45 protein-coding genes and 1 other RNA gene are annotated in these 48,224 nt (G+C 40.2%); 32 read left to right on the plus strand and 14 right to left on the minus strand.

Features of this window, described 5'->3' with window-relative positions:
* Positions 1-23 precede the first annotated feature (23 nt).
* From hpt to HMPREF9010_RS03490, 6 genes are all read left to right on the plus strand, one after another.
* Entirely contained in the window at positions 24-560 is a 537-nt protein-coding gene (gene hpt, locus HMPREF9010_RS03515) for a hypoxanthine phosphoribosyltransferase (RefSeq protein WP_008651092.1), read from the plus strand.
* Positions 561-627: 67 nt separating this feature from the next.
* A complete protein-coding gene (locus HMPREF9010_RS03510; RefSeq protein ID WP_004301902.1) occupies positions 628-1,197 on the plus strand; it encodes an adenylate kinase in 570 nt (189 codons plus the stop codon).
* A 115-nt stretch (positions 1,198-1,312) separates the two neighbouring features.
* Positions 1,313-2,479 (plus strand): GTPase ObgE, encoded by a 1,167-nt coding sequence (obgE, locus tag HMPREF9010_RS03505; RefSeq protein ID WP_004304678.1) that lies wholly within the window; start codon positions 1,313-1,315, stop codon positions 2,477-2,479.
* Positions 2,476-3,288 (plus strand): peptidoglycan editing factor PgeF, encoded by an 813-nt coding sequence (gene pgeF / locus HMPREF9010_RS03500; RefSeq protein ID WP_004301904.1) that lies wholly within the window; start codon positions 2,476-2,478, stop codon positions 3,286-3,288. Before obgE ends, pgeF begins: the two co-directional genes overlap by 4 nt.
* A gap of 50 nt (positions 3,289-3,338) precedes the next feature.
* Positions 3,339-4,004 carry a B3/4 domain-containing protein gene (locus HMPREF9010_RS03495; protein WP_008651094.1) on the plus strand — a complete coding sequence of 222 codons (666 nt, stop codon included), beginning with the start codon at positions 3,339-3,341 and terminating at the stop codon, positions 4,002-4,004.
* 28 nt (positions 4,005-4,032) lie between these two features.
* Positions 4,033-4,671 carry a M23 family metallopeptidase gene (locus HMPREF9010_RS03490; RefSeq protein ID WP_008651095.1) on the plus strand — a complete coding sequence of 213 codons (639 nt, stop codon included), beginning with the start codon at positions 4,033-4,035 and terminating at the stop codon, positions 4,669-4,671.
* Position 4,672: 1 nt separating this feature from the next.
* Here HMPREF9010_RS03490 and HMPREF9010_RS03485 read toward each other — a convergent pair whose 3' ends face one another.
* Positions 4,673-5,854: a lactonase family protein gene (locus HMPREF9010_RS03485; RefSeq protein ID WP_032852896.1), complete on the minus strand. Its 1,182-nt coding sequence runs from the start codon at positions 5,852-5,854 to the stop codon at positions 4,673-4,675.
* A gap of 183 nt (positions 5,855-6,037) precedes the next feature.
* Between HMPREF9010_RS03485 and ssrA the strand changes: the two genes are divergently transcribed.
* From ssrA to HMPREF9010_RS25035, 9 genes are all read left to right on the plus strand, one after another.
* Positions 6,038-6,434: a transfer-messenger RNA gene (gene ssrA / locus HMPREF9010_RS25740) on the plus strand.
* 249 nt (positions 6,435-6,683) lie between these two features.
* Positions 6,684-7,877 (plus strand): site-specific integrase, encoded by a 1,194-nt coding sequence (locus tag HMPREF9010_RS03480; protein ID WP_008651097.1) that lies wholly within the window; start codon positions 6,684-6,686, stop codon positions 7,875-7,877.
* A 342-nt stretch (positions 7,878-8,219) separates the two neighbouring features.
* Entirely contained in the window at positions 8,220-8,489 is a 270-nt protein-coding gene (locus HMPREF9010_RS03475; protein WP_008651100.1) for a hypothetical protein, read from the plus strand.
* A 94-nt stretch (positions 8,490-8,583) separates the two neighbouring features.
* Entirely contained in the window at positions 8,584-9,471 is an 888-nt protein-coding gene (locus HMPREF9010_RS03470) for an AAA family ATPase (RefSeq protein ID WP_008651101.1), read from the plus strand.
* Complete coding sequence (locus HMPREF9010_RS03465) at positions 9,437-10,522, plus strand: DUF3871 family protein (RefSeq protein WP_032852897.1); 1,086 nt, start codon at positions 9,437-9,439, stop codon at positions 10,520-10,522. Before HMPREF9010_RS03470 ends, HMPREF9010_RS03465 begins: the two co-directional genes overlap by 35 nt.
* Positions 10,523-10,530: 8 nt before the next feature.
* Positions 10,531-10,986, plus strand: a complete 456-nt coding sequence (locus HMPREF9010_RS03460; protein WP_032852898.1) for a JAB domain-containing protein — start codon at positions 10,531-10,533, stop codon at positions 10,984-10,986.
* Between the two features lie 923 nt (positions 10,987-11,909).
* Positions 11,910-12,890, plus strand: a complete 981-nt coding sequence (locus HMPREF9010_RS03455; RefSeq protein ID WP_008651111.1) for a WG repeat-containing protein — start codon at positions 11,910-11,912, stop codon at positions 12,888-12,890.
* Positions 12,891-12,913: 23 nt separating this feature from the next.
* Entirely contained in the window at positions 12,914-13,339 is a 426-nt protein-coding gene (locus tag HMPREF9010_RS03450) for a hypothetical protein (protein ID WP_008651114.1), read from the plus strand.
* A complete protein-coding gene (locus tag HMPREF9010_RS25035) occupies positions 13,332-13,877 on the plus strand; it encodes a hypothetical protein (RefSeq protein ID WP_050428301.1) in 546 nt (181 codons plus the stop codon). The genes HMPREF9010_RS03450 and HMPREF9010_RS25035 overlap by 8 nt, the downstream gene beginning before the upstream one ends.
* 321 nt (positions 13,878-14,198) lie before the next feature.
* Here HMPREF9010_RS25035 and HMPREF9010_RS03445 read toward each other — a convergent pair whose 3' ends face one another.
* The 4 genes from HMPREF9010_RS03445 to HMPREF9010_RS03435 form a co-directional block, all read right to left on the minus strand.
* Positions 14,199-15,368, minus strand: coding sequence for a VapE domain-containing protein (locus HMPREF9010_RS03445; RefSeq protein ID WP_008651116.1), 1,170 nt, complete (start codon positions 15,366-15,368; stop codon positions 14,199-14,201).
* The gene (locus HMPREF9010_RS03440) at positions 15,365-15,634 is read right to left on the minus strand and encodes a hypothetical protein (RefSeq protein WP_032852899.1); all 270 of its coding nucleotides are present in this window, start codon (positions 15,632-15,634) and stop codon (positions 15,365-15,367) included. The genes HMPREF9010_RS03445 and HMPREF9010_RS03440 overlap by 4 nt, the downstream gene beginning before the upstream one ends.
* Positions 15,635-15,793: 159 nt before the next feature.
* Complete coding sequence (locus HMPREF9010_RS26225; RefSeq protein ID WP_157453734.1) at positions 15,794-15,970, minus strand: hypothetical protein; 177 nt, start codon at positions 15,968-15,970, stop codon at positions 15,794-15,796.
* Between the two features lie 310 nt (positions 15,971-16,280).
* A complete protein-coding gene (locus HMPREF9010_RS03435) occupies positions 16,281-17,258 on the minus strand; it encodes a helix-turn-helix domain-containing protein (protein WP_008651118.1) in 978 nt (325 codons plus the stop codon).
* 316 nt (positions 17,259-17,574) lie between these two features.
* On the opposite strand from HMPREF9010_RS03435, the gene HMPREF9010_RS03430 reads away from it, so the two are divergent.
* The 6 genes from HMPREF9010_RS03430 (at position 17,575) to HMPREF9010_RS03405 (ending at position 24,828) form a co-directional block, all read left to right on the plus strand.
* The gene (locus HMPREF9010_RS03430) at positions 17,575-18,222 is read left to right on the plus strand and encodes a DUF3575 domain-containing protein (protein ID WP_232284375.1); all 648 of its coding nucleotides are present in this window, start codon (positions 17,575-17,577) and stop codon (positions 18,220-18,222) included.
* A 14-nt stretch (positions 18,223-18,236) separates the two neighbouring features.
* Entirely contained in the window at positions 18,237-19,244 is a 1,008-nt protein-coding gene (locus HMPREF9010_RS03425) for a DUF5119 domain-containing protein (protein WP_008651120.1), read from the plus strand.
* A gap of 50 nt (positions 19,245-19,294) precedes the next feature.
* Entirely contained in the window at positions 19,295-20,296 is a 1,002-nt protein-coding gene (locus tag HMPREF9010_RS03420; protein WP_004304693.1) for a fimbrillin family protein, read from the plus strand.
* 169 nt (positions 20,297-20,465) lie between these two features.
* A complete protein-coding gene (locus HMPREF9010_RS03415; RefSeq protein ID WP_232284376.1) occupies positions 20,466-21,437 on the plus strand; it encodes a fimbrillin family protein in 972 nt (323 codons plus the stop codon).
* A 10-nt stretch (positions 21,438-21,447) separates the two neighbouring features.
* On the plus strand, positions 21,448-22,458 hold the full coding sequence (locus HMPREF9010_RS03410) for a fimbrillin family protein (protein ID WP_008651129.1): 1,011 nt from the start codon (positions 21,448-21,450) through the stop codon (positions 22,456-22,458).
* Between the two features lie 15 nt (positions 22,459-22,473).
* Positions 22,474-24,828 (plus strand): DUF4906 domain-containing protein, encoded by a 2,355-nt coding sequence (locus HMPREF9010_RS03405; protein WP_008651131.1) that lies wholly within the window; start codon positions 22,474-22,476, stop codon positions 24,826-24,828.
* A 181-nt stretch (positions 24,829-25,009) separates the two neighbouring features.
* Here the strand turns inward: HMPREF9010_RS03405 and HMPREF9010_RS03400 are convergent, their stop codons facing one another.
* Positions 25,010-26,428 carry a DUF4419 domain-containing protein gene (locus HMPREF9010_RS03400; RefSeq protein ID WP_008651133.1) on the minus strand — a complete coding sequence of 473 codons (1,419 nt, stop codon included), beginning with the start codon at positions 26,426-26,428 and terminating at the stop codon, positions 25,010-25,012.
* Positions 26,429-26,643: 215 nt separating this feature from the next.
* Between HMPREF9010_RS03400 and dinB the strand changes: the two genes are divergently transcribed.
* From dinB to HMPREF9010_RS03385, 3 genes are all read left to right on the plus strand, one after another.
* Positions 26,644-27,735, plus strand: coding sequence for a DNA polymerase IV (gene dinB / locus HMPREF9010_RS03395; RefSeq protein ID WP_032852900.1), 1,092 nt, complete (start codon positions 26,644-26,646; stop codon positions 27,733-27,735).
* Between the two features lie 347 nt (positions 27,736-28,082).
* Positions 28,083-30,017 carry a heparinase II/III family protein gene (locus HMPREF9010_RS03390; protein WP_032852901.1) on the plus strand — a complete coding sequence of 645 codons (1,935 nt, stop codon included), beginning with the start codon at positions 28,083-28,085 and terminating at the stop codon, positions 30,015-30,017.
* A gap of 59 nt (positions 30,018-30,076) precedes the next feature.
* On the plus strand, positions 30,077-30,778 hold the full coding sequence (locus HMPREF9010_RS03385; RefSeq protein WP_004304719.1) for a DUF4627 domain-containing protein: 702 nt from the start codon (positions 30,077-30,079) through the stop codon (positions 30,776-30,778).
* 161 nt (positions 30,779-30,939) lie between these two features.
* Here HMPREF9010_RS03385 and HMPREF9010_RS03380 read toward each other — a convergent pair whose 3' ends face one another.
* Together HMPREF9010_RS03380 and HMPREF9010_RS26410 are read right to left on the minus strand one after the other, a co-directional pair.
* A complete protein-coding gene (locus HMPREF9010_RS03380) occupies positions 30,940-32,118 on the minus strand; it encodes a C1 family peptidase (protein WP_008651139.1) in 1,179 nt (392 codons plus the stop codon).
* Positions 32,119-32,211: 93 nt separating this feature from the next.
* Positions 32,212-32,349: a hypothetical protein gene (locus HMPREF9010_RS26410; protein WP_004301914.1), complete on the minus strand. Its 138-nt coding sequence runs from the start codon at positions 32,347-32,349 to the stop codon at positions 32,212-32,214.
* A gap of 325 nt (positions 32,350-32,674) precedes the next feature.
* Here HMPREF9010_RS26410 and HMPREF9010_RS03375 point away from each other — a divergent pair, with 325 nt between their 5' ends.
* From HMPREF9010_RS03375 to HMPREF9010_RS03360, 4 genes are all read left to right on the plus strand, one after another.
* Positions 32,675-35,401, plus strand: a complete 2,727-nt coding sequence (locus HMPREF9010_RS03375) for a transglutaminase domain-containing protein (protein WP_008651140.1) — start codon at positions 32,675-32,677, stop codon at positions 35,399-35,401.
* Positions 35,402-35,483: 82 nt separating this feature from the next.
* Positions 35,484-35,921 carry a hypothetical protein gene (locus HMPREF9010_RS03370; RefSeq protein ID WP_008645296.1) on the plus strand — a complete coding sequence of 146 codons (438 nt, stop codon included), beginning with the start codon at positions 35,484-35,486 and terminating at the stop codon, positions 35,919-35,921.
* A 394-nt stretch (positions 35,922-36,315) separates the two neighbouring features.
* A complete protein-coding gene (locus tag HMPREF9010_RS03365; protein ID WP_008651141.1) occupies positions 36,316-36,747 on the plus strand; it encodes a hypothetical protein in 432 nt (143 codons plus the stop codon).
* 14 nt (positions 36,748-36,761) lie between these two features.
* Complete coding sequence (locus HMPREF9010_RS03360) at positions 36,762-37,976, plus strand: sodium ion-translocating decarboxylase subunit beta (protein WP_004308326.1); 1,215 nt, start codon at positions 36,762-36,764, stop codon at positions 37,974-37,976.
* Between the two features lie 146 nt (positions 37,977-38,122).
* Here the strand turns inward: HMPREF9010_RS03360 and HMPREF9010_RS03355 are convergent, their stop codons facing one another.
* The 4 genes from HMPREF9010_RS03355 to HMPREF9010_RS03340 all read right to left on the minus strand — a co-directional run bounded on the left by HMPREF9010_RS03355 (position 38,123) and on the right by HMPREF9010_RS03340 (position 41,195).
* On the minus strand, positions 38,123-38,875 hold the full coding sequence (locus HMPREF9010_RS03355) for a copper homeostasis protein CutC (RefSeq protein WP_008651142.1): 753 nt from the start codon (positions 38,873-38,875) through the stop codon (positions 38,123-38,125).
* A gap of 65 nt (positions 38,876-38,940) precedes the next feature.
* Complete coding sequence (rny, locus tag HMPREF9010_RS03350; protein WP_004313412.1) at positions 38,941-40,476, minus strand: ribonuclease Y; 1,536 nt, start codon at positions 40,474-40,476, stop codon at positions 38,941-38,943.
* A 123-nt stretch (positions 40,477-40,599) separates the two neighbouring features.
* Positions 40,600-40,890 (minus strand): cell division protein ZapA, encoded by a 291-nt coding sequence (locus HMPREF9010_RS03345; RefSeq protein ID WP_004304741.1) that lies wholly within the window; start codon positions 40,888-40,890, stop codon positions 40,600-40,602.
* A gap of 11 nt (positions 40,891-40,901) precedes the next feature.
* Complete coding sequence (locus HMPREF9010_RS03340) at positions 40,902-41,195, minus strand: hypothetical protein (protein ID WP_004313411.1); 294 nt, start codon at positions 41,193-41,195, stop codon at positions 40,902-40,904.
* Positions 41,196-41,652: 457 nt separating this feature from the next.
* On the opposite strand from HMPREF9010_RS03340, the gene HMPREF9010_RS0124795 reads away from it, so the two are divergent.
* A complete protein-coding gene (locus HMPREF9010_RS0124795; protein WP_032811806.1) occupies positions 41,653-41,856 on the plus strand; it encodes a hypothetical protein in 204 nt (67 codons plus the stop codon).
* A gap of 147 nt (positions 41,857-42,003) precedes the next feature.
* Here the strand turns inward: HMPREF9010_RS0124795 and HMPREF9010_RS03335 are convergent, their stop codons facing one another.
* On the minus strand, positions 42,004-43,026 hold the full coding sequence (locus HMPREF9010_RS03335; protein ID WP_004313409.1) for a LacI family DNA-binding transcriptional regulator: 1,023 nt from the start codon (positions 43,024-43,026) through the stop codon (positions 42,004-42,006).
* A gap of 330 nt (positions 43,027-43,356) precedes the next feature.
* Here HMPREF9010_RS03335 and HMPREF9010_RS03330 point away from each other — a divergent pair, with 330 nt between their 5' ends.
* Genes HMPREF9010_RS03330 through HMPREF9010_RS03320 form a run of 3 tightly spaced genes read left to right on the plus strand, consistent with a single transcriptional unit; the run spans position 43,357 to position 47,877 of the window.
* The gene (locus HMPREF9010_RS03330; protein ID WP_004313408.1) at positions 43,357-44,676 is read left to right on the plus strand and encodes an FAD-dependent oxidoreductase; all 1,320 of its coding nucleotides are present in this window, start codon (positions 43,357-43,359) and stop codon (positions 44,674-44,676) included.
* A gap of 14 nt (positions 44,677-44,690) precedes the next feature.
* Positions 44,691-46,481, plus strand: a complete 1,791-nt coding sequence (locus tag HMPREF9010_RS03325; RefSeq protein WP_004313407.1) for a sodium:solute symporter family protein — start codon at positions 44,691-44,693, stop codon at positions 46,479-46,481.
* Between the two features lie 31 nt (positions 46,482-46,512).
* Positions 46,513-47,877, plus strand: a complete 1,365-nt coding sequence (locus HMPREF9010_RS03320) for a BACON domain-containing protein (protein WP_008651144.1) — start codon at positions 46,513-46,515, stop codon at positions 47,875-47,877.
* A gap of 46 nt (positions 47,878-47,923) precedes the next feature.
* Here HMPREF9010_RS03320 and HMPREF9010_RS03315 read toward each other — a convergent pair.
* Positions 47,924-48,224, minus strand: a 301-nt coding sequence (locus HMPREF9010_RS03315; RefSeq protein WP_232284377.1) for a transposase, incomplete at its 5' end; no start/stop codon positions are given.

Genomic DNA, 48,224 nt, shown 5'->3' on the forward strand with positions numbered 1-48,224 from the left:
GGTTATTTTTAAAATTACCGGTTATGGATACCATTCAGATAAAAGACAAACAGTTCACTGTTTCTATTAAGGAACAGGATATTCAGAAAGAAGTGATTCGCGTAGCGAACGAAATCAACCACGACTTGGCAGGTAAGAATCCGCTCTTCCTTAGTGTGTTGAACGGTTCATTTATGTTTACTGCCGACTTGTTGAAGCACATCACCATCCCTTGCGAGATTTCGTTTGTGAAACTGGCTTCTTATCAGGGAGTGACTTCCACCGGAGTGATTAAGGAAGTGATCGGACTGAATGAAGACATTGCCGGACGTACAGTAGTTATTGTAGAAGATATTGTGGATACCGGGCTAACCATGCAACGCCTGTTGGATACATTGGGTACACGCAACCCTGAAGCAATCCATATTGCTTCTCTGCTAGTGAAGCCTGAAAAACTCAAGGTCAATCTGAACATCGAATACGTAGCAATGGAAATCCCGAACGACTTTATCGTAGGTTACGGACTGGATTATGATGGTTTCGGACGCAACTATCCCGATATTTATACAGTAGTAGATTAAACAGTTAATATTAAATAGGTACCAGTTTAAATGGTAAATAGTAAATCGTTAAATTGTAAATAACAAAATGTTGAACATCGTAATTTTCGGTGCTCCGGGTTCAGGAAAAGGAACACAGAGCGAACGTATTGTAGAAAAGTATGGAATCAATCACATCTCAACAGGAGATGTATTGCGTGCTGAAATCAAGAATGGCACAGAATTGGGTAAAACTGCTAAAGGTTACATCGACCAAGGTCAATTGATTCCTGATGAATTAATGATTGATATTCTGGCAAGCGTATTCGACAGCTTCAAAGATAGCAAAGGTGTAATTTTCGACGGTTTCCCAAGAACGATTGCACAAGCTGAAGCATTAAAGAAAATGTTGGCAGAAAGAGGACAGGATGTTTCTGTAATGGTTGACCTGGATGTTCCGGAAGAAGAACTGATGGTACGTCTGATTAAACGTGGTAAGGATTCCGGTCGTGCTGATGATAACGAAGAGACAATCAAAAAACGTCTGCACGTATATCATTCACAGACTGCCCCACTGATCGACTGGTACAAGAACGAAAAGAAATACCAACACATCAACGGCTTGGGTACTATGGAAGGTATCTTTGCTGAAATCTGCGAAGCAGTAGATAAATTGTAATTTAGTAATCTTACTAATTATCAATACACTATTATAAATGAATAAGTCAGTCAGTAGCCGGAGTATTTTACTTAACTACTCTAACTACTGACTACTTTAACTACTTAAAAAGAATATGGCTGAATCGAATTTTGTTGATTACGTAAAGATATACTGTCGCTCGGGTAAGGGCGGAAGAGGCTCTACGCACATGAGGCGCGAGAAATATTGTCCTAACGGAGGTCCCGATGGGGGCGATGGTGGAAGAGGAGGTCATATCATCTTGCGCGGTAACCGTAATTACTGGACATTGTTGCACTTGAAGTATGACCGTCACGCAATGGCCGGTCATGGTGAATCGGGGAGTAAAGGACGTAGTTTCGGAAAAGACGGTGCGGATAAAGTAATAGAAGTGCCCTGCGGAACGGTCGTTTATAATGCCGAGACAGGGGAATATCTTTGTGACGTAACAGAAGACGGACAGGAAGTGATCTTGCTCAAAGGCGGTCGCGGTGGTCAGGGTAACTGGCATTTCAAGACGGCAACCCGTCAGGCTCCGCGTTTTGCACAGCCGGGAGAACCGATGCAGGAAATGACCGTTATCATGGAGCTGAAACTGCTTGCCGATGTTGGTCTGGTAGGTTTCCCGAATGCGGGTAAGTCAACTTTGCTTTCTTCTATTTCGGCTGCCAAACCGAAAATTGCTGATTATCCGTTTACCACGCTCGAACCCAATTTGGGTATCGTTTCCTATCACGGTGGAAAGTCTTTCGTGATGGCGGACATACCGGGTATTATCGAGGGAGCCAGTCAGGGTAAAGGCTTGGGACTGCGTTTCCTGCGTCATATCGAGCGCAATTCATTACTGCTGTTTATGGTTCCGGCAGACAGTGACGACATTCGTAAGGAATACGAAGTCTTGCTGAACGAACTGCGTACTTTCAATCCTGAAATGTTGGACAAGCAACGTGTGTTGGCTGTCACCAAGAGCGATATGCTCGATCAGGAATTGATGGACGAAATAGAACCTACATTGCCGGAAGGCATTCCCCACGTATTCATATCTTCTGTTTCCGGTTTGGGTATCTCGGTGTTGAAAGACATTCTTTGGGAAGAACTGAATAAGGAAAGCAATAAGATAGAGGACATCGTTCACCGTCCGAAGGACGTAACCCGTCTGCAACAGGAGCTCAAAGACATGGGCGAAGATGAAGACATCGTTTATGAATATGATGACAATGTTGATGATGATGACGATGATATCGACTATGAATACGAGGAAGAAGATTGGGAAGAAAAATGATTTCACTTACAAAAAATAATGAGTTGAAGGGATATAAGTCACTGGATGTATATCCCGAGGTAGCTCATTTCGTAACAACGCGTCACGAAGGTATAAGCACCGGAGCTTACGGCTCTTTCAACTGTTCGCCTTATACCAACGACTCATGCATGAACGTCAATCGCAATCAGAGCTGGTTGTTTCAGTGCATGAATCATCAGATAAAGGAGTTGTTTATTCCTGAACAGAGCCATGGTTGTGCCAGTCTGATTATCAATGAATCATTTTTTAAAGAGTCATTAGAAATGAGACGGCTACTTTTGCGAGGAATGGATGCCTTGATAACTAATGTGCCGGGGTATTGCGTTTGCGTCACGACGGCGGATTGTGTTCCTGTATTGCTGTACGACAAAAAACAACACGTTGTGGCTGCCGTTCATGCCGGATGGAAAGGAACTGTGAAGCATATTGTCAGTCATGTGATGGATCACTTGAATCAGAAATTCGGGACGCAAGGCGAAGATGTGGTAGCTTGCATCGGGCCGAGCATTTCGCTCGAATCATTTGAAGTAGGTGATGAGGTGTATGATGCTTTTAAAGAAAGCGGTTTCGATATGTCTCTTATTTCTATGAAGAAGAAGGAGACGGGCAAATATCATATTGATTTGTGGGAAGCCAACCGGATTGAATTACTGAATGCCGGAGTGCCTGCAGAACAGATAGAAGTAGCTGGCATCTGTACCTATATTCATCATGATGAATTCTTCTCCGCACGTAGACTGGGAATAGATTCCGGTCGTATCTTGTCGGGAATAATGATTAGAAAGTAATAATTGGTGTCCGTAATTGCAGGACGCTGATGATTGGTTTATGATAAGTTATGTTTGAAATAAAAGTATCTAAAGAAATAAAAGACGCATGCCCGGTTTTCGCCGGAGCCGCCGTGTATGCTGCAGTGAAGAATACTGCTTACAGCGAAGGTCTTTGGCGTGAAATCAATGCTTTCACCGAACAACTGACTTCCACTACACAGATGGAAGACATCAAACATCAACCTGTTATCTTTGCTACCCGTGAGGCTTATAAACGTTGTGGCAAAGACCCCGGACGTTATCGTCCGTCAGCCGAAGCTTTGCGTCGCCGCCTGATGCGCGGAATCCCTTTATATCAGATTGATACACTGGTAGACCTGATTAACCTCGTGTCTCTTCGTACGGGACATTCTATTGGTGGTTTCGATGCGGATAAAATACAAGGTACACGCCTTGAACTCGGTATCGGCAAAGCTGGAGAACCGTTTGAAGGTATCGGTCGCGGTGTGTTGAATATTGAAGGATTACCCGTATATCGCGATTCATTCGGAGGAATCGGAACACCGACAAGCGATCACGAACGTACGAAGATGGATCTCGGAACTACTCATATCCTGGCGATAGTCAACGGTTATAATGGGAAAGATGGTTTGCAAGAAGCTGTTGAAATGATACAAACCTTATTAAGAAACTATACAGAATCGGATGGAGGCGAAATCATATTCTTCGAATAATTAGAATGAGTGCTCTAAGAAAAAAGACATGAAAAACATACTTATCTTACTGACAGTTTTATTATTGCCACTGACTGCCGACGGGCAGGATAAACCTTCCTTCTCTGCCCGCGAAATGGCTGATGTACGGGTAGCTACTCCCGGGTTATTTGCTAAAAGCAATCATATCTATCTGCATTTGGATTCTCTGAAAGACCACGAATATGCATTCCCATTACCCGGAGGAAAAGTAATCTCTGCCTATGGAACTCGCGGAGGACATTCGGGAACAGACATTAAGACCTGTGCAAAAGATACGATTCGTGCTGCTTTTGATGGAGTGGTGCGTATGTCGAAACCCTATTATGCCTACGGAAATATCGTTGTAATTCGCCACGCTAACGGATTGGAAACACTTTATAGCCACAATTTCAAGAATCTGGTTAAAACTGGTGATGTTGTAAAAGCCGGACAAGCCATCGGACTGACAGGACGTACCGGTCGTGCCACTACCGAACATGTACACTTCGAAACCCGTATTAACGGGCAACATTTTAATCCGAATCTCATTTTTGACTTAAAAGAGAGGACATTGCGGAAAGAACGTATCAAGTGTACCAAGAACGGGAGTAAAATCGTTGTGAAGACGCATACTCCTGATAGCCGGATTGCCCAGAGTAAGAAATAACTTATCGCACAAACCGTATACAGACCGGCTTGTCTACTTTAATATCCTGCTGTACGTCTGTTAATAGTCCTGTATCTGCATCTCTTTCATAGACTTGTATCACATTGCTGTCTCTGCAAGCAACCAATAAGTATTTGCCATTAGGTGTAATGATGAAATTGCGTGGATGAATTCCTGTCAGTTGGTAGCCTGCTTTTGACAACATTCCGCTATCCGGGTGGATATTGAATATAGCAATACCGTCTGCTTTCAAACGATTGCTGGCATACAGGAATTTTCCATCCGGGCTGATATGAATGTCAGCACTTCCTTGTGCGTTTACCGTGTCGGCAGCGATTGTTTGCATCTCTTTTAAATCTCCGTCTTTGTATTCAAAGGCGATTACTGTGCCCGATAACTCATTAATCAGATAAGCATAATGGCCGTTTGGCGAGAAAGTCAGATGACGGGGACCCGAACCGGCTTTCACTTTAAAGGCAGCAGGCGATCCTTCTTTCAGAAATGCTTCTTTATTCTCTGTATTTGCAGTGGGGTTAATGATAAACTTATGTATTTGGTCTGTACCCAAGTCATCGGCAAACAAGTATTTACCATCTGGAGTGATACGGACACAATGCAGATGCGGTTTCTCTTGTCTTTCCTTGTCTACTCCCGCGCCTTTGAATTGTATAATATCGGAAGTGGGTAGGAGTGAACCATCTTTTGCGATAGGGAATACAGAAATGCTGCCACCACTGTAGTTGGCAGTTATCACATTATTTTCATTGGCAATGATATAGCAAGGATCTTCACCTCCTGTTTGCTGTGAATTTAATAATTCCAAAGTACCTTTTTCTTTATTGAAAGCAAATGCATTGGCAGCAGCTTGTTCATTATTGAATTCACTGACTGCATAGACGAATTTTCCGTCGGCAGACGGAACAAGATAAGAAGGATTTTCAATTTCCGTTTCACTTAACGGAGTAGCAGTCCCGTCTTTTTCGTTGAAGCGGTAGCTATATATCCCTTTACTGGTTCCTGATGTGTAAGTACCCACCAACATGGTTAGTTCGTTTTTCGTTGTATCGGTTGTTTCCATAGGAGTCTTTTTTTTAGAAGTACAGCCACTGATACTGATTCCGAATATGCAAACAGCGGCAAATGCTTTGAATATAGATGTTTTAGATAGATATGTCTTAATCATAAGTAGCTTATTATTGGTTGATTTTTCATGATGCTTTTTCACCTTAAATATAAAATAGCTCCGTAAAGATAGTGCTTTGATATAATATTTGCTAACGTCTTCTCGTAAATTAGAAAACATTTCCTATCTTTGTACCCTTGGAAAGCGTTCTAAACAATCGCTATTCTGTACGAATAAAAATTTGGGGTTGACTGGATTTGACAGCGGGCAGAAATGGTAGGTAAGCATGCAGTGGGTCGGTAATTTCCACTTAAATATCAGTTATCAAAATTTTATCTGGCGAAACTAATTACGCTCTTGCTGCTTAATCGAATCACAGTAGATTAGCTTAATCCAGGCACTAGGTGCCAGGACGAGACATCACTCGGAAGCTGTTGCTCCGAAGCATTCCGGTTCAGTGGTGCAGTTACATCGGGGATAGTCAAAGGCGGCCTCGCACTTTTGATGAAACTTTAGAGGATAAGGCAGGAATTGATGGCTTTGGTTCTGTTCCTGCACGAAAATTTAGGCAAAGATAAGCATGTAGAAAGCTTATGATTTCCTCGTTTGGACGAGGGTTCGATTCCCTCCAGCTCCACAAAGTTATAATGAAAAGAAGAGAAGAATCCTGTAATCAGTTGAATTACAGGATTTTTTGTTTGTAAATGGTTGAATAAAAAAGAAAATGAAAGAAAGGTTCTTGTTGGACTTAGTGTTGGACTGAAACCTAATAAAAGGAAAGTCCAACGGTTTCTTCATATTTCATTGATATTCAAAATATTGCACTTTCATATTTGATTGATTATTAGGAACTTTGCAGGCAAAGATTACTAACTAAAAAATCAATAATATGGTATCTATTTTATTTTTTATTAAACGTAAGAAGTTACTCAAGGATGGGACAGCTCCTATATATATAAGGGTAACAGTATATAAACTCTCGTCAGAGTTTGCTACAGGTAAAAGTGTTAATCCTTCGCATTGGTTAGCATTGAAGGGGAGAGTTAAAGGAAATACTTTATATAATAAACAGTTAAATACTTTTTTAGACCAACAAGAATACTTATTGCATGATATTGCTTTAAAGATTCAGCAAGAGGGTAAGCAGGTAAGTGCAAAAGAGATTTCTTTTAGATATAAAGGAAAGGATAAACCCAATATCTTTTTATTATCATTGTATGCAGAACATAATGAACAACTAAAAGAATTAGTTGGAATTTCTGTTGCTTTGAATACTTATAAAAGGCATGAAACATCATTAAAACTATTCAAGGAGTTTCTTATGTCTACATATCAACAAAGTGACGTGAATATGAATGAAGTTGATTTGGTTATGATGGAAAAGTATAAGCATTATTTGATGGTGGTAAGGCATAATAACAATAATACAACTGTGAAATATATCAGGAATTTAGGTAAGGTGTTTAATATGGCAGTGGAAAGAAAAATAATTGTGTCATCTCCTATTGAACAACTTCACCTGAAAACGATGGAAGTTGAAAAGGAGTTCTTAACAGGTGGTGAGTTAGAGTTGTTGTCAAAGAAGGAGTTTTCTATAGAGAGGTTGGAGCAGGTGAGGGATATTTTTCTTTTTTGTTGCTATACAGGGTTGGCTTATGTTGATGTTCATTCATTGACTATGAAGGATATAGTAAAAGATGGTGAGAAATATTGGATAAAAAAAGCTAGACATAAAACTAATAATATGTGTCATATCCCTTTGATTACTCCTGCCTTAAATATTATTAATAAATATTCAGTACATAATCAGGCTACAGGCAGATTACTACCTGTTCTTTCTAATCAGAAAATGAATGCATATTTGAAAGAGATTGCTGCCATTGTTGGAATTAACAAAAATCTGACGACTCATTGTGCCCGTCATACATTCGCAACTACGGTGACTTTGGCAAATAATGTTTCAATAGAGAATGTTTCAAAAATGCTTGGTCATAAAAGTATAAAGATGACTCAACATTATGCTAGAATCCTAGATTCAAGCATAGCTAATGATATGCTCCAAGTGGAAAAAAAGTTTGTATGAGAGAGAATCAATGCTCAATCCCTTGTTTTCACACCAGAAGGCAGGGGATTGCTTTATATGTATATAACTAATATATAGCAATTCCTACTGTCATCTGATATACAGTCTCTCTGATATTTTTAATTTTTATTTTAAATTTCTGCAAACTTGATATCTACAAGTGCACTCTAAGTCACCTTTTCACCCACCCCAGACCTTAAGAGTGGGATATCCCCCCTATGCATATTGGGGATTACTGGATTCATATAGTTAGCTCATTACAGTTAGCTCATTACCCCACCATAGTAACTGAATCAACAGCAGCAGAATGGTCTGTCTGCACAACAATAAAATTACAAGATTATGGAAAAGTTGAAGTTCTTAGAGACAGTGACAGTGAATGAGTTCAAGGCTCAAAAGGGTGTAAACAAGATTGAAGTTAAGCAGAATCCTCATACAGGTAAGTGCTTCTTTGTTTATGGCTGTGAAACTGGTGCAGTTAGTGACAAGTTCCTTAATGGAAAGGTTACCAATCCTGTTATCTCCCAAGTATGTTCACCTGATACAAGTGACATGTTTTATATGCTGCATCAGAGAGGTGAAGGTGGAGCTATGACACTGGCAACTCTATGATGGGTATCAATGTTGACCTCAAGGAGGCAAGTTTATTAGGACTTGCTTCCTTTTTTCTTTATAGACTGTGTATAACAATTAATCCTATTCAGATATGTTGAACTTAAGAGTTTCATCCAAGAAGCAGGCTAAAATTAAGCTTGCTTTACAAGGCTGTGCAGGTAGTGGAAAGACCTATTCTGCATTGCTTTTAGCTTATGGTTTATGCAATGACTGGACTAAGATAGCCATCATTGACAGTGAACATGGAAGTGCTGACCTTTATGCTCACTTAGGTGCTTATAATGTATTAAGTCTAAGTGATAATTTTACACCTGAAACATACATGGAAGCCATTGGTATATGTGAAGGTGCAGGTATGGAAGTTATCATCATTGACAGCATCTCACAGTGCTGGGATAACTTGCTTGAATACCATGCAGGTCTACAAGGTAACAGCTTCACTAATTGGCAGAAGGTGACACCTAGAATCAATGCTTTTATGCAGAAAGTATTGCAGTCTGGAAGCCATATTATATGCACTATGAGATGCAAACAGGACTATGTTCTAAGTGAGAAGAATGGCAAGATGATACCAGAGAAAGTAGGGCTTAAAGCAGTCATGAGAGATGGTATTGATTATGAGTTTACCATAGTCTTTGACATCAACATGAAGCACCAGACTATTGCATCTAAAGACAGGACAAACCTGTTTATAGGTAAGCCTGATTTTACCATTACACCTACTACAGGACAGATCATAGCAGATTGGTGTAATGATGGTGTCAATCTGGAGATGATAAGGAGCAAGATTAACTGCAGTAAGACCATTGAAGAACTGACTGCCATCTATCATGCTTATCCAGAATGGTATCAGCAGTTAACATCTGACTTTATGCAGAAGAAAGCAGCACTTCAGGTACAAAAGAATCAACCAACTATTAACTATACCCCTAATTACATTAGATATGGAAATAATGCAGTTGCAGCCAGTCAGAGCTAATCTGATATACCCTAATAGAATCAACAAAGAAGGCTCTCATGTTCAAACAGTTGAGCCAATAGAAATCATCAACACAGGTATTATATCAACAAATCCTGTAGAAGCTGATTCCATAAGCACCAGAGAAGGCAATAAGTTACCTTTTGTTGAGGCTAATACAAAGGAAGTTACTATGCAGTACCTCAAGGAGGAATGTATTACACCTGTGTTTTCTAAGGACAATGAGGTTACTATATCACACTCCAGTTTCATTGAAACTGTATGGGAAGCAGCTAACAAAGTGTTCTCCAATGAGAGAATAGAAGAACCTGCCATCAGGGTAAGCCATGTTATCAAAGGTAGAATACCGGAAGCTATTCATAAGCCAGTGAATCAACTACTGGAATCTGATAAAACCATCTACTTTGAGAGAATGATGTTCTGTTTTGAGATACCTACCATATATGAGGATATTGCAGGTAACAGACTGAATTTAACCATAGGTGGAGTAAGAGCTTATAATCACATGAATCTGTACAGCAAGAAGGGTGCAGAGAAGTTCAAGGTATTCATTGGCTTTCAAAACATGGTATGTTGTAACATGTGTGTATCAACAGATGGTTACAGGTCAGAATTAAAGGTTATGAGTACAACTGAACTATTCAATGCAGTGATGAGGCTGTTCCAAGAGTACAATATAGCCCAACACTTGTATTATATGTCAGCTTATAAGGATACCTATATGAGAGAGTCCCAATTTGCACAATTCTTAGGCAGATGCAGATTATATCAGTTCTTGCCTGCAGACCAGAAGAAGAAGTTACCACAGATGTTAATGACTGATACCCAGATAGGATTAGTTACCAAAGCATATTATAATGATGATAACTTTAGCACCCTTTTGGACAGCAGGGAAATCAGCATGTGGAATGTGTACAACTTACTAACTGGAGCTAATAAAAGTAGCTACATTGATAACTTCTTGGACAGGTCACTTAATGCCACCCAATTGGCAGAAGGACTTAATAAGGCTTTATATGGTGAAAGTGAATATAGTTGGTTCATTAATTAGTGTATCTTATGGACAGTATAATGAATGTGGCAGAGGTTCAATTGAGCTATAAAAGTAATGTCAAATCATCAACTAGATACAAGATAAATAGCTCACAGGATGCCTATGAACTGTTGATAAAGTACTTCCCTGATGACACAATAGAATACAAGGAAAGCTTTAAAGTAGTGCTACTTAATCAGTCTAACAAAGTACTGGGTATAGTACCTATTTCAGAAGGTGGAATATCTGCAACTTATGTAGATGTAAGATTGATATTACAAGCTGCATTGTTGGCTAATGCAACACAGGTAATATTGGCACATAATCACCCTTCTGGAAGCATGAAACCTAGTACTCTGGATGATGCTTTGACTGAAAAAGTAAGGAAGGTGGCTGAACTCATGGAGATTCATATAGCAGATCATGTAATCTTAAGCCCAGAGAAGGAATACTACTCCTATTATGATGAAGGTAAGCTATAAATACTTAGCTTTCTAAGGTCTACATTACCCTGCCTTCTATAAATCCATTTCCCCTCTGCTGTTATTATACCATTATGATGGGAAATTTCTCCTGTCTCACTTTCTTGCATATTATATGCAAAGTAAGTGATGCAGAATAGCAAATCAGGGGATGGTTTAATAGAGGTTGACTGCCTCTTCTAATACAGGTTGAGGGTATTTGATTACAGGGTAAAGAGATGTACTGCTATAATAACTTAACCACTTGAGGTTCGGTGAAGTATGTAAACATGAACTACATTAGTAGTTAGTAGGTTAGACTAAATTAAATATTGATTGAATTATGTGTGAGATTATCTTGATTCTAGTGGGGTTTGTCCTCACTAGTATGATACTTAAGGATTAAGAGGTTATATGCCTCTTACTATGTGTTTTATTGTTGTTGATAGCCCTAGTTCATCATGGACTGGGGCTTTAACTTGTGTATATATGACAGCACTAAATATGATATTACAGTGGCTTCTATTGATAGTTACTGGTACTCTATTTATCAATTGGGCATACAGAAAGTGAACATTTAGCCCTACCTTTGTATTATAAGGATATAGCCTGCATCTATGGTACTGATATGCCTTGAAACCTATTAATTTATGACTGTCAGATGATGAAGTATGACTGGAAAGTTCTATCTTTGCAGCAGTATTAATTAAATGACAATTAATGAAATAGATGTTTAACTAAGACATATTAGAAGAAGAAGTGTTTGCTTCTTGCTTGATGTTATCAGAGAAATCGCCAATTTCAATCAGATATAACCATCAAAAGCAGGTTAGTGAATGCTCATACCATATAGGTGTGGGCTTTCCTTATTTGCATGGTTATAGGTGTTTGGCGATACCTTCTGATAAGCAACTAAGGTTAGGCTCACACCTTCTTTTTGTAGTATGGCTACAAAAGGAAATATCATGAAAAGGTTTAATAAAACACCGGATTTCTCTTTCACCTACATTTCAGGGGACGAGCATATAGGGCGTTACACAGAAACAGGATATCTCACAAGAAATATCAACCATCTTAAAGAAATTGGTGCAGGTATACTTATTACAGAAGAAATCCTGAACAGCAATACAGACTATTTATGTCCTATCAATCAGAATGGTAAGATTGGCTTTATCAATAGTTTTGCAGATATTGTTATAACGCCAGAGTTTGACAGTGTAACTGACCATTTCACTACAGCAGAATCACTAGTCAGAGTATGTAAAAATAATAGGTATGGTATCATTGATGCAGAAGGTAATTATGTTATAAATTGCCAATATAGAAGTCTGTCTTCTATTTGGGAAGAACATTATGTAATAATTCAAAATGAAGTCTATCAATATGCTGTAATTGATATAAATACAAAGAATGAAGTCATTCCTTATGGTAAATACAATCATATTTATGTTGCAGGAATGTATTTACAGGCTAAACAAGATTTACTCAGAGGAATTATAGACATTCATGAGAACATTATAATCCCTTTCAAATACAAATGGATTAGTCCAGTTGAAGACAGCTACTATATTAGAGTCGTTCAAAGTTTCAAAGAGAACAATAAAATAGTTGACAAATGGGGTATCATTGATTTGGCAGACTTCTTTGGTAATAGAATAATAGAACCCTATTATGATTATATTGCTCCTATTAAAGATATGACAGCTATTGCAACTAAGTTTAAAAAGAAATGTTGTATTGACCTTTGTGAAATGAGAGAAATCAAAGAATATGTAGGTGGCTCCTCATTCCATCCAATCTTTGAAAGAGAAAGCACTTATAATGACTACAATGGCAGCTATGCTCAAGATGTTATGGGATATGATGATGCTACTATAAGTGATGCTTTTGAAGGAGACCCAGATGCTTATTGGAATATAGATTGATTACTAACTTTAATATATATAATATGGAATTTCCTTTATACTGGGGACTGCAAAAGATTGGTTTACCCCTTATCGTTGTTACTTGTACTGATGATACAGGAACAACCAGAGATTTGTGCTTATTAATTGATACTGGTTCTACTAATAATATAATATTCAGCTTTGTATATGAGCACTTTCAGAAGGGTTTCAAATCATTAGACAAGCAAGGCTCTGTTATGGGATTTGAGGGTCAGCAACATGAGACACCACAGATAGAAGCCACATTTGACTTTGAGGGGCAGAATTATACTTCAATCTTCTCTGTATTAGATGTATCTGATGGCATGAAGCATATACAAGAAGAATCTGGAGTGCAGATACATGGAGTTTTAGGAATCCACTTTTTGGTGGATTATGAGTGGATAATTGATTTCAAAGAACTTAAAATATCTAATAATAATGAATAAGCATTTGACTTACATCGTTCCTGTATTAGTTCTAATCCTGATATTGGTAATAGCTTTACATTTTACAACTATAGAAAAGTTAGACAGAGAAGCACCAACAATTATTGAAACAGTGCATAAACCTGATACTGTAATAGTCCAGATAATTCCATCTTTCTTAAAAAATACTACATATATTTATAGTAATCATCAAAAATATGGAAATAAAGCTACTATTACAGATAGTAATTATACCCCACCACAAAAGTATGAATTAAAAAGAGTTACTGTAGAGTTGAAAGGAAATATTGCTATTGTAGGCACGGACTGTTATATCACTCACAAAATTCTATCTGCTGAATATTATAAATTCAGCAACTATGGTGATAAAGAACTAGCTATACTACACACTAGTAAAGGTGAAATTAGAATTGCAAAGGTTAATGATGGTCTTAGTGAGCAATACCCTATATCTATTAAATATGGCAATTTCCTTGTAGAGACTCCTAGTGCCTTTATCCATACTAAACTACCTAAGGTATATAAAATAATGAATTAAGCACAATCTTTATACTAGTCTTGGATGCTGTGCCTTCTCGCTCTATCTGTTAGTCAGATGTTTCTTGTAAGTAAATGCTATCAATGAAGCAGCTTATATTCACATATTAATCACATAAACAACACTACTATGCCAAATCCAAAACCTAACAAATGGTCTGGTATCCTGATGATAGCAGGTACGGTCTTACTAATCATCATCATGGTGATACTGACAATCATAGTCAGCTCTCATCTCTGAAAGAAACATTGATAAATACATAAAAATAAGTTACCCTGCTTACCCTATAGCAAGGTAAGTGGGTAACTTGTATTTGAATGGTTATTCAGATTGCTTTTCTTTCAAAAAGTAACCATAGACTCCATTTCTTTTTGTTCTCTCAAATTTCATATCCCTCAAAACATGCCCTAATGTTTGGATTGATAGCGACCTAAATCCTGTTTTCTGTACTAATACTTGCTGGATTTGAGTTGTTTGCATAAATGCACTTGCTTCTTCTTCATTACATGTTTCGAAAAAGGTTGTTAAAGCTTCTTCTTCAACAGAAACAGCTCTAAACTGTGCATTCTTCTCATTTACTAAAGCTATTTCTTCCTCATTAAACCAATACTGGAATCCCCTTTCATAGAGGCTTAATAATTGTGCAAATAGTTGGTCGAGGGGAATTCCATGTTGAGTATTTATATGTTCAACTTCAAAACATAGGAATCTTCTATTGCCAGTCAGGTCATTCAAGAATTGCTTTTTATTGACGGTTCCTGCAAATGAAGCTCTTCTGACATATGATTGGCTGATTGTTGTATATGCCCTTCTCATGTATATGCTACTCTGTGTCATGAGCTGTTTTATTGCATCAATGTTTTTGTCAGACAGATTTTCAAGTTCGTCCATTAGTATTAGAATACATTCTGATAATTTTACTTGCGTTTCCTTATCCTTGGTTTGAATGTACCCTTCATAAATGAATTCTTGTAATTCAGAAGGAATAATGGAATGAAACCATCTTGTTTTGCCAATACCTTGCGCACCAGAGAAAATAATTGCAGTATGATTAACAACACCTTCTTCTTTTAGCGAAGCAACCATAGCTACTAACCATTTTCTTAGACAAAATAGCCAGTACTCTTTGTCGGTGGTTGTAATGCTATCGGCTAATAATGATACATAATCTGTACCATCCCAATCAGGTAGGTTATTCAGATAATTTGCAAAAGGATTGAATTTTTGCACGTAATCTGAAAAGAGTACTGTTCTAAGCAAATCTCTAGAACATGAAATATTAGCCATTTTGATATCCTTCAATATTGAATTGAATTCATAATCTGACAGGTAATGAAACTCTTCATCATTTGAAATTCTTTTGTAGACTATCCTATGGGTATTTTCATTGTATCTAAATACATATGTACTACTCAAGAAATCTTGAACTTGCTGAATAGCTATCATGTTTATGGCATGATTTGACAGTGTTGATAAATCGGTAGTGTTCATAAAACACCTCCTTTCTGGATAATAAGTTCCCTCAACTGTCCTTTGGACAAATACAACTTACCGCCAAATTCTATTAGCGGAAGATCGCCTTTGGCTCTCCAATTAAACAATGTTCTTTTGGTGACTTTGAATATTTTTTCAAGGTCAAATAAATCATAAAGGATATTAGAATCCTTTTCCAATTTTTCTATTACCTGTACATCTCTTAGATGTGCAATAGCTGCATTGGAAGCAGTTCTGCAATGAAATACATTTTTCTCTTCCATATTATTAAAATGTTGTTGTGTGGTACACCACAACATTATTATTAATTAATTTCTCCAACTGTACCATTGGAGAAGTTGTTGCAGGAACGAACAAGGCATAAAAAACACCCAACAGAATTGGTATCTATTGTGTGTGTTATCTGAACCTGTCCACCTTTACTATCTACACTTTTGTAAAGGCTTCACTCTAATGTCCGGAGTGGCTGCTGCGTCATTAGAGAGTGCAAGCTGATAAGGCATTGCCGAGTTCATGTCCTGCATAAACTCACTGCAAAGGAATGTATTTCTTTTGAATGAAACAAATATCTTGAAAGTTTTCTTTGAAAGTTTCTTCATTTTTCATACTTTTGCATTATAAGGTTACTGGTATTGATTAAATATGAAGTATCATTGGACTTTGCATTGGACTGTCTTTTGGTGATAAAGATAACTTGTTGATTTCTAATTGATAAGTAAAGAGGGTTCGATTCCCTCCAGCTCCACAACATTATAATGAAAAGAAAAATCCTGTAATCAATTGAATTACAGGATTTTTTGTTTGTAAATGATTGAATGAAAGAAAAATGCTTTATATGATAAGTCGTGGAATACTTTCTTAGGTCAACAAGTATATTTATTGCATGACATTGCGCTCTGAAAGGAACTGTCAGAGCAGGATATTTACTGCTATATTGTCTATATACTTTCGTTGCTTATTCAGGAATTCAGCCTGAAGGAGTTCATTGGACTGCGATATGACGGTGCAATACTTCTTCAGAGAATCTATCCACAATTTGTGTCTGGCTGTGATTTCCTTATTCTTTGTATATATCGGGTAACCATAGTGATGCCAGAAAGCAGATTCACTACTGTCATCCCATGTCGCATAAGTAGTGGTGCTGTTGATGTATAACACTGATAGATAAATTTCAATTTGAGTTCCGGTGGTATTAATACCTTTATTTATAGTTGTTTCTATATCATCCAAATATTTGTGCAGCTCTACCTTGAGCGTATCCAATTCTATCTCGTTCAACAGTCCTCTCACATAGAAATATTGCATTTCCTTTATCAGATTAAGAAACAGATTATTATCGACTATGAGAGACAACTTTCTTATTTTAGTATTCAAGAAGCTCATTCTTTCACAGCTTTCTTTAATCTCTTTGGGAATGACTACCTCCGAATATAGATAGTTCAGTGGTACATCTGTCATTTGATGCATCCATCGGTAATAGATAAATTTGAATAAATGTTCATAGTTTATAAACATAGTGTGCAGAAAATGATTTAGTGTGCAGGTGATTTCGGAATTCTCCGAGTCAATCAAGCGTTGCAGGTAGCTTTCATAGTAGCGAAAAAACTCTAGAAGATTCTTGCTTGGGTTTTGTCTGATTGTACCTATATGATTGAATGCGGCGGCATCGCTTTTATCATTACTGATAATCTCATCCAGTGAAAAGTTTAACACCAGAGATAGTTTATAAATCTCTTCCATAGAGAATGGCTTTTCACCTCTCAGTCTCCTGTAAGCGGATTCTTTGCCAATGTCTAAGACTTCCATAAGCAAAGTGACCGGTTTTAAATTTTCCGGCATGATATCCAGAATCTTTGTCAAAACAATTTTATTTAAATTCATAGTCATGAGTCAATGTATTATTAAATATTGTAAATATGAAAATTAAGCATCTAAATATAAAACGACAGCAATAATGTTTAGTTCGATAATTTGAACAATAATTTCCCGTTTTTTCAAAAAGTGAAATAGATTCTTTTCGCTTGTTTATTATAATCCCAGTTATTGTGTCATTTATCAGTGTATGTTTTATGTTTCCGTAAACAAAGTCCATTAAACGTCTCAAATACTATCATACAGTTCGAATGTAACAGTTTTCTTTGTAATACGAACATTTTAGACTAATTATATGAAGCTCCAGAAATCAAATATTAGAGGGAGAATTATGAATATAGCCAAATGGCGATATAAATTAGAGATTTTTAAAGTAAAGAAGTTTCTATGTGTAATGATGCTTTTTGTTTTTGCTGTTAGGGTAGCTTATTCGGAAAATGTCGGACAAGAAACGAAAACAATAAACAATATGCCTGCATATCTTACTATTGGTACTAATCTACTATATTGGGCGGCACTTGCACCAAATGTAACTGCCGAGTATTATTTCCCGGACAGTCATTGGTCTATATCGGGCACCTTTACTATGCCTTGGTGGAAAAGGAAATCCAAACACCAGTATTATCAGATCAGGCAATACCTTGTGGAAGGCCGATATTGGCTGAACAGCAAGGCTGCCGGAAGGAAACATTTTCTGGGAGCCAATATCCATGGTGGTATCTATGATCTCGAAAATAAGAAAACGGGATATTATGGTGAGTTCATAGGAACGAGTCTCACCTATGGATACAGTCTTAACTTGAATGGGAAGATGTCATTGGAATTCACTATTGGTGGAGGATATATATTCACGAATTATGATAAATATTTGCCTGTAGATAACCGCTACGTATACCAATCGAGGCATAAGACGCATTATTGGGGAGTGACAAAAGCGGGTATCACTCTGATATGGAATATTCTGTATCAGAAAAGGTGAACTAATCTTTTATAATGAATAAGACTAGACGATATGAATATTGGTTTTATATACTTGTTTTGACTGTTTTTATAAGTTGTAGAAAGGATTTATATTACGAGCATTTCAAGGAGGTAGACTTGCATCTGGAGATCACTTATTCCTTGGATTGGCACTTGCCATGTGATGAAAACTGGAATGAGAAATGGCCTGCCGAGTGGACGGTAGATTGGGATAGGATGCTGCCTCGGGTACCGGAAGGAGTCAGGCTCCATGTTTTCGACTACGGCGATAAGACTCCCATTTCAAGTCACAATTTCGAGCATCATGGCGGTCGTGTGGCAATCAATAGCGGACGTTATGATATGCTATTATACAATAATGATACGGAAGGGATCATCTTTGAGAATATGCATGCGGTAAACGAAGCGGTTGCAACTACCCGTACCCGAACGCGTTCGACATCCTATTCGAACAAGTATCCCGATGAGTTGACCGCTAATGTCCCGGATATGCTGTTTGCCGCATTTCTGTCCGAACAGGAATTAGTGAAAAATGCAGATGAAGAGACAACCTATGCGAGGATGAAGGTTGAACTGGCTCCTAGAACATGGACTTACCTAATCAGATATGAATTCATTTCAGGCCGGGAGTATGTTTCCGAAGCCCGTGCCTACTTATCGGGGATGGCAGGGAAAGTTTCTTTGAAAGATGGACATACCGACAACGACAAAGTAGTCACCCTGTTGCTTGATTGCTATACCTGTGATTACGGCATCGAAACCATTGCTCGTTCTTTCGGGCGATCGGAGACGGCCGCCACGCATAAACTTGTGTTGGAATTGAAACTGATGAGTGGTAAAGTTAAAATGGTGGAGTTTGATGTCACTGATCAAGTTAGCAGGCAACCCCAGGGAGGAGTCATTGTTGTCAATGGCATTGTGGTCACTCCTGAAGAAGGAGAAAGACCCGGCGGCTCCGGATTCGACGGGGATGTGAACGATTGGGAAGAAAATGTAGATGTGGATATCCCCATCTCATAAATATAAATAAGTAATTAATTTAATTATTGAATCCATTTAAAAAAGAAAGAATGATGAGAAAAACCAATTTGTTTGCTGTTTTAACAGCAGTTGTTGCATTGACGTTTACCGCATGCACCAATATCGAAGATGTGGCAATGCCAGAGCAGAAAGTGCTGGACTTTTCTGTTTTTGCCAACAAGAACACACGTGCAGCTGAAACGGGCAGCACGCTCAAGACTGATGGGAAAGCATTCGGAGTCTGGGGGTATTCTACTTTTGAAACCGTGGATACTGATGTATTCTTGAATCAGGAAGTGAAGTATAATGGAACTACAAGTGCATGGGAATATTCGCCTTTGAAATACTGGGATACGCGTTCGTCCTATGAGTTCTATGCTTATTATCCTTATAAAGCCAGTGGAGTGACTATCGATGATAATAAAAACATCACCGTTACAGATTTCACCGTAGAACCTTTAGTTGCCAATCACGTAGACTTGATGCTTGCAGACAAAGTGACACGATTGGCCAATGCTCCTGTCAATCAGGTTACTTTTAACTTTAATCATTTACTGTCGAATATCAATCTTTCCTTTAAGAAAGATGTTGGCATTGCTGAAACTAAGGTTACATTGAAGACAGTGAAGATTTACGGGATGAGTAAAAAAGGTACTTTTGTTCAGTCGCAGGTACCTGAATGGGCTATATCCGATACTGATTTTGTAGGAGCAAGCGATTCAAATCTGGAGAACCTGGCAAGTGACAATGTACTTGATGTTGCTACAACAGTAACGTTTAACGATATGTTGTTCATTCCGCAGAATACGAACAGTGTGAAAGTGGATGTCACTTACAATCTTGGTGAATCAGGAGCTGAACAGCCGTTTACAAGGACGCTCGACCTTAGTTATGACGCTTCGGACAGAACATACAATCCGGCTGCGTGGGGACAGAACCAGAAAATAACGTATAATTTCATTATCAGTGCCAATGCGATAGAATTCGGTGATCCTACAGTAGAAGATTGGACAACAACAATCCCGGATGTAGAAGTTCCTTCTATCAATTAATGATGAGAGAATATTAATCCCTGTCATTCTGTGCTTTCCGGGCGGTTCCTTCTCTGGCATGAATACACGGAAATGAGAATCTTCGGCCACGCCCAGAATGACAGATACTCCGTTATATACTGATTAAGATGTATTATTTGAACAATAGAAAAGAAGAATGGATAGTATAATGAAAAAAAAAGCTTTCATTATAGGTTTAATATCATTATTGACCGCCTGCAATAGTGGAAGTGATGACCGCTTTATGGAGCTTCCCGACACTCCTGCCGGAAAAGCTTCCATATCTTTTGATGGTGCCCGGACACGTGCATCCCTAAATACTGTATCGAGTACCTTTGCTCTTTACGGAACCGCAACGGATGCCGGCAATACTTCGGTTGTTTTCAATAATCAGAAGATAGAGTATAATAACGAGAGTACCCTCTGGGTTTATTCCCCATTGAAATATTGGAATACACAAGCCGATCACAAGTTCGGAGCTTATGCTCCTTATAATTCCTCCCGGAATTTCTCATTCAATCCGGAAGGATTTCCGATGATAACAGGTTTCATGGTAAGTCAGAATGTTGACAATCAGGAATCTCTCTTGCTTTCGCATCCGGTTGACCGGGAGGTAAGAGCAGGTGGCTTGGATATGTCCCCGGTGGTATTTACATTCGACCCGGCGCTGACAAGAATTAATTTTAGAATAAAGAAAGAATCTTCCCTGACTGATGCGCTTCACTTAAACGTATTGCGTATGTATAACCTGAAATCATCCGGTAATTGTACCCATAACGGCAACCGGATCATTTGGGACACATCATCCGCCCCAACAAATACCTTTGGATACAGTACAGGATTTACAAACCCACAGGAAGTTTCATACGAAGGAATTATTGCCTGGGAGGATGGTGCTTTGATGGTACCTCAACAGATTTCCGGCATCACAGTATATTTGAGCTATACACGTCGGCACAATGACCTGACCTATTCGTATGATAAGGATAATATAACTCTGCCGGGAGCAGACTGGCAACCCGGTCAACAAATAACCTATGTATTGACACTTAAACCCGAAAATTATATTGAAATAGGTGAACCTATCGTGGAACCGTGGATTGACAGTCCATCAGGAGGTGGCACCATCATTGTAAATTAAACTATGGAGTATGAAAGAATCTATTATTTTAAAATATATATGGTTATTATCCGGTAACTTCATGATTGCCATATTTTTGGCGGCTTGTAACGGCAGTAATATAATCCCTGATAATCCGGATAAAGAAATAGAGATTATTCCCGAACGTTCCATCACTTTCAGTTTGGGGACGGCTACGCGTGCTCTGCCTGTCACTCAATTGCGTGGCGAGAGCTTTGGTGTGAAGGCTTATATACTGGATAACCTATGGGCTGCAGCAGGATATAATGCAAAGCCGGACACTGATTGGAATAATGTGAGGATTGACTGTAGTGATTCGGGAGTCTGTACGTATGCCCCTATCCAGTCATGGCTGGATAACAAATACTACACATTTTTCGGTTATTATCCGTATAATACCCCCGGTGTAACTGTTTCCGATGCAAACCACGAATCGACACCTTACATAGAGTATCGTCTGTCGGCCAATGACCCGACGCAACATCAGGATGTCATGGTTGCGTCAACATTCGACTGTACGGCATTGAATACCGGTCAGGTCAGGATGCAATTTTCGCATATACTTTTCTGCATCAATATCGCAGTGAATAATTATCGTGATGAGGCCATCCGGTTGGATAATGTGATATGTCGGTTTACATCCCCTTTATACAGCACATATAGGATAAAGATGGATAAAAGCGAACCGGATACCGGCGGAACCATCACCAATGCGTCTTACCTGATGGCAAGCAGCGTGAATGTATCCAATACATCGGCAACGGGGGCGATAAATATCACGGATGCCGATCGGTTCTTAATGCTGATTCCGCAGCGAGGTTTGCAGGGGACTATTTCTTTCGATGTCACTCAGGGCGGACAAACGACTACGAAAGTGGTTGAATTCAACGACCCCGACACGGAGTATCGCGCAGGATATAGGTATACATTCACGCTCTATTTCGTAGGAGATGCCATTCATCTCAGAATCATTCGAAATAATGAGTGGAATGATAATAATAGTGAAATAGAATTTGATTAAGGAAGGTTTGATTTAATGATAAGAATAATTAGCTATACACGCTTGTTGATACTTGTTTTATCGGTTGGTGTACTGTTTGGATGCAGTAGCGACATTGTGGAACAGAAAAGACAGGCCGAAAGCCGGTATATACGTATAAACGGGTATCCCAAAGGATTCTCTGAAGTGGAAGTTTCGACTCGTTCGGGAAAGAATGAGTTCGAGACTAAACTCTCTACCTTATATATGCTCATCTTTGATGCCAACGGGCAGTTGGTAGATGTTCCGCAATTTATAGCCAGTGGTGTGCCTGATTTCTTGATAGATACACATAGTCCGTCTTTTGTCAATCACGATCAGCAGGCGCTTCGACAGTGTGATATTTTTTTGGTGGGTAATTTGAATAATGGAGATCTTGCCGGTATACGGAGTCTTATGGAACTCTATAATTTCGAAGTCGAAGCGACAACGATTCATCCGGATGCCGATCCTTCATTTAAGGGATTGGTTATGATTGGACAAACACAGGAAAAGGTTGACTTGAGCTTGGCGCGTCCTTCCACGAGTAATAATATTCAGGATATATTCATGGTGAGCATCTATGCTAAAGTCGTTGTGAATTTGCAAATACGTCCGGAGGAACATTTGCCAGGAAACGACCAGAGCTTTCGGATGATTAGCTGGGAGGTCGTGAACGCTCCGCGCTATGCAACCCTCGGTGCGCCCGATGCTACCGATGAAACCGCACCTTCGCATGATGATAAGATACCTTCCAGCCCTTCGGGATTATACTCCGGTTCCAATCCGGTGGGAGTCTCCCAATCCCTGTCCTATACCTTTTATATGTTGGAGCACAAGCGCAACAAGTTGAACACCGTGAATTATCCGGAAGGTATCGACGAAATGTCCAAACAGCGTTTCAAACCAAAGTTTGTGAACGAAGATACGGATGCTGCCTATATGATTATCAACGGAATATATGTCGATCATCAGCTTGTCACGCACGAGACCACTTACAAGCTGTATCTCGGCGCCAACGCCGTGGATGATTTCTATATCCTGCGTGATAATCAGTATAACAATAATATAACAATCAAAGGAGTGACCAGTAACAGTGGCTATGATGAATCGACTGTTTCGTTTGATGCCCGCGTCACAGTAAATTCCGGCCCGGTAGTCGTTTCGGTCAAGCGGGATACACAGCTTGATTGCCATTATGAAGTTCGTCCGCTGGATATTTATATAACTCCCGGTTATACGGTGAATGTTGCAATAGATCCTGCGGCACAGAGCTGGATAGGCTTGGATAGGGAAACAATAGCTGATGGTAAGGTTGTCAAACGGGATTATTTCACTACAAACCTGATTTCAACCTTGCCTAAAAGTTATGGGCCTTTCACTTCCGATTTTCGGGTATGGGCCTATTTTGACGAGAATACTTCTACGTCGGATAGAATAGGTAAAATCATATTCACCTATGTTGAGACAGCAACGGGTGACCAGACAGTGCTTACCTATACTTTCTTGCAGAAAGGTCTGTTTGAGGTGGCTTACAATGGACATACTTATTACATCGAATTTCATGAAGAGTATCTCCATAACTTCGACCCCAACGATCCTTTCAATAATAAGACGGACGGAATGTTTTGGGGCCTCGATGGCATGCAACTTTCTCACCGGAGAGATGCTTTCAAGTATGATGGTATCTTATCTAACTCTATTACCAATAATATAAAAAGTTTATTGAGAGAACTTGATCCACAATTTTATCTTTATGACTTTTATACACCTCGTGATGAAGCGACAGTGGGAACCAATGGAGTTACAATAAACGAGCGTGCCGGACATGCATTTACAAGTGACATTGTTGCTACGGCAGGTATCGGACCTTTAAAGCTGAATGAAACAGCAGGAAGTGCCGTTGAATATTGTTATAACAAGAACAAGCGTAATGCTGCAGGGATAGTATCCGAAATAAAATGGTATCTTCCCGCCATAGACGAAATAGAAGATATCGTTATGGGGGCTTATGGTACTTTTACAGATTTTCAGAATAAGTATTACTGGTCGTCTCAACCTGCTTATGATTACTATACCTATCATTATAGAGGGCTTGGAGGACTCAACTCGGGAGATGGTAACTTTTTCAACGACAATTTATATAGTGCCAGAGCTACCAAGATAGATTATCAGAGTTCTGTATACAATACTGTAAAAAGCGGTATGAGTGATTATTTGATAAAATTCAATTTCAGAAGACCATCGATATTTGAGGCAGTTACTTGGGGAAATCCTCGTGAGGAGATTAATCCGGTCACTCCTGTCGATGATCCGGGTAAACAATTAAGAACGAATATAAATCGTATACGCTGTGTGTATAGGGCAAACTAGTTATTGCGTCTATATACTTCTATAATCGAGGCTATAATTGGGAATCACCAGCTAGTTGGCTTTTGGACGAAATATAAGAAGTAGTTTGGTATATCAACCATTTCTAAATAATTAGTATATATAAAAAGAACACTCATTGCTACTTTTGCAACATTGAGTGTTCTTTACTATTATGGAGCTATCAATGGAGTTTTATTACCTCTCGCGAACTGTTTATTTTTATATCTGTATCAGGCAATAATCTTTTGATACGCTCTATTCCCTCTTTGGTTATCTTTCCATATAAACTCAACGATCCGATTTTTATATTTGAGATCTCGTCAGGTATATCAATTGTGTCGATAAATTGGATATCCAACCTTTTTATTTCTTTGAGTTCTAACAGTACAGCCGGAAAATCTTTTACTCTGATATTGATGCCACTTCCCCAGCCATCCTTTTGAGCATCAGCACTTAATTTACTTTTTAATCCATCCTTATTAACATCTTTCTTCCTGACCATCCAACCAATTTGCGGTCGTAGAGCAAAAGTCTTGCTGTTTTGCTCTAATCCGATGAAACCCGCCCAAAATTCTAATGGAGTTTCTTTGACGCCATCAGTATATACTTCCTGATACTTTACATCTACCTTCACTATCTCATCAGGAAGACAATTTCTGCCTTCAAGCTGTTGCAGATTATTTCTTTTTCCTTCCTTATCATAAGGGAAAAACTTCACGATCCATCCATCAATGATATTGGGTGCTCCATACTTTTTCTGTGAATGATATTTAAACATATTGCGCCAAAAGTCCTTATTAACTTCTCCTTTGGATGCTTTGACAAATTCTTCCAAAAGGGGTTCCAGTTCTGAAATCCACCAATCGAGTTTGTATTCTTTCAAGCCTCTGGCTTTGTGCAGTAGTTTTTCCCAGTCCTCCGGTGTTCCTTCGAGAGTTATTTTAGGTATTCCACAGACAATGCGTATGATTATAAACTCAAAGTAAGGTTTCACAGCTTCCATGATTGTGATTTCGGAAGCAACTTTCTCTAAGGAGGTGGTCGTTGAAAAATTGCAAGTGAGCAGTTCAGTCAGATGATTGCCTGCGTATTGGGATATTTGTTTTGTAAATTGCGGAAAGATTTCCTCCCATGAAAGAGTAGGGTCTTCCAGCTTTTTGTCTTCTCTCACAATTAAGGATAGTTTGCCGGAGAAATCAACAAGATCATTTCTCATAGATTCCTGATTGGCATTGATATGGCGTGCAAATCCTTGGCTGATTAATAGCCAAATCATGTCCAGGGACAATACGAATGGCCTGTGATCCGCATAAGCCTGATACATACCGTTGAAAAAAGAATTAGGGCCAAAAGAAACGAGACTGTCGGGAGATTCGCTCTTTGCAATGATATGATAAGGAACCTTGATATTCTTCTCTTTTATCTCATAAGGCTCTATGTCCATATCCGATAATATAAAACTCTCATAAATTTCATTCGGGGAGTGTAGATTAAGTAATTCTTCGGGCTTTGAAAGCTTTTCGACCTTAAAAGTGATTCCATTTTGAGCGAATGTGGAAACACTGCAAAATATGAATAAGCAAAATAATGTGTTTTTCATAATCTTAAAGAGTTGTATGGTGGCACAAACTTATCAACTACTTCTATATTTTGAATAGACGATATGCAAATATAATATTATAAGAACTAGATTTGACAGGATATTGAATGTTTTTTGATTTATCTCTATAAAAATCATAAGCGCATTATTTCTTGAACCGATAAACAGGAATTATTCGGGAATTTGTAGTAAGTTTGCTCTGCTAATCCTAAACAATGACGCAGAGAAAGATTATACATATCGACATGGATGCCTTCTATGCCTCTGTAGAACAGCGTGATAACCCGGAACTTCGTGGCAAGCCTTTGGCGGTAGGTCATGCAGAAGAGCGGGGAGTCGTGGCTGCTGCCAGCTATGAAGCACGGCGTTACGGTGTCCGTTCAGCCATGGCTTCGCAAAAGGCGAAGCGTCTTTGTCCCCAACTCATTTTTGTACCTGGCAGGATGGATGTTTATAAATCCGTTTCCCGTCAGATACATGAGATTTTCCACGAATATACAGATCTCATCGAACCTCTGTCTCTGGATGAGGCTTTCCTGGATGTCACTGAAAACAAGAAAGATATTTCTCTGGCTGTGGACATAGCAAAGGAAATAAAGCAGAAGATTAGGGAACAACTCAACCTTGTTGCGTCTGCCGGAATTTCTTATAATAAGTTTCTGGCTAAAATAGCTTCAGACTATCGCAAACCGGATGGCTTATGTACCATTCATCCGGAACAAGCTCTTGATTTTATCGCCCATCTTCCTATCGAATCTTTTTGGGGAGTGGGGCCGGTGACTGCGAAAAAGATGCATCTACTTGGTATTCACAATGGACTTCAATTACGGAAATGCTCTCTTGAAATGCTGACAGCCCATTTCGGAAAAGCCGGCGCGCTGTATTACGAATGTTCACGGGGAATTGACGAACGCCCTGTCGAAGCAATTCGTATCCGTAAATCCATCGGCTGCGAACGTACACTGGAACGTGATATTTCAGCCCATTCATCAGTTATAATCGAATTATATCACGTTGCAGTAGAGCTGATTGAGCGTCTTCAGCGAAAAGACTTCAAAGGGAATACACTTACCTTGAAAATCAAGTTTCATGATTTTAGTCAGATAACCCGAAGTTTGACTCAATCGCAGGAATTAACGACTTTAGACCGAATACTTCCATTGGCAAAGGAACTACTTAAAAGCGTGGAATACGAGCAACATCCAATCCGGCTCATCGGCCTTTCTGTCTCCAATCCAAGAGAGGAAGCCGATGAACAACACGGTGTTTGGGAACAGTTGAGCTTTGAATTTAGCGATTGGGATTGAGGGCGAAGAGGAGGAAGAAATAGAGGGATGAAGAGGAAAGAGTAGGGGATGAAAAAAAGGGAATCAACGAATGAAAAAAGGAAGAGAATAGAATGTCAAAACAGAGCCTCTATTTGAAGTAAACAGAACCTCTGTTTTTTTAAACTGTACCTCTGTTTTTCCGAAATGAGTCCCCGGTTTCTGTATGACTTAAATCGTTCTTACTATGACTTAAAAGCCTAAAATATAGCAATTATGAGTACTATTTTTGCCGTCTGTACTTTTTTGTCATCAGGTTCGTATGATTTACTCACCTCATTTTTCTTCAGATACACTATCTTTGCAATACTTAAATGAATGAAAATACCATGACTCGAATGAAACATTTGCTTTGTGTTTTTCTGGTAGCAGCTTTGGGGAGTTTCTCTTTCAAGGCAAACGCTTATACCGAACGCAATATGCTGCAAAAAGCGGCTGACGAGACTACGTTGAAAAACGTGTTAATAATGAAACAGGCTTGGGTGCCTTATCCTGCTTATACTGATCGTGCCGCCTGGGATTCCCTGATGGGACCCAACAAACAACGTCTCATCGAAGCCGGTGAAAAACTTCTCGACTACAAATGGCAACTGATACCTGCCACTGCCTATCTGGAATACGAACGTAGCGGTAACCGCAAAGTGATGGAAGTTCCTTATGACGCCAACCGCCAGGCACTCAACACCCTGATGCTCGCCGAACTGGCCGAAGGAAAAGGACGTTTCATCGACCAACTATTGAACGGAGCATACATGAGCTGTGAAATGAATTCATGGGTTCTATCCGCACACTTGCCGCGCCAGAGCAGTAAACGTTCACTTCCCGACTTCCGCGAACAGATTATCGACCTCGGCTCAGGCGGATACGGAGCATTAATGGCTTGGGTGCATTATTTTTTCCGCAAACCATTCGACAAAATCAATCCCGTAGTATCCTTGCAAATGCGTAAGGCAATCAAAGAACGTATTCTCGATCCGTACATGAACGACGATGAAATGTGGTGGATGGCTTTTAACTGGAAACCGGGAGAAATCATCAACAACTGGAATCCCTGGTGCAACTCTAATGCCCTGCAATGTTTCTTACTGATGGAAAACAATAAGGATAAGTTGGCAAAAGCCGTTTATCGTTCCATGAAATCAGTCGATAAATTTATCAATTTCGTGAAATCCGATGGTGCCTGTGAAGAAGGTACATCCTACTGGGGACACGCCGCCGGAAAACTTTATGACTACTTGCAGATACTCTCTGACGGTACAGGCGGTAAACTGTCTCTGTTCAATGAACCGATGATCCGTCGTATGGGTGAATATATGTCACGCTCCTATGTCGGCAATGGCTGGGTTGTGAACTTTGCCGATGCATCGGCGCAAGGGGGAGGTGATCCCTTATTAATCTATCGCTTCGGCAAAGCTGTAAACAGCGATGAAATGATGCATTTTGCCGCATACCTGCTGGATGGTAGAAAACCCTATGCCAGCATGGGTAACGATGCTTTCCGTTCACTTCAATCCCTGCTTTGCTGCAACGACCTCGCTAAAGCGACTCCCAAACATGATATGCCGGATGTGACCTGGTATCCCGAAACGGAATTCTGTTATATGAAGAACAAGAACGGTATGTTTGTTGCCGCTAAAGGCGGATTTAATAACGAAAGCCATAACCACAACGATGTAGGAACCTTCTCTTTATACGTAAATACAATTCCTGTGATTATTGATGCCGGTGTAGGTACATATACCAAACAGACGTTCGGCAAGGACCGCTATACCATCTGGACCATGCAGAGCAACTATCATAACTTGCCGATGATTAACGGAGTACCGCAGAAATTCGGGCAGGAGTATAAAGCTACCAATACCGTTTGCAATGAGAAGAAACGGATGTTCTCTACGGATATAGCTACTGCTTATCCGGCAGAAGCGAAAGTGAAAAGCTGGGTTCGCTCTTATGCTCTTGATGATAAAAAACTCATTATTGGTGATATTTATACGTTGGATGAGGCTATTGCTCCTAATCAAATGAACTTTTTAACTTGGGGCAATGTGACTTTCCCGTCAGCCGGAAAAATCCGCATCGAAGTAAAGGGACAAAAGGTGGAAATGAACTATCCATCACAGTTTAAGGCCGAACTGGAAACAATCAAACTGGATGATCCGCGCCTGTCTAACGTATGGGGCAAGGAGATTTACCGCATCACACTAAAGACTGAAGAAAAGAAAGTGACTGGTAAATATGGATTTGTTATTCAACAAGTGAAGTAGGATGAAATAGATTTTTAAAGCTAGAAAAAATAAAGTATAAACAATTAAATCACAGTAAGATGAAAAAAGTATTATTTGCCGGCCTTTTGGTCCTTGCAGGAGTAAGCGTAAGTGCGCAGAACCTGATAAAAAACGAAAAATTCGCCACTGAAGTGAAGACTAAAGTGACTAATGCCAACAAAGCTACCGCAGGAGAGTGGTTTATCATGAATAATGAAGCTGACGGAGTAACTACTATTGCCTGGGAAGAAACAGGAGATGCCAAATATCCGAATGCAATGAAATTGGATAACTCCGGTGCTGAAAAGAATCTCTCTTGGTATAAGGCTTTCCTGGGACAACGTATTACCGATGGTTTGGACAAAGGTATCTATGTTCTTACTTTCTATGCAAAAGCTAAAGAAGCGGGAACTCCGGTCAGTGTATACATCAAACAGACCAATGAGGAAAAGAATGATAATGGTAAGTACAATACTACTTTCTTCATGCGTAGAGACTATGACGCGGATGCTCAACCGAATGCTTCGGGTGCACAATACAATTTTAAAATTAAAGAGGCCGGTAAATGGACTAAAGTAGTGGTTTATTATGATATGGGACAAGTGGTAAATGCTATTAGCAGTAAGAAAGCAAATGCTAACTTGGAAGTGTCTGATACAGACGATGATGCTGCTATTCTGAAAGATTGTTATGTGGCTATTCTTTCCCAGAACAAAGGCGGTGTTGTAGAAATCAGCGACGTGACATTGAAAAAGAAATAAAGAGCAAAGGATTTAATATAGTAGGTTAACAAAAAAATAGGGCAGTGAAGTAGTGATACTTCGTTGCCCTATTTCTTTTGTTAATATGAATATAATGGAGAGTTCCGATTAAATAAATGTATGAAACAGTCAATCTCCTTTCGGGAGTGATTTCATGCGATTTATTGAATACCGAGTTTCTTCTTCAGTTCCTTAGGCAGAGAATCTTTGTGTACCATCACACAGATTGTTTTAGCACGTACATAGCTTTCAGACATATTCAGATAACCTCCGGATTTGTTGCTATCCGCTCCCCAGAAATTCTTGGTGATATAATATTTAGTACCATTCTGATCTTTCACAATGCCGGTGATGTGCATCAGGTGGTCGTCAGTTGTCACAAACTTCTCGTAACCATCCTGACGGATTTCCGGTGTTACGTTGATTTCCGGATAAGGATGCTCAAACTTGAACACTTCGTCCATTCGTTCGTATTTAGGCATTTTCTCAAAACGGGCACGGTCGGTAGTCGAGTAATCTTTCACATCCTCCACTTGCGGATTGATGGCGATTCCGTTCTTGAAAGAGAAACCCTGTTCGCTAACGTCACCGTCCCAACATACGGTATATCCTTTGTTCAGTGCATAGTCGATAGCCCCGATCAGTTCGTCCAACGGAAGATTGTACATCGGCTGGTTTTCCCAGTTGTCGGGAACTTCAGGTGAGAATGTCTCATAAGATGGCTTGTGAGTGAAACTAGTCAGCTCAACGTAATCATCCATATTCAATCCCAGACTTTCTGTGAAAGATTGAGGAGTATATTCTTTTCCTTTATAAGTGAACTTTTCGGGAATCTTACCTAGATAAATATCGAACAGATTATTAATAAGCGCATCAAATTGCGGAGTACGCTTTTTAGATTCAATATTTGCGTCTACCAATGCTTTGAGGTAGCGTGACAATGCTCCGTGATTGTGGTCTTTCTTATCGCCCGGCAATCCGGTGTACACTTCTTCCGGAACGATTCCCGCTTTCTTATAAGCGTTTTTGAAAGTGTGTGCCAAACTTCCTTCACCGATACTTCCTTTACCACGACGGAGATAATTGTCCTCCATCTGATTCATGTACTTTTGGCGGACGATAAACATTTCCGAGAGATCATATTCTCCTTTTCCCATTCGGAGCAGTTCCGACTCCATGAAAGAAGCGGTGGCAAAGCACCAACAGGTTCCTGTGGAACCCTGATCTTTGACAGGCGTTGCTTGGTGAGATACAACGGTTGTGAACTCATAACCAGGTGTTTGTGCAAAAGAGGTTACGACCAATATGAGGAGCGCAACCGACATAAATAGCTTTTTCATAATGTGTTTTATTATCTTTCTTCTGCAAATGTATAAAAAAAGCGAGGATACTCGAAAGTTCCTCGCTCTATTTATTATAATTAGTGTGTTTATTTACATGGCAACCTGCTGTGACAGCAGTTTTTGAAGTTTACCGTTTAATGTTTGGCACATGGCACCATTTCCCATTGCTTGATAGCGTTTAATACGGTACTGTAACATCATAATTTTTTCATTTGCATTCTTTTTCATAATTTGTTTCCTCTTTTTTTGCCCTCCACGTTTTGAAGAGCGGTTTTACATCTTGTTTTCTCTAATAACACTGCAAAGATACAAATTGTTTTCGAATTATATGCTGTAAAACATAAAAATCTTCTTTTTCTTTTGAATTTTCTTTTTTATAAGGGTTCGAACACGGTCTATATTACAAACCTGTTACAAAATTCCCGGATTTTCCCATCAATGACAATATTATTCTTATCTATCACATTTTTATGTACTTATCTAGGTATTCAGAAAATATTCTTCTATTTTTGTCAGTCAGCAACCTTATTAATAGAATAAACCAAACACTTATATGAAAACATTCACCCATCTTTTGTGCGTCCTGATTTTGTCGATTGTACTGTTTGCTTGTAACAATGCTCACTTCCTCAAAGAAGAATCCTACCGGAATCAAGTAGCTCAAGACTTTGAGCAGAAAAAACAGGCACTTCCTCATGGAGATTTATTTGCAATCTTTGCCGATTCTATTTTGTCAGTCTACGAGCGCGAAGCATTGATGTTTCTCTACGCTTATATGCCAATAGGGGATGTGACGGATTATCCGGGAGATTATTACTTGGAGAATGTCCGGCTGTCGAAGCAGACACGTGACGAGATGCCTTGGGGCAAAGAGATTCCCGATGAAGTGTTCCGTCATTTTGTTCTGCCGATCCGAGTGAATAACGAGAATCTGGATGATTCCCGTCGTGTGTTTTATGATGAACTAAAAGACAGGGTGAAGGGACTGCCGATGAAAGACGCGATATTGGAGGTGAATCATTGGTGTCATGAGAAAGTAGTCTATCGTCCGAGTGACGCGCGTACCAGCTCACCGTTGGCATCAGTCAAAACAGCGTATGGGCGTTGTGGCGAAGAGTCTACCTTTACGGTGGCTGCGCTCCGGGCGGTCGGTATTCCGGCACGGCAAGTGTATACGCCCCGCTGGGCGCATACGGATGACAATCATGCTTGGGTGGAAGCATGGGCGGATGGACATTGGTACTTCTTTGGAGCTTGTGAACCGGAACCGGTTTTGAACCTGGGATGGTTTAATTCCCCTGCCAGTCGGGGAATGTTGATGCATACTAAGGTTTTCGGACGTTACAATGGTCCGGAAGAGATTATGCTTGAGACGCCGAATTATACGGAAATCAATGTGATTGATAATTATGCCCCTACTGCCAAAGCTATCGTAACGGTGACGGATGCCGACGGTCAACCGGTAGCAGATGCCAAAATCGAATTTAAGATATACAATTATGCGGAGTTCTATACAGTAGCCACGAAATATACAGATGCAGAGGGGAAAGCCAGCCTGACTGCCGGTAAAGGAGATATGTTGGTTTGGGCATCCCGCAACGGACAATTTGGTTATGCCAAAATCTCATTTGGAAAAGATGATGTATTGCAACTCTCTTTAAATAGGAAAGAAGGTGAAGCCTATTCCTTGCCAATGGATCTTGTACCTCCGGTGGAAGGAGCGAATATTCCCGAAGTCACTCCCGAACAACGGGCGGAAAATGATCGGCGGATGGTGCAGGAAGATTCAATCCGCAATGCGTATGTAGCAACAATGATGACGGAAAAACAGGCCAAAGAGTGGATAGATAAACTATATGGAAATACCTTACAATCGGAAAAGAAAGAAAAATTAGTAAACTTCCTGGTTGCTTCGCGAGGAAACCACCAAACCTTGAAAGACTTCCTTTCGCCTATCCGAAAAGAGAAAGACGCTGTTTCATGGGAAGAAATACGGGCTATATGGATATTAGAGAGTCTTTCGGCTAAAGATCTCCGCGATGTAACTCTGGATGTATTGAATGATCATCTGCTGACTAATATCTCGGATTGGGAGAAGATAGAGGCTGATTTATTTAAAAGAATGTACCTCAATCCTCCTCGTATAGCCAATGAAATGTTGACTCCTTATAAAAAGGTACTTCGTGAAGCCATTGAAAAAACAGTGTACCAGTCTGTGCCCGATAGCATGAAACGTGATCCCAAAGTATTAATAGAATGGTGCAGAAAAGAGATTAAAATCAATAATGAACTGAATTCCCAACAGATTCCTATCTCTCCGATGGGAGTATGGAAAGCACGGGTGGCTGATGAAAAGTCGCGTGATATATTTTTTGTGGCAGCTTACCGGAGCATGGGATGGGCGTCCGCTGCCTGGATTGATGAAGTGACCGGAAAGGTGCAGATTCTAAATGAAGAATTTGCAAAGGAAGATGTCAACTTCGATACGGCAGAAGCTGCACAGTCTCGAAAGGGAGTGTTACAAGCGACTTACACGCCTATCCGTTCTGTGGAAGATCCTAAATATTATTCGCATTTCACTCTTTCCAAGTTTAAAAACGGCACATTCCAGTTGCTTAATTATGACGAAGGAGAGACGGATATGGGAGATGGAACTACCTGGCGTAATTTATTAAAATATGGGAGAGAGCTTGATGAAGGCTATTATATGATGGTGACCGGAACTCGGTTGGCAAGTGGTGCGGTGCTTTCCAACAGTACATTTTTTACTATAGAACCCGGTAAGACAACCACCGTTGACCTTGTGATGCGTGAAAGCAAAGATCAGGTGCAAGTGATCGGCAATTTTAATTCGGAAGCGACCTATCGTCCGGTTGACAGCACTGAACAGCGGAGTATTCTGCAAACCTGTGGACGTGGCTATTTTGTAGTAGCTGTGCTTGGAGTAGGGCAGGAACCTACCAATCATGCGCTAAGAGATATAGCCGCTTTGGGCAATGACTTCGAACAATGGGGGCGTAAGATGGTCTTTCTTTTTCCTTCGGAAGAACAACACAAGAAATTTAATGCCGACGAATTCAAAAGACTTCCGTCTACCATCACTTACGGTATTGATATCGATGACAGCATCCGCAAAGAAATAGTGCAGGCTATGAATTTGAACAATTCCATTCTGCCGGTATTTATTATTGCAGATACATTTAATAGGGTAGTCTTTGTTTCTCAAGGATATACAATCGGTTTGGGTGAGCAATTGATGAAAGTTGTACATGGGTTATAGAAAAGAGGAGGTATACAATAATCGTTAATTCTTGCCCTTAATGCGTTTTTTCGGAAAAGAATGATTACGTTTGCAGCAAATTATGACTAAGTACATTTTTTGCATATTAGCATGTGCATTTCTGGTATTGGGATTTAGTAATGTTTCCAATAAAGAATTGCAGGGATTTCAGAAAAAAACTGAAACCTCGTCTAATGACATGCGATATGAAGCAGTGTCATGCTGTTGCGTTTCTTCTGCCGGCTTCGACAAGCCAGGTAAAGATTCTCATTCGCAGTTTGTTGACGAGACATCCACTTGTAATGTTAGTGACTGTATTTTTGACAATATCTCTTTTCCGAGAAGCATTGTTCCTTTCAAGAACCTGAAGTTCAATACCAATACTGTCATTATACAGATATTGAGTTCTCTAAATGTTATGCTTCCGGAGAATCGTTTGGGGCATACCGGCCTTGATGTCAATTACACTAAATATTCGTGTAAGTATTACGTCTATACATTGGCGCATATTCTCATTTAGACTATATTCTTATCTTTGGGTAAGGTGAGGTGCCTATTCAGATCCTCCATCTACCATCATTTCCTTTATTTATTATCTTAGTTTTATTCATGTTAACATGGAAAACAAAGAATGTATTTCCTATGACTTGGAACAAAGGACGGATATTGATGTGCCTGTCTTTAAGGATTAAAATATTGTGTTCCCGTTGTGAAACGGGAGTTACGTCGTATAAAAGCAAGGATATATACCGAAGTGGTTTCAGGCAAGTGTTATCCGCCGATTGCTTCTATATGGTGATGAGGAAGGCCCAATGGGATTAACTTTCATGTGTGTCTAAATTTTGTAATGGTTTTACCATTGGGCGCCTCTTCTTTTTTGAATAAGATTATACAACCTAATTTTTTATATTACTATGATTCATTTATTACTATCTACTCTTGCGATGATGGGGCTTACGTTCCTCATCGGTTTTTTTGTCGCTACGGTCATTAAGTTGATTGCCTATGCGGCCGATTCATTTGATTTTTATAGTTCTCACCGTTTGGAGCTACTCCGTTTGCGACGCTGGCGTCAGCATCGGCAAAAGGTGGAGAGATTAGTCCGACAGATTCCCATTGCAGATGAAGATGCTTTGGGAGATTTCCGTGAAGATTACAGTAAGGGGATCGACAGAAACTTTACTGGCTATTCCGGCTATTATCATGGCGTGAGTCCGGGAGCTTCTGAAAATAATCTGATGAATTATTATTATTCACAGGATACCCGCGAATTCTTTCTTCGGGAAGAAGAGCAGGCACATGTCAATAAGAAGAACTCAAAGAAACTTACTAACAACAAACAATAAAAGAAAACTAATTTATGGAAAATATAGATTTTGCTACCTTGTTTCAAGGTATTGGTACAATGATGGCAAGCGGATGGGTGCTTGCTTCTGCAAGAGTTTTTTTAGTACTTCTCGGTTTGTTACTGATCTATTTAGGCTGGAAAGGTATACTCGAACCGATGGTAATGATTCCGATGGGACTGGGAATGGTAGCTATCAACTGCGGAACCCTCATTATGCCCGACGGTACACTGGGTAATCTCTTTCTCGATCCGATGCTTTCAGATACGGACCAATTAATGAATACTATGCAGATAGATTTCCTGCAACCTGTTTATACCCTGACGTTTAGTAACGGGCTGATAGCTTGTTTTGTCTTTATGGGTATCGGGACGCTTCTAGATGTCGGCTTCCTGCTTCAGAAACCATTTGCAAGTATATTCCTGGCTTTGTGCGCAGAGCTGGGCACTTTCCTGACAGTACCTATTGCTTCTGCTCTTGGTCTGACTCTGAAAGAAAGTGCATCTGTGGCTATGGTGGGTGGAGCCGACGGACCAATGGTGTTGTTTACTTCGTTGGCATTGGCAAAGCATCTCTTTGTCCCTATTACGGTGGTTGCCTATCTTTATTTGGGCTTAACGTATGGAGGCTATCCATACTTGGTAAAACTGTTGGTTCCCAAACGCTTCCGCGCTATTAAGATGGTGACAAAGAAAGCTCCGAAGAATTACGATGCTAAAGTGAAACTGGCTTTCTCTGCTGTTCTTTGTGCTATTCTCTGTTTCTTGTTCCCGGTAGCTTCTCCTTTGTTCTTCTCTTTGTTTCTGGGTGTTGCTGTTCGTGAGTCGGGTATGAAACATATCTATGATTTTGTGAGTGGTCCGTTGCTTTATGGCTCCACTTTTATGTTGGGTGTCCTGCTGGGTGTACTTTGTGATGCACATCTGTTGCTCGATCCGAAGATTTTGAAACTATTAGTATTAGGTATTGTAGCATTATTACTTTCCGGTATTGGAGGAATAATCGGAGGATATATCATGTATATTATTAAACGGGGTAATTACAATCCGGTAATCGGTATTGCAGCTGTTAGCTGTGTACCCACTACCGCGAAGGTTGCACAAAAGATTGTAAGCAAAGATAATCCGGACTCATTTGTTCTGGGAGATGCCTTGGGAGCTAATATCTCGGGAGTAATTACTTCGGCTATTATTACTGGTATTTATATTACGATAATTCCATATTTATAAATAAAAGTATAACAGTTTCTTGAGATACTGTTGGTAATGATGCAAAAAAAGAAATGGTGAACAAAAGGCTTGAAGGCTGTATGTTCACCATTTCTGTCTTGTATTAGTACTATTATGAGACGATATCTCATCCCTTGCTGCCATATTTATCCATGTAAAGCGGCATCAATCGTTTCTTTTACTCTTCGTATGGAAGTTACGTTTCGTTCGTATTCGTTGATGTGTACCGTGCCTCTCATGGAGACGGCTTCATTTTTGAATATCATTTCGCTCTGAATACTTTCACGTGCCGAGAAATGAAACTCGTTGATTCCGGTTTCTGCGGCAATGCGTGCGATATTATTTTCATTTACTCCGCATCCGGCGAGTAATGTGATTCTTCCGGCAGCCTGTTTCTGTAACTCTTCTAAAAGGGGGATTCCCAGTTCAGCCGTAGGTTGTTGGCCGGAAGTCAGAATACGGTTACATCCCAGTTTGATGATCTGTTCCAATGCTCTCTGCGGGTTATGGCATACATCAAATGCCCGGTGAAAAGTCACAGATAGCCCTTGAGCCGCTTCCATTAGTTTCTGCATTACTGGCAAGTCTACTTCACCCTCTGCTGTCAGACAACCGAATACCACTCCGTCTGCCCCTAATTTTCGCGCCATTTCGATATCTTTCAGCATTGTCCGGATTTCGATATCCGAATACAGAAAATCTCCTCCACGAGGCCGGATAATAACGTGTAGTCGGGTATGAGTCAGTACTTCCCTTGCGATGGCGATCTCACCATAGGAGGGCGTTGTTCCACCTTCCGGTATTCCGGCACACAGTTCCACACGGTCTGCTCCACCTTCCTGTGCGGCCAGGCAACTTTCCACTGAATTGGTACAAATCTCAAATTGATACTTTCCCATAGTTATGATATTAAAAAAGGGCGAATTTCTTCGCCCTTATATGAATCTTCTTTTGAATCGTTACGTTATTTAGCGAAACTTACCGCACGTGTTTCACGGATGACGGTAATCTTCACTTGTCCCGGGTAAGTCATTTCATCCTGGATCTTCTTGGCGATTTCACCTGACAGGCTTTCTGTCTGCTTGTCGTCAATCTTATCTGCACCAACGATAACGCGGAGTTCGCGTCCTGCCTGGATAGCATACGTCTTTGTTACACCCGGATAAGCCATTGCTAGCTGTTCGAGATCGTTCAGACGCTTGATATAAGCCTCTACGATTTCGCGGCGTGCCCCCGGACGTGCACCGGAGATGGCATCACATACTTGTACGATAGGAGCCAGCAGACTGGTCATTTCTGTTTCGTCATGGTGAGCACCGATAGCGTTGCAGATATCCGGTTTTTCTTTGTATTTCTCGGCAAGTTTCATACCCAGCAATGCGTGTGGCAATTCTGGTTCTTCATCAGGCACTTTACCAATATCATGCAGCAAACCTGCACGTTTTGCTTTCTTCGGGTTCAGTCCCAGTTCTGATGCCATCACAGCACAAAGATTGGCTGTTTCGCGTGCATGCTGCAACAAGTTCTGACCGTATGAAGAACGATATTTCATCTTACCGATGATACGGATCAATTCAGGATGCAGACCGTGGATACCCAAGTCGATGGTCGTACGTTTACCCGTTTCGATAATTTCTTCTTCCACCTGTTTGCGTACTTTAGCTACCACCTCTTCGATACGGGCCGGATGGATACGTCCGTCAGTCACAAGCTGATGCAGGGCCAAACGGGCAATTTCACGGCGAACCGGGTCGAAGGCAGAAAGAACGATTGCTTCCGGAGTATCGTCTACAACGATTTCAACACCGGTAGCAGCTTCCAGAGCACGGATATTACGTCCTTCACGTCCGATAATACGTCCCTTGATTTCATCCGATTCGATATGGAATACTGTAACAGAGTTTTCAATGGCAGTTTCCGTAGCCACCCGTTGGATAGACTGGATAACGATACGTTTGGCTTCTTTGCTGGCAGTTAATTTAGCATCATCCATAATGTCGTTGATGAATGATTGTGCCTGCGTTTTAGCTTCTTCTTTCAGTGATTCTACCAGGCGTTCTTTGGCTTCTTCGGCAGACAATCCGGAGATTGCTTCCAATTTATCGATTTCCTGCTGTTGCAGTTTATCGAGTTCTTCTTTTTTCTTGTCAACAATCACAAGTTGCGCTTCCAGATTCTCTTTTACCGCTTCGGCTTCCATCTTTTTACGTTGGATTTCTTCCTGACGCTGGCTAAGTACCATTTCACGTTGCTTCAACTTGTTTTCCGCTTGCTGAATCTTCTGATTCCGCAATGCTACCTCCTTTTCAAGGTCTGCTTTCTTATTCAGGAATTTCTCCTTCACTTCCAGCAGCTTGTTTTTCTTAATTACTTCCGCTTCCGTCTCCGCTTCTTTCAGGACATTATCGTATTTGGATTTCAGTACATACCGGAATAGTATATATGAAAGGACTCCTCCTACGATGAAGCAAGCAATTGCTGTTGCTATTATTGCTATCATTCTACATTTAATTTAAGTATATAAATAAAAACGCACCGCCAAATATCAAAGCAATTATTTTTGCTTGGATATTGTGCAGTGCGTGGTTGTTTTATCTCTTATCAGCGAATAGCCAGTCGGGATTTATTCTTCCTTAAAATAATCCTCCAGCAATTCTGTCAGTTCTTTTACCTTCTCCACATAGGGGCTGGTATCATTACGTTGCATCAATTGCAGTCTCTCTAACGAGAACTGATAGGCTACCATGGCAATAATTTTTTCGGGTTCCAGATTTTTATAGACTTCCCGATACTTATTAAGCCTGATATTTACCTGCTTGGCGGCTTCCCGTACCATTTGTTCTTCCTCGCGGTTGATGGTTAACGGGTAGTTTGAGTCTGCTATCTGCAGGTTTATCTTTATTTTATCGTTCATACATCTTCTTCTTATTCATTCAACAAAGCGATGCATTTATCGACTTCACGCACTAATTTTGACAATCGCAGCTTCGTCTCTTTTACGTCGCTGCCGTTAAGGCTGATTGCCGTAGCTGTTTTTAGGTTTGTATAGCTGACTTCCAATTCATCGTATTGAGCTTGTACCTTCTCGTTTTTCAGCTTTTCATTTTCGAGAAGCTTCTTCAACTCGGCATTTTCACGCTTAAGTTCATCGTGCAAATAAATCAAATGCCGTAGTTGCGTTTCAAAGGAATTCAATAACTTTTTTTCTTCTTCTGTCATCACTACACCAAAATTGTACACAAAAATACGATTAACTCTGATATTACAAAAACTTTTCGGGAGAAAATGTTCTTTTTAGCCTAAATTAGCTATGAACGGAGGGGAAAGTAGAGTATTGCATAGGAAGCAAATACAGCCTGCTTATAATATTATGGTATATTTTAAATTAATGCGAATTAGTAATTGAAAATGAATTGTCATTCATTTTTGTACGATTCTGAATCATTACAAAATCTATTAAATTTTTCTACTGGGTATTTATTTTCAATCTTTCTATTTCTTCTTTCACCTTTTCTCTGTCTCTTCGATGAATAAGGAGTTTGCGGGTGAAGAGTAACAATTTCACCATCTCTTCACCTGTAGCGAGTAGTTTCAAAAATAGTTTCAAGGCTTGAAACAATCTGTTTCACACCGAGAAACACTTCGTTTCGCTACTTGAAACAAAGTGTTTCCCGCCTTGAAACTTTTAGTTTCAAACAAGGTTGAAACTAATTACGAAATAGCTTTACTAATTTTACTCAATGGTGGAATCTGGAGGCTGCAATTTGATTTGATTCACGATGAAGAGCAGGTGAAGGGGCGGCTATTCACCTACAAACTGCTTGTTTATCGGCCATACAGAAGAAAAGTGAAGGAGCTGGAAGAATTGGACGTATTATAGAGAAAGAGCATTGAATGATTCAAAACTATATAAATCTGAATTCTTCTTTTTTGTTGGTATCGTAAAAGATTACTATTCAGCAAACTTTTGTAACTTCGGTATGTTTTTCAGGAAAGTATTAAGATATAATATCTGGTAGATAAGTCATTAATATACCTCCAAACGTGGCGTCGATGCACGCATTTTGATTTCCGCATCCAACACGATTGAATGATTGGGAGATGCCGGATCTTTGATTTTCTCTAAAATAAGTTCGGCAGCTTTTTTCCCCATCTGGTACAAAGGCGGTTCTACTGTAGTCAATTTGGGATAGACTATGTTGGAAAGTTCAGTTCCTGAAAAACTGGCTACGGCGATTTCTTCGGGTATTTTTTTTCCAAGTTCCCTCAATCTGTTCATAGCTCCAATAGCCAATGTTTCCGTAAAAGCGAAAATAGCATTGAAAGGAATATTTCTTTCCACTAATATATCCGCTGCTTTTTTCCCTTCTTCAAAAGTCATACCGGTTTTTATCAGCATATTATTCTTATCAAAAGGAATCCCGAATTTAGCCAAAGCGTCTTTGTATCCTCTGACACGTTCTATGGAGTTGTAAATATCGTCCGGTCCCTGTATATGAACAATCTGTTTGCGTCCGCTTCGGATCAGACTTTCTACGAGAAAGAATGACTTCATATAATCGTCCACTATTACTTGCGGAACTTCAAGTCCATAGGGAATACGATCATAGAACACCATAGGCATTCCCGCTTGCTGCAAACGAGCATATTCCTCCTTATTCCTTTTATAACTGCAAAGACAGATGATGATGCCATCCACCATGAATCCTTCCATCAGTTGCAGGTTCTCTTTTTCTTTTTCCGGATCTCCTCCCGACTCTGCAATAATCACCTTTATATTTTTGGTGTGAAGCACTTCTTGTATGCCGTTTATTACTCGTGAAGCAAACGGCGTAACCATTTCAGGAACGATCACCCCCACGGTATTGGTATGTCCGTATTTAAGGTTGATTGCTACAGGGTTTGGTCTATATCCCAATCTTTTAGCTGCTTCTATCACCTTTTCTTTCGTTTCTTTACGGATATTCTTGTCATCTCCCAATGCACGAGATACAGTGGAGACGGATATTGACAAATGTCGAGCGATGTCTTTTATGGTTATATACTTCATGCTGAATGATTGTTTAAATCAAAGCAAAGATATTGATTTCAAACAATAAATCCTAATATTGGAGTAAAATACGAATCCCATTTGCCTTTGTGTAATGCTTTTGTAACGTTTGCAGATTTTGGGAACGTTCCCGCAATCGTTTGCAGGCAAAAGAGTTAGGAAAAAACTTTTTTTCAAGCTCTTGTTCTTTATCTTTGCTACATCAACATGATGTCGAACTAAAGAAAAAGAACTATGAAAACACACCTCTTTTCTTATAAGTGCGGTCGAAAGCACATCAAAGTTTACCATCTATTTGAATTGGTAATAATTAAAGGATAAAAAACGGTCATGGACAAGAAAGTACGAAGTATAGAAATTTCGAAACGGGTTCCAATTGTGGGCAACTATGATGTAGTTGTCTGCGGTGGCGGACCAGCTGGTTTCATTGCGGCCATTGCGGCTGCTCGCAGTGGTGCGAAAACTGCTGTTGTGGAACAATATGGTTTTTTAGGTGGAATGGCTACAATGGGGCTTGTTACTCCTTTGAGTGTTTTCACCTATAATAATGAAAAGGTGATAGGCGGTATTCCATGGGAATTTATCGAACGGCTGGAGAAGATGGGAGGCTGTATCATTGAGAAACCTCTTGGCAATGTAGCTTTTGATCCGGAGCTTTACAAACTTTTATGCCAGCAAATGATGCTGGAAGCCGGCGTGGATATGTATATGCACTCTTACTTAAGCGGTTGCCAGGCAAAAGACGGCAAAATATCCTGTATCCTCTTTGAGAATAAGAATGGGACAGAGGCCATAAGTGCCGATATGTATATCGACTGCACTGGGGATGGTGACCTTGCCGCTATGGCGGGTGTTCCGATGCAAACAGATGATTGTAAACCGCTGCAACCTCTTTCCACCTATTTTATATTAGGCGGTGTGGATACAGATTCGCCCATGATAATCGATGCCATGCACCATAATAAACAAGGGCAGAATTGTCATTGCATTGCAGTTCGTGAGAAACTTCTAGCAATGAAAGAGAAGCTTGGCATCCCCGAATTCGGAGGTCCTTGGTTTTGCACCACTCTTCGTCCGGGCGAAGTAACGGTTAATATGACCCGTACTGCAGGAAATGCCATCGATAATAGAAATTTTACCGCAGCGGAATGTCGCTTACGGGAAGACGTATTTAAAATAGCACGAATCTTTAAAGAGAACTTTGAAGAGTTTAAAAACAGTTATGTGACGACCGTCGCCGTACATGCCGGTATTCGTGAGACACGTCGTATCAAAGGTGTACATACTATTACAGCAGAAGAATATGTGAATGCTTATAAATATCCTGATAGCATATCACGCGGCGCACATCCTATAGATATCCATGTGGCAGCAGGTGCGGAACAGAGCGTGACTTTCCTTAAAAAAGCGGCGTATGTACCTTATCGCGCTCTTATAGCTGAAGATTTTCCGAATCTGCTCGTAGCAGGGCGCTGTATTAGTGCTGATAAGACTTCCTTTGCGTCACTTCGCGTTCAGGCAAGTTGTATGGGGGTAGGACAAGCCGCAGGAGTGGCAGCCGCACAATGTATAAAGGCAGGTGTGACCGTACAAAAGGCTGATATTCACAATCTCATAGAGGAATTGAAGAAACTAGGAGCAATTATATAAAGAAGAACCAGAATATGGAACAGTTAGATTATATTATTATTTTACTCTACTTTCTCGGACTGATTGCCGTGAGTGTTGTGATGTCCCGGAAAATTAAAAACTCCGAAGATATGTTTATTGCCGGGCGAAATTCTTCGTGGTGGCTGTCGGGAGTCTCTTCCTACATGACTATCTTCTCGGCAAGTACCTTTGTCGTTTGGGGAGGCGTTGCTTATAAATCGGGACTTGTTGCGGTAGTTGTTGCACTTTGTCTTGGCGTAGCATCGTTTATTGTCGGTAAATGGATCTCGGGCAAATGGCGGGAGCTACGTATCAAATCGCCGGGAGAGTTCCTTACCATCCGGTTCGGACATCGCACGGTAAGTTTTTACACGATTTCAGGAATTATAGCCCGTGCGGTACATACGGCAGTGTCTCTGTATGCGGTAGCGGTTGTGATGTGTGCATTAATCAAAGTCGATGGTGGCAGTATTTTTGCAAGTACAGGTATGATGGGCGATTCACCGATGGGTTACCTAAGTATTTGGTGGGCGCTTCTTATTCTTGGTGCCATCGCTCTTGGATACACCATTGCCGGAGGATTTCTTGCGGTACTAATGACTGATGTAATTCAGTTCGGAGTACTTCTGGCCGTGGTTGTATTTATGATACCTCTTTCATTTAACGCGGTAGGAGGCGTAAGTGCATTTATCGATAAGGCCAGTGAGATACCGGGATTCTTCTCGGGCACATCTCCGACCTATACATGGGGGTGGCTTTTACTGTGGATATTTCTCAATGTGTCTATGATTGGCGGTGACTGGCCGTTTGTACAGCGATACATAAGCGTGCCTACTACAAGAGACGCAAAAAAGAGTACTTATTTAATCGGAATTCTTTATCTCGTCACTCCTCTTATTTGGTATCTTCCTACCATGATTTATCGTGTGATGGAACCCGGACTTGCGCTTGATTTGGATGCAACCACAATGACTTTCAACGGCGAACACGCTTATGTGAATATGAGCAAACTCGTGCTCATGAAAGGAATGGTCGGTATGATGTTGGCAGCGATGCTATCGGCCACATTGAGTAATGTTTCGGGCATTTTGAATGTATATGCCAATGTATATACCTATGATATTTGGGGACACAAAGAGAAAAACCGTCAGGCAGATGAGAAAAAGCGTATCAAGGTAGGACGTCTCTTCACATTTGTCTTTGGACTTGTGATTATCGCTTTGTCAATGCTCATCCCGTTTGCCGGAGGTGCCGAAAAGGTGGTAGTAACTCTTCTTACTATGGTGATGTGTCCTTTATACATTCCGTCAATATGGGGACTGTTCTCGAAGCGGCTGACAGGCAACCAACTTATTTCTGCAATGATTCTTACTTGGCTCGTTGGTATTATGGCTCGCGTCATAATTCCCGCCTCCGTTATTAGTCCAAGCCTTATAGAGTCAGTTGCCGGTTGTGTACTTCCTGTACTTATCCTTGCGATCATGGAAGTTTGGTCGGCACGTAAAAAGTATGAAGATAATGGTTATCAAGCCATTTGTGAATATACTGATCCTGAAGCCGATCGCGAACCGACATTAAAGGAGAAAAAAGCGGTATTAATCTATTCGCATTTGGCTGTTAACTGCTTCTGTATTACTATTGGTGTCGTTGCGCTCTTACTGATAGGTCTGCTTATTGCCGGCGATCCGAAGACCCTTGCGGTCAAAGGAATTGTGATAGGAAGTATCGTACTGATGATTGCCATGATACTTGCTTATGTGATATACAGAATTATATATGCAAGACGTCTGAAAATGTCTAGCTAGTCAATTATTAATAACCCTAAATACTAATCAAATGAATCTAAAGATGTTATTGTTTGCAAGTGTGTCGCTTGTGCTTTTTGCATCTTGTCATAACTCGGATGATCCGTATATGACACTCGCGACAAAGACACTTGATGTAGAAGCAGAAGGTGGACTTTTCACTGTTGACCTTTCATCTAATGTCTATTACAGAGTCAATAACGATTGCCAGACCGATGGAAGCGATAGCCATTGGGCAGTTGTTGATTCGCATGAGACACAAGGTGAGATTACTAAGTTTACAATCAAAGTCTCTGAAAATTCATCGACTAGTTCACGTGTCGGTGCCATTCGTTTCATTGGCGATGATGTAACTCCTTTAAAGCTGGTTATTACCCAAAAGATGATTGTTCCGAAAGGTATCAGTCCTACCACAGAATCGATTGACGCAACTACAACAGAATCCTCATTCAAAGTCTTTGGCGATAAGGAGTGGAAGGCTGTGTGTACAGATGCAGATGTGACCGTTTCTCCTGCAAATGGGGTAGGCGAATGTGATATTAAACTTACTTTCCCGGAGAACAAGACATTTGCCAAACGGACAATTAAAGTAACGGTAACCATCCAGGATGATACAGACTATACCTATACTCTTGTACAAGATGCTTTCTCGGGCATTTTGGCTGATTGGGACTTGAATAGTTTAACTGCCAACACAAGTGGAACATTTGCTGATGATGAGGCACAATCGGTATTCCCGGGAACCAATGGCAAGTATATTGCTCCGAGTGCCGGAAGTGGTAAGATTGAGTATTGGGCATGTGACCGGACAGGTTATGTAGAGCAGAAAGTCGTATGCAGCCGTGCCGTGGGTGCTAATGGTGACCCGTATGTATCAGGAGCTATTCCGGGTGATTATTGGTATGTCTATGGGGATATGAAAGGTACGACCATTCCTGCCGGTACCAAGATACACTTCTATTTTGTGACCAAATTAGGAACGATGTGTTCCAACTACTGGATGATCGAGTTCAAGGATGGAGAAGAATGGAAACCGGCTCTTCCGACTTCGACTCTTCAGGAAAGTGCGACAGAGACACTGTCGGGTGCACCTATCAATTATTCGGCAACTATTACCTACAACTTTGCGGGAATGTTGCTCGATGAAAAAAACAATGGCGCATATATCCCTGCCGAAGGAATATTTACCACGACTAAGGATATGGATGAGATTGTGTTAAGATTTGGACAGGCAGGCCGTCTATGTCTTAATGGCGCCAAATTCGCTGGAAAGTATATAGACTGTACACACGCAAGCGGCCAGACACGTTTTTCAGCGCAACATCCGAGTAACCCTGAAACAGGTGAGGCAATCAGAGAATATAACGAACATGTATTGCTTGAAATCGTAGAATAAATAGTATGAAAAAAAGGGTTCTTCGTCAAATTTGGTGGTACTTCTTCTATTGTGAATAAATAATCTTCGCTCTCAGTAGTTTAATTCCTGCCCTATTGTACATCTGTCTTTTTACCGCTTTAATTTTATTCACTGTCCCCTCCAGTAATCCGTTACTGAAGGGGATATCAATAGCTGCCTGTACTGCCTCCCAGTCTTTTTCAATACCATATGCAAAGTTCGTCAGTGCCATATTCCGTGTTGCCTTCGCTTTTTCAATCCACTTTCTAATATCCTTATCATAAGTGTTCCCACTTAAATTCATATCTCTGAAATTACTTGACACACGCTTAAAAGTTACTTTAATT

It is taken from the genome of Bacteroides sp. 3_1_23 (assembly GCF_000162555.1).
GTDB classification, from domain to species: domain Bacteria; phylum Bacteroidota; class Bacteroidia; order Bacteroidales; family Bacteroidaceae; genus Bacteroides; species Bacteroides ovatus.

Bases quoted from the DNA above. Each gene is read 5' to 3' on its own strand.
- hpt (WP_008651092.1), top strand. From the start codon at position 24: ATGGATACCATTCAGATAAAAGACAAACAGTTCACTGTTTCTATTAAG.
- HMPREF9010_RS03510 (WP_004301902.1), top strand. From the start codon at position 628: ATGTTGAACATCGTAATTTTCGGTGCTCCGGGTTCAGGAAAAGGAACA.
- obgE (WP_004304678.1), top strand. From the start codon at position 1,313: ATGGCTGAATCGAATTTTGTTGATTACGTAAAGATATACTGTCGCTCG.
- pgeF (WP_004301904.1), top strand. From the start codon at position 2,476: ATGATTTCACTTACAAAAAATAATGAGTTGAAGGGATATAAGTCACTG.
- HMPREF9010_RS03495 (WP_008651094.1), top strand. From the start codon at position 3,339: ATGTTTGAAATAAAAGTATCTAAAGAAATAAAAGACGCATGCCCGGTT.
- HMPREF9010_RS03490 (WP_008651095.1), top strand. From the start codon at position 4,033: ATGAAAAACATACTTATCTTACTGACAGTTTTATTATTGCCACTGACT.
- HMPREF9010_RS03485 (WP_032852896.1), bottom strand. From the start codon at position 5,854: ATGATTAAGACATATCTATCTAAAACATCTATATTCAAAGCATTTGCC.
- HMPREF9010_RS03480 (WP_008651097.1), top strand. From the start codon at position 6,684: ATGGTATCTATTTTATTTTTTATTAAACGTAAGAAGTTACTCAAGGAT.
- HMPREF9010_RS03475 (WP_008651100.1), top strand. From the start codon at position 8,220: ATGGAAAAGTTGAAGTTCTTAGAGACAGTGACAGTGAATGAGTTCAAG.
- HMPREF9010_RS03470 (WP_008651101.1), top strand. From the start codon at position 8,584: ATGTTGAACTTAAGAGTTTCATCCAAGAAGCAGGCTAAAATTAAGCTT.
- HMPREF9010_RS03465 (WP_032852897.1), top strand. From the start codon at position 9,437: ATGGAAATAATGCAGTTGCAGCCAGTCAGAGCTAATCTGATATACCCT.
- HMPREF9010_RS03460 (WP_032852898.1), top strand. From the start codon at position 10,531: ATGGACAGTATAATGAATGTGGCAGAGGTTCAATTGAGCTATAAAAGT.
- HMPREF9010_RS03455 (WP_008651111.1), top strand. From the start codon at position 11,910: ATGGCTACAAAAGGAAATATCATGAAAAGGTTTAATAAAACACCGGAT.
- HMPREF9010_RS03450 (WP_008651114.1), top strand. From the start codon at position 12,914: ATGGAATTTCCTTTATACTGGGGACTGCAAAAGATTGGTTTACCCCTT.
- HMPREF9010_RS25035 (WP_050428301.1), top strand. From the start codon at position 13,332: ATGAATAAGCATTTGACTTACATCGTTCCTGTATTAGTTCTAATCCTG.
- HMPREF9010_RS03445 (WP_008651116.1), bottom strand. From the start codon at position 15,368: ATGAACACTACCGATTTATCAACACTGTCAAATCATGCCATAAACATG.
- HMPREF9010_RS03440 (WP_032852899.1), bottom strand. From the start codon at position 15,634: ATGGAAGAGAAAAATGTATTTCATTGCAGAACTGCTTCCAATGCAGCT.
- HMPREF9010_RS26225 (WP_157453734.1), bottom strand. From the start codon at position 15,970: ATGAAGAAACTTTCAAAGAAAACTTTCAAGATATTTGTTTCATTCAAA.
- HMPREF9010_RS03435 (WP_008651118.1), bottom strand. From the start codon at position 17,258: ATGACTATGAATTTAAATAAAATTGTTTTGACAAAGATTCTGGATATC.
- HMPREF9010_RS03430 (WP_232284375.1), top strand. From the start codon at position 17,575: ATGAATATAGCCAAATGGCGATATAAATTAGAGATTTTTAAAGTAAAG.
- HMPREF9010_RS03425 (WP_008651120.1), top strand. From the start codon at position 18,237: ATGAATAAGACTAGACGATATGAATATTGGTTTTATATACTTGTTTTG.
- HMPREF9010_RS03420 (WP_004304693.1), top strand. From the start codon at position 19,295: ATGATGAGAAAAACCAATTTGTTTGCTGTTTTAACAGCAGTTGTTGCA.
- HMPREF9010_RS03415 (WP_232284376.1), top strand. From the start codon at position 20,466: ATGAAAAAAAAAGCTTTCATTATAGGTTTAATATCATTATTGACCGCC.
- HMPREF9010_RS03410 (WP_008651129.1), top strand. From the start codon at position 21,448: ATGAAAGAATCTATTATTTTAAAATATATATGGTTATTATCCGGTAAC.
- HMPREF9010_RS03405 (WP_008651131.1), top strand. From the start codon at position 22,474: ATGATAAGAATAATTAGCTATACACGCTTGTTGATACTTGTTTTATCG.
- HMPREF9010_RS03400 (WP_008651133.1), bottom strand. From the start codon at position 26,428: ATGAAAAACACATTATTTTGCTTATTCATATTTTGCAGTGTTTCCACA.
- dinB (WP_032852900.1), top strand. From the start codon at position 26,644: ATGACGCAGAGAAAGATTATACATATCGACATGGATGCCTTCTATGCC.
- HMPREF9010_RS03390 (WP_032852901.1), top strand. From the start codon at position 28,083: ATGACTCGAATGAAACATTTGCTTTGTGTTTTTCTGGTAGCAGCTTTG.
- HMPREF9010_RS03385 (WP_004304719.1), top strand. From the start codon at position 30,077: ATGAAAAAAGTATTATTTGCCGGCCTTTTGGTCCTTGCAGGAGTAAGC.
- HMPREF9010_RS03380 (WP_008651139.1), bottom strand. From the start codon at position 32,118: ATGAAAAAGCTATTTATGTCGGTTGCGCTCCTCATATTGGTCGTAACC.
- HMPREF9010_RS26410 (WP_004301914.1), bottom strand. From the start codon at position 32,349: ATGAAAAAGAATGCAAATGAAAAAATTATGATGTTACAGTACCGTATT.
- HMPREF9010_RS03375 (WP_008651140.1), top strand. From the start codon at position 32,675: ATGAAAACATTCACCCATCTTTTGTGCGTCCTGATTTTGTCGATTGTA.
- HMPREF9010_RS03370 (WP_008645296.1), top strand. From the start codon at position 35,484: ATGACTAAGTACATTTTTTGCATATTAGCATGTGCATTTCTGGTATTG.
- HMPREF9010_RS03365 (WP_008651141.1), top strand. From the start codon at position 36,316: ATGATTCATTTATTACTATCTACTCTTGCGATGATGGGGCTTACGTTC.
- HMPREF9010_RS03360 (WP_004308326.1), top strand. From the start codon at position 36,762: ATGGAAAATATAGATTTTGCTACCTTGTTTCAAGGTATTGGTACAATG.
- HMPREF9010_RS03355 (WP_008651142.1), bottom strand. From the start codon at position 38,875: ATGGGAAAGTATCAATTTGAGATTTGTACCAATTCAGTGGAAAGTTGC.
- rny (WP_004313412.1), bottom strand. From the start codon at position 40,476: ATGATAGCAATAATAGCAACAGCAATTGCTTGCTTCATCGTAGGAGGA.
- HMPREF9010_RS03345 (WP_004304741.1), bottom strand. From the start codon at position 40,890: ATGAACGATAAAATAAAGATAAACCTGCAGATAGCAGACTCAAACTAC.
- HMPREF9010_RS03340 (WP_004313411.1), bottom strand. From the start codon at position 41,195: ATGACAGAAGAAGAAAAAAAGTTATTGAATTCCTTTGAAACGCAACTA.
- HMPREF9010_RS03335 (WP_004313409.1), bottom strand. From the start codon at position 43,026: ATGAAGTATATAACCATAAAAGACATCGCTCGACATTTGTCAATATCC.
- HMPREF9010_RS03330 (WP_004313408.1), top strand. From the start codon at position 43,357: ATGGACAAGAAAGTACGAAGTATAGAAATTTCGAAACGGGTTCCAATT.
- HMPREF9010_RS03325 (WP_004313407.1), top strand. From the start codon at position 44,691: ATGGAACAGTTAGATTATATTATTATTTTACTCTACTTTCTCGGACTG.
- HMPREF9010_RS03320 (WP_008651144.1), top strand. From the start codon at position 46,513: ATGAATCTAAAGATGTTATTGTTTGCAAGTGTGTCGCTTGTGCTTTTT.